At 67.9% G+C, this 57,671-nt stretch carries 55 protein-coding genes (2 of these 55 only partly in view); 41 read left to right on the top strand and 14 right to left on the bottom strand.

Features of this window, described 5'->3' with window-relative positions:
- Window positions 1–425, top strand: the 3' portion of a protein-coding gene (locus QGN32_RS01545; protein WP_326546936.1) for a DUF3097 domain-containing protein. Its footprint begins 412 nt before the window's first position; only the last 425 of its 837 coding nucleotides appear in the window; the start codon falls outside the window, past its left edge; its stop codon occupies window positions 423–425.
- 25 nt (window positions 426–450) lie between these two features.
- Window positions 451–1,779: a replication-associated recombination protein A gene (locus QGN32_RS01540; RefSeq protein WP_326546935.1), complete on the top strand. Its 1,329-nt coding sequence runs from the start codon at window positions 451–453 to the stop codon at window positions 1,777–1,779.
- 212 nt (window positions 1,780–1,991) lie between these two features.
- Here the strand turns inward: QGN32_RS01540 and QGN32_RS01535 are convergent, their stop codons facing one another.
- A complete protein-coding gene (locus QGN32_RS01535; protein ID WP_326546934.1) occupies window positions 1,992–2,300 on the bottom strand; it encodes a GlsB/YeaQ/YmgE family stress response membrane protein in 309 nt (102 codons plus the stop codon).
- Window positions 2,301–2,378: 78 nt separating this feature from the next.
- A complete protein-coding gene (locus QGN32_RS01530; protein WP_326546933.1) occupies window positions 2,379–2,999 on the bottom strand; it encodes a hypothetical protein in 621 nt (206 codons plus the stop codon).
- Between the two features lie 127 nt (window positions 3,000–3,126).
- Here QGN32_RS01530 and QGN32_RS01525 point away from each other — a divergent pair, with 127 nt between their 5' ends.
- The 11 genes from QGN32_RS01525 (at window position 3,127) to QGN32_RS01475 (ending at window position 14,041) form a co-directional block, all read left to right on the top strand.
- On the top strand, window positions 3,127–3,558 hold the full coding sequence (locus tag QGN32_RS01525) for a secondary thiamine-phosphate synthase enzyme YjbQ (RefSeq protein ID WP_326546932.1): 432 nt from the start codon (window positions 3,127–3,129) through the stop codon (window positions 3,556–3,558).
- Window positions 3,559–3,675: 117 nt separating this feature from the next.
- The gene (gene alaS / locus QGN32_RS01520) at window positions 3,676–6,375 is read left to right on the top strand and encodes an alanine--tRNA ligase (RefSeq protein ID WP_326546931.1); all 2,700 of its coding nucleotides are present in this window, start codon (window positions 3,676–3,678) and stop codon (window positions 6,373–6,375) included.
- A gap of 4 nt (window positions 6,376–6,379) precedes the next feature.
- Entirely contained in the window at window positions 6,380–6,961 is a 582-nt protein-coding gene (gene ruvX / locus QGN32_RS01515; RefSeq protein ID WP_326546930.1) for a Holliday junction resolvase RuvX, read from the top strand.
- On the top strand, window positions 6,954–8,195 hold the full coding sequence (locus QGN32_RS01510) for an endolytic transglycosylase MltG (RefSeq protein ID WP_326546929.1): 1,242 nt from the start codon (window positions 6,954–6,956) through the stop codon (window positions 8,193–8,195). The genes ruvX and QGN32_RS01510 overlap by 8 nt, the downstream gene beginning before the upstream one ends.
- Window positions 8,192–8,998 carry a shikimate dehydrogenase gene (locus tag QGN32_RS01505; RefSeq protein WP_326546928.1) on the top strand — a complete coding sequence of 269 codons (807 nt, stop codon included), beginning with the start codon at window positions 8,192–8,194 and terminating at the stop codon, window positions 8,996–8,998. Before QGN32_RS01510 ends, QGN32_RS01505 begins: the two co-directional genes overlap by 4 nt.
- Before the next feature lie 9 nt (window positions 8,999–9,007).
- Window positions 9,008–9,433 carry a prepilin peptidase gene (locus QGN32_RS01500; protein ID WP_326546927.1) on the top strand — a complete coding sequence of 142 codons (426 nt, stop codon included), beginning with the start codon at window positions 9,008–9,010 and terminating at the stop codon, window positions 9,431–9,433.
- 134 nt (window positions 9,434–9,567) lie between these two features.
- Complete coding sequence (aroC, locus tag QGN32_RS01495; RefSeq protein ID WP_326548879.1) at window positions 9,568–10,782, top strand: chorismate synthase; 1,215 nt, start codon at window positions 9,568–9,570, stop codon at window positions 10,780–10,782.
- Complete coding sequence (locus tag QGN32_RS01490) at window positions 10,782–11,429, top strand: shikimate kinase (RefSeq protein WP_326546926.1); 648 nt, start codon at window positions 10,782–10,784, stop codon at window positions 11,427–11,429. Before aroC ends, QGN32_RS01490 begins: the two co-directional genes overlap by 1 nt.
- Window positions 11,422–12,498, top strand: coding sequence for a 3-dehydroquinate synthase (gene aroB, locus QGN32_RS01485; protein ID WP_326546925.1), 1,077 nt, complete (start codon window positions 11,422–11,424; stop codon window positions 12,496–12,498). Before QGN32_RS01490 ends, aroB begins: the two co-directional genes overlap by 8 nt.
- On the top strand, window positions 12,495–12,923 hold the full coding sequence (gene aroQ / locus QGN32_RS01480) for a type II 3-dehydroquinate dehydratase (protein WP_326546924.1): 429 nt from the start codon (window positions 12,495–12,497) through the stop codon (window positions 12,921–12,923). Before aroB ends, aroQ begins: the two co-directional genes overlap by 4 nt.
- Window positions 12,924–13,204: 281 nt before the next feature.
- Window positions 13,205–14,041: a DUF5995 family protein gene (locus QGN32_RS01475; protein WP_326546923.1), complete on the top strand. Its 837-nt coding sequence runs from the start codon at window positions 13,205–13,207 to the stop codon at window positions 14,039–14,041.
- Here QGN32_RS01475 and QGN32_RS01470 read toward each other — a convergent pair.
- The 3 genes from QGN32_RS01470 to QGN32_RS01460 form a co-directional block, all read right to left on the bottom strand.
- Window positions 14,001–15,704 carry a hydroxysqualene dehydroxylase gene (locus QGN32_RS01470; RefSeq protein WP_326546922.1) on the bottom strand — a complete coding sequence of 568 codons (1,704 nt, stop codon included), beginning with the start codon at window positions 15,702–15,704 and terminating at the stop codon, window positions 14,001–14,003. The genes QGN32_RS01475 and QGN32_RS01470 overlap by 41 nt on opposite strands.
- Window positions 15,701–18,892, bottom strand: coding sequence for an ATP-binding protein (locus QGN32_RS01465; protein WP_326546921.1), 3,192 nt, complete (start codon window positions 18,890–18,892; stop codon window positions 15,701–15,703). The genes QGN32_RS01470 and QGN32_RS01465 overlap by 4 nt, the downstream gene beginning before the upstream one ends.
- A gap of 186 nt (window positions 18,893–19,078) precedes the next feature.
- Window positions 19,079–19,624 carry a B-4DMT family transporter gene (locus tag QGN32_RS01460; protein ID WP_326546920.1) on the bottom strand — a complete coding sequence of 182 codons (546 nt, stop codon included), beginning with the start codon at window positions 19,622–19,624 and terminating at the stop codon, window positions 19,079–19,081.
- A 33-nt stretch (window positions 19,625–19,657) separates the two neighbouring features.
- Between QGN32_RS01460 and QGN32_RS01455 the strand changes: the two genes are divergently transcribed.
- The 3 genes from QGN32_RS01455 to nusB are packed head-to-tail and all read left to right on the top strand — an operon-like array spanning window position 19,658 to window position 21,891.
- Complete coding sequence (locus QGN32_RS01455) at window positions 19,658–20,833, top strand: M24 family metallopeptidase (protein WP_326546919.1); 1,176 nt, start codon at window positions 19,658–19,660, stop codon at window positions 20,831–20,833.
- 16 nt (window positions 20,834–20,849) lie between these two features.
- Window positions 20,850–21,413 (top strand): elongation factor P, encoded by a 564-nt coding sequence (gene efp, locus QGN32_RS01450; protein ID WP_326546918.1) that lies wholly within the window; start codon window positions 20,850–20,852, stop codon window positions 21,411–21,413.
- On the top strand, window positions 21,406–21,891 hold the full coding sequence (nusB, locus tag QGN32_RS01445) for a transcription antitermination factor NusB (protein WP_326546917.1): 486 nt from the start codon (window positions 21,406–21,408) through the stop codon (window positions 21,889–21,891). The genes efp and nusB overlap by 8 nt, the downstream gene beginning before the upstream one ends.
- Window positions 21,892–21,947: 56 nt before the next feature.
- Here nusB and QGN32_RS01440 read toward each other — a convergent pair whose 3' ends face one another.
- Window positions 21,948–23,150, bottom strand: a complete 1,203-nt coding sequence (locus QGN32_RS01440; protein ID WP_326546916.1) for a serine hydrolase domain-containing protein — start codon at window positions 23,148–23,150, stop codon at window positions 21,948–21,950.
- A 185-nt stretch (window positions 23,151–23,335) separates the two neighbouring features.
- On the opposite strand from QGN32_RS01440, the gene pyrR reads away from it, so the two are divergent.
- From pyrR to metK, 12 genes are all read left to right on the top strand, one after another.
- Complete coding sequence (gene pyrR, locus QGN32_RS01435) at window positions 23,336–23,878, top strand: bifunctional pyr operon transcriptional regulator/uracil phosphoribosyltransferase PyrR (RefSeq protein ID WP_442791812.1); 543 nt, start codon at window positions 23,336–23,338, stop codon at window positions 23,876–23,878.
- Complete coding sequence (locus QGN32_RS01430; protein ID WP_326546914.1) at window positions 23,875–24,825, top strand: aspartate carbamoyltransferase catalytic subunit; 951 nt, start codon at window positions 23,875–23,877, stop codon at window positions 24,823–24,825. Before pyrR ends, QGN32_RS01430 begins: the two co-directional genes overlap by 4 nt.
- Window positions 24,822–26,120 (top strand): dihydroorotase, encoded by a 1,299-nt coding sequence (locus QGN32_RS01425; RefSeq protein WP_326546913.1) that lies wholly within the window; start codon window positions 24,822–24,824, stop codon window positions 26,118–26,120. The genes QGN32_RS01430 and QGN32_RS01425 overlap by 4 nt, the downstream gene beginning before the upstream one ends.
- Complete coding sequence (locus tag QGN32_RS01420; protein WP_326546912.1) at window positions 26,117–26,620, top strand: PH-like domain-containing protein; 504 nt, start codon at window positions 26,117–26,119, stop codon at window positions 26,618–26,620. Before QGN32_RS01425 ends, QGN32_RS01420 begins: the two co-directional genes overlap by 4 nt.
- 14 nt (window positions 26,621–26,634) lie before the next feature.
- On the top strand, window positions 26,635–27,777 hold the full coding sequence (carA, locus tag QGN32_RS01415) for a glutamine-hydrolyzing carbamoyl-phosphate synthase small subunit (protein WP_326548878.1): 1,143 nt from the start codon (window positions 26,635–26,637) through the stop codon (window positions 27,775–27,777).
- 78 nt (window positions 27,778–27,855) lie between these two features.
- The gene (carB, locus tag QGN32_RS01410) at window positions 27,856–31,203 is read left to right on the top strand and encodes a carbamoyl-phosphate synthase large subunit (RefSeq protein ID WP_326546911.1); all 3,348 of its coding nucleotides are present in this window, start codon (window positions 27,856–27,858) and stop codon (window positions 31,201–31,203) included.
- A gap of 2 nt (window positions 31,204–31,205) precedes the next feature.
- Window positions 31,206–32,024 carry an orotidine-5'-phosphate decarboxylase gene (gene pyrF / locus QGN32_RS01405; RefSeq protein WP_326546910.1) on the top strand — a complete coding sequence of 273 codons (819 nt, stop codon included), beginning with the start codon at window positions 31,206–31,208 and terminating at the stop codon, window positions 32,022–32,024.
- Between the two features lie 432 nt (window positions 32,025–32,456).
- A complete protein-coding gene (gene mihF / locus QGN32_RS01400) occupies window positions 32,457–32,774 on the top strand; it encodes an integration host factor, actinobacterial type (RefSeq protein ID WP_003889986.1) in 318 nt (105 codons plus the stop codon).
- 10 nt (window positions 32,775–32,784) lie between these two features.
- Window positions 32,785–33,360 (top strand): guanylate kinase, encoded by a 576-nt coding sequence (gene gmk / locus QGN32_RS01395; protein ID WP_326546909.1) that lies wholly within the window; start codon window positions 32,785–32,787, stop codon window positions 33,358–33,360.
- Window positions 33,361–33,434: 74 nt separating this feature from the next.
- Entirely contained in the window at window positions 33,435–33,752 is a 318-nt protein-coding gene (rpoZ, locus tag QGN32_RS01390; RefSeq protein WP_326546908.1) for a DNA-directed RNA polymerase subunit omega, read from the top strand.
- 29 nt (window positions 33,753–33,781) lie between these two features.
- A complete protein-coding gene (coaBC, locus tag QGN32_RS01385; RefSeq protein WP_326546907.1) occupies window positions 33,782–35,029 on the top strand; it encodes a bifunctional phosphopantothenoylcysteine decarboxylase/phosphopantothenate--cysteine ligase CoaBC in 1,248 nt (415 codons plus the stop codon).
- 127 nt (window positions 35,030–35,156) lie between these two features.
- Window positions 35,157–36,365 (top strand): methionine adenosyltransferase, encoded by a 1,209-nt coding sequence (gene metK, locus QGN32_RS01380; RefSeq protein ID WP_326546906.1) that lies wholly within the window; start codon window positions 35,157–35,159, stop codon window positions 36,363–36,365.
- Between the two features lie 58 nt (window positions 36,366–36,423).
- Here metK and QGN32_RS01375 read toward each other — a convergent pair whose 3' ends face one another.
- Both QGN32_RS01375 and QGN32_RS01370 read right to left on the bottom strand, forming a co-directional pair.
- Window positions 36,424–37,908, bottom strand: coding sequence for a flavin-containing monooxygenase (locus QGN32_RS01375; RefSeq protein WP_326546905.1), 1,485 nt, complete (start codon window positions 37,906–37,908; stop codon window positions 36,424–36,426).
- A gap of 45 nt (window positions 37,909–37,953) precedes the next feature.
- Window positions 37,954–38,913: an alpha/beta hydrolase gene (locus QGN32_RS01370; RefSeq protein WP_326546904.1), complete on the bottom strand. Its 960-nt coding sequence runs from the start codon at window positions 38,911–38,913 to the stop codon at window positions 37,954–37,956.
- Here QGN32_RS01370 and QGN32_RS01365 point away from each other — a divergent pair.
- From QGN32_RS01365 to ribD, 8 genes are all read left to right on the top strand, one after another.
- Window positions 38,912–39,631, top strand: coding sequence for a lysoplasmalogenase (locus QGN32_RS01365; RefSeq protein WP_326546903.1), 720 nt, complete (start codon window positions 38,912–38,914; stop codon window positions 39,629–39,631). The genes QGN32_RS01370 and QGN32_RS01365 overlap by 2 nt on opposite strands.
- Entirely contained in the window at window positions 39,632–41,656 is a 2,025-nt protein-coding gene (locus QGN32_RS01360; RefSeq protein ID WP_326546902.1) for a primosomal protein N', read from the top strand.
- 37 nt (window positions 41,657–41,693) lie between these two features.
- Window positions 41,694–43,502: a DUF2207 domain-containing protein gene (locus QGN32_RS01355; RefSeq protein ID WP_326546901.1), complete on the top strand. Its 1,809-nt coding sequence runs from the start codon at window positions 41,694–41,696 to the stop codon at window positions 43,500–43,502.
- Window positions 43,496–44,032: a LemA family protein gene (locus QGN32_RS01350; protein ID WP_326546900.1), complete on the top strand. Its 537-nt coding sequence runs from the start codon at window positions 43,496–43,498 to the stop codon at window positions 44,030–44,032. The genes QGN32_RS01355 and QGN32_RS01350 overlap by 7 nt, the downstream gene beginning before the upstream one ends.
- Before the next feature lie 112 nt (window positions 44,033–44,144).
- Window positions 44,145–45,074, top strand: coding sequence for a methionyl-tRNA formyltransferase (gene fmt, locus QGN32_RS01345; protein WP_326546899.1), 930 nt, complete (start codon window positions 44,145–44,147; stop codon window positions 45,072–45,074).
- Window positions 45,071–46,441 carry an RsmB/NOP family class I SAM-dependent RNA methyltransferase gene (locus tag QGN32_RS01340; RefSeq protein WP_326546898.1) on the top strand — a complete coding sequence of 457 codons (1,371 nt, stop codon included), beginning with the start codon at window positions 45,071–45,073 and terminating at the stop codon, window positions 46,439–46,441. The genes fmt and QGN32_RS01340 overlap by 4 nt, the downstream gene beginning before the upstream one ends.
- Before the next feature lie 4 nt (window positions 46,442–46,445).
- A complete protein-coding gene (rpe, locus tag QGN32_RS01335; protein ID WP_326546897.1) occupies window positions 46,446–47,123 on the top strand; it encodes a ribulose-phosphate 3-epimerase in 678 nt (225 codons plus the stop codon).
- Window positions 47,120–48,121 (top strand): bifunctional diaminohydroxyphosphoribosylaminopyrimidine deaminase/5-amino-6-(5-phosphoribosylamino)uracil reductase RibD, encoded by a 1,002-nt coding sequence (gene ribD / locus QGN32_RS01330; protein WP_326546896.1) that lies wholly within the window; start codon window positions 47,120–47,122, stop codon window positions 48,119–48,121. Before rpe ends, ribD begins: the two co-directional genes overlap by 4 nt.
- Here the strand turns inward: ribD and QGN32_RS01325 are convergent.
- Genes QGN32_RS01325 through QGN32_RS01315 form a run of 3 tightly spaced genes read right to left on the bottom strand, consistent with a single transcriptional unit; the run spans window position 48,102 to window position 50,791 of the window.
- A complete protein-coding gene (locus tag QGN32_RS01325) occupies window positions 48,102–49,136 on the bottom strand; it encodes an ABC transporter ATP-binding protein (RefSeq protein WP_326546895.1) in 1,035 nt (344 codons plus the stop codon). The two genes, ribD and QGN32_RS01325, sit on opposite strands and share 20 nt — an antisense overlap.
- A gap of 4 nt (window positions 49,137–49,140) precedes the next feature.
- Window positions 49,141–50,190, bottom strand: a complete 1,050-nt coding sequence (locus QGN32_RS01320; protein WP_326546894.1) for an ABC transporter permease — start codon at window positions 50,188–50,190, stop codon at window positions 49,141–49,143.
- Between the two features lie 46 nt (window positions 50,191–50,236).
- Complete coding sequence (locus tag QGN32_RS01315) at window positions 50,237–50,791, bottom strand: type 1 glutamine amidotransferase domain-containing protein (RefSeq protein ID WP_326546893.1); 555 nt, start codon at window positions 50,789–50,791, stop codon at window positions 50,237–50,239.
- Window positions 50,792–50,959: 168 nt separating this feature from the next.
- Between QGN32_RS01315 and QGN32_RS01310 the strand changes: the two genes are divergently transcribed.
- Window positions 50,960–51,115, top strand: coding sequence for a hypothetical protein (locus tag QGN32_RS01310; protein ID WP_326546892.1), 156 nt, complete (start codon window positions 50,960–50,962; stop codon window positions 51,113–51,115).
- On the opposite strand, the gene QGN32_RS01305 is transcribed toward QGN32_RS01310, so the two are convergent.
- Both QGN32_RS01305 and QGN32_RS01300 read right to left on the bottom strand, forming a co-directional pair.
- A complete protein-coding gene (locus QGN32_RS01305) occupies window positions 51,112–52,737 on the bottom strand; it encodes an MFS transporter (RefSeq protein ID WP_326546891.1) in 1,626 nt (541 codons plus the stop codon). The genes QGN32_RS01310 and QGN32_RS01305 overlap by 4 nt on opposite strands.
- A complete protein-coding gene (locus QGN32_RS01300; protein ID WP_326546890.1) occupies window positions 52,695–53,396 on the bottom strand; it encodes an LppX_LprAFG lipoprotein in 702 nt (233 codons plus the stop codon). The genes QGN32_RS01305 and QGN32_RS01300 overlap by 43 nt, the downstream gene beginning before the upstream one ends.
- Window positions 53,397–53,479: 83 nt before the next feature.
- Here QGN32_RS01300 and QGN32_RS01295 point away from each other — a divergent pair, with 83 nt between their 5' ends.
- Complete coding sequence (locus QGN32_RS01295) at window positions 53,480–54,079, top strand: riboflavin synthase (RefSeq protein WP_326546889.1); 600 nt, start codon at window positions 53,480–53,482, stop codon at window positions 54,077–54,079.
- Window positions 54,080–54,102: 23 nt separating this feature from the next.
- Here QGN32_RS01295 and QGN32_RS01290 read toward each other — a convergent pair whose 3' ends face one another.
- Window positions 54,103–54,441: a hypothetical protein gene (locus QGN32_RS01290; protein ID WP_326546888.1), complete on the bottom strand. Its 339-nt coding sequence runs from the start codon at window positions 54,439–54,441 to the stop codon at window positions 54,103–54,105.
- A 269-nt stretch (window positions 54,442–54,710) separates the two neighbouring features.
- Here QGN32_RS01290 and QGN32_RS01285 point away from each other — a divergent pair, with 269 nt between their 5' ends.
- The 3 genes from QGN32_RS01285 to ribH all read left to right on the top strand — a co-directional run.
- Window positions 54,711–56,054: a glycoside hydrolase family 183 protein gene (locus tag QGN32_RS01285; RefSeq protein ID WP_326546887.1), complete on the top strand. Its 1,344-nt coding sequence runs from the start codon at window positions 54,711–54,713 to the stop codon at window positions 56,052–56,054.
- Between the two features lie 156 nt (window positions 56,055–56,210).
- Window positions 56,211–57,530, top strand: a complete 1,320-nt coding sequence (locus QGN32_RS01280; RefSeq protein ID WP_326546886.1) for a bifunctional 3,4-dihydroxy-2-butanone-4-phosphate synthase/GTP cyclohydrolase II — start codon at window positions 56,211–56,213, stop codon at window positions 57,528–57,530.
- A protein-coding gene (gene ribH / locus QGN32_RS01275; RefSeq protein ID WP_326546885.1) for a 6,7-dimethyl-8-ribityllumazine synthase crosses the window boundary here: on the top strand, window positions 57,527–57,671 show its 5' portion. It continues 335 nt past the right edge of the window; the window shows 145 of its 480 coding nt (coding positions 1–145); its start codon is at window positions 57,527–57,529; its stop codon lies off the right edge, out of view. Before QGN32_RS01280 ends, ribH begins: the two co-directional genes overlap by 4 nt.

Genomic DNA, 57,671 nt, shown 5'->3' with positions numbered 1-57,671 from the left:
ACCTCGGCGGCGTCGACGATCTCGTGGCGATCGTCGAGGACTTTCGGCCCGGACCCGGTCGCAGGCTCGGGGTGCTCGTCGACCACCTAATGGCGGGTTCGAAGGAGGCACGCATCGCGGACGCGGTGCGGCGCGGGCCCGGCGGCGTGCACACGCTGGTCGTCGGCCACCCGTTCGTCGACATCTGGCAGGCCGTCAAACCCGCGCGGCTGGGCGTGGCGGCGTGGCCCGTGATCCCAAAAGGCGTCGAGTGGAAGCAGGGCGTCTGCCGCGCGCTGGGCTGGCCGGCCGCCGAGCAGGCCGACATCGCGAGAGCCTGGCAGCGGATCCGCGGACGGGTGCGCGACTGGACCGACCTCGAGCCTGAACTGATCGGGCGGGTCGAGGAGCTGATCGATTTCGTGACGGCGCCCGCCGCGTACTGACACCGGTCCGTGGTAAGCAGAAGGCGTGTCCGACGGTCTGTTCGACGTCCCCGGTGAGGCCGCCTCGCCTGCCGCGGGGGCGGTCGGCGCGTCGGCGCCGTTGGCGGTGCGGATGCGCCCGGCGACGCTGGACGAGGTCGTCGGGCAGGACCATCTGCTGCAACCCGGTTCCCCGTTGCGCCGGATGGTGGAGGGCTCGGGGGCGGCCTCGGTCATCCTCTACGGTCCGCCCGGCACCGGTAAGACCACGCTCGCGTCGCTGATCTCGCAGGCCACCGGCCGCCGGTTCGAGGCGCTGTCGGCGCTGTCGGCGGGGGTCAAAGAGGTCCGGGCCGTGATCGACGTCGCCAGGCGCGCCGCCGCCCACGGCGAACAGACCGTGCTGTTCATCGACGAGGTGCACCGGTTCTCCAAGACACAACAGGACGCGCTGTTGTCCGCCGTGGAGAACCGCGTCGTGGCACTGGTCGCGGCGACCACCGAGAACCCGTCGTTCTCGGTCGTCGCCCCGCTGCTGTCGCGGTCGCTGATCCTGCAGTTGCAGCCCCTCGGCGCCGACGCGGTGCGCACGCTGGTCGGTCGTGGCATCGACGACCCGCGCGGCCTCGGCGGCAAGGTCAAGGTCACCGACGAGGCCGTCGACCTCCTCGTGACGCTGTCGGCCGGCGATGCCCGCCGTGCGTTGACCGCTCTCGAGGTCGCGGCCGAAGCGGGGGAGCAGGTGACGGTCGAAACCATCGAGCAATCGCTCGACAAGGCCGCGGTCCGCTACGACCGCGACGGGGATCAGCACTACGACGTGATCAGCGCGTTCATCAAGTCGGTCCGCGGATCCGACGTGGACGCGGCCCTGCACTATCTGTCCCGGATGCTGGTCGCCGGGGAGGACCCGCGGTTCGTGGCGCGGCGGCTGATGATCCTGGCCAGCGAGGATGTCGGCATGGCAGACCCGACCGCACTGCAGACCGCGGTCGCCGCCGCGCAGACCGTGCAGCTGATCGGGATGCCCGAAGCGCAACTGACGCTGGCGCACGCCACGGTTCATCTCGCCACCGCGCCGAAATCGAATGCGGTGACGACGGCGCTGGGCGCGGCGATGGCCGACATCCGCGCGGGCAAGGCGGGATCGGTGCCGCCGCATCTGCGCGACGGCCACTACTCCGGTGCCAACAAACTGGGCAACGCGATCGGCTACAAATACAGCCACGACGACCCGGACGGCATTGTGCCACAACAGTATCCGCCCGATGAACTGGTAGGCGTCGACTACTATCGGCCGACCAACCACGGTGCCGAACGCGAGATCGGCACCCGGCTCGAGAAGCTGCGCGCGATCATCCGCCGCACGCGCTGAACCGAAGCCGACTCCGAAGATTGCAGTCACGGTCGTTGGCCGACCCTTGGATTCAAGCCGTGGGTGCAATATCGCGATCAGCCTTCGGCATCACCAAACAGGGGGTGTCCGAAAACATTCAGGTGCTCGAGCAGAACGAACTGCTGATGTGCTTGTGACAGAAGCGATCCCGGCTGCCGGGGGGCACAGCCGGGATCGCCGGGGTGGCGCGGCTACCGGAGCACGCCGCGGCGGCGCGTGCCCATCACGCCGGTGCGCCTGCGGCCCATCAGCGCGGACACGAGAGCCACACCGATCACGGCGACGACGACCTGGACGAGAAGCTCGATCCAGTCGACTCCCTTGGTGGCGGTGGGCAGGCCCATCGCATGGGCAAGCCAGGTGCCGATGAACGCCGACACGATGCCGACGAGGATCGTCACCAGCATGCCGATGGGTTGCCTGCCGGGCAGGATCAGGCGCGCCAGCACGCCGACCACTGCGCCGATCAGAATTGCGGTGATAACGCCGGTGATGGTCATGGTTCCTCCATGGTCTCGGGTGACAGTGAGGTACCCCGACACCGACGTCAATAAACGGTCGAGTCAAGCAATTACGGATCAGGCCATTTCCGGTACGCGGAGGTACGCGACGGCCAAATCGAACTCGCCGACGTCGACGATGTCGGCGCCGAGTTCGCGGGTCCGCGCGTTACGCAGTTCGCGGGCCTGCTCCTGATTTCCCGACATCGCCTCGTGACTGTCGAAGGTCGTCGACGAGACCGCGCGTCCCGAAGCCGGGTTGACCAGATAGCTGGCGCTGCAGAACCCGTCGAGATCCGCCAGGGCCGGCAGCACATCGGTCTTGTAGAACTCGATCGAGCGGGCGATGTGCTCGCGCGGCAGCCTGAGCCAGGTCACACGGACGCATGCGCCCTGCGCCGATCGGTGATCGCGGTGCATCACGCCGATCTCCCACTGATCGACGGAACCCTCGCCGCCGAAGCGTTCTGCGGCGCGCTCCCGCAGCGGGGCCGCCCGCTCGGTGCTCGCCTGCAGTGCGTCGTCGGACTCCCACGCGCTGGTCGTGATGCAACGGCCGGAATCCCGATCCACCAACAGCGACAAGCCGACGTACCCGTCCATTGCCGCCAACGCCGGCATCGCCTCGGTACGGATGAAGTCGATGCCGTCATCGATCGACGAAGGTCGTGCCTGGACTGTGGTAGAGCGTGCGTACACGGCCCACCCCCTTCGCTCGGGGTGGCGCCCCAGTGACACCACCGGACCACTTCTCAGCTTCCTCTCGAGACGCGTCCGGCACAACGGATCAGGCGGCTTTCGGTGCGCCGCTCGTACCCTGGACGGCGTGTACTCCGACGTGCTCGAAATCGACACCGGCCAGCGCCGCATCATCGACCTGACCGACGCGGTGCGCTCGTTCTGCGGCGGCCGCGGCGACGGCTTGTGCAATGTCTTCGTGCCACACGCGACCGCGGGTGTGGCGATCATCGAGACGGGCGCGGGCTCCGACGCCGACCTGGTGGACACGCTCGAACGGCTACTCCCGCGCGACGACCGCTACCGTCACTCGCACGGCTCACCGGGCCACGGCGCCGACCATGTGCTGCCCGCGCTGGTGTCGCCTTCCGTGACTCTGCCCGTACAGGACGGCCGACCGCTGCTCGGCACCTGGCAGAGCGTCGTCCTCGTCGATCTCAACCGCGACAATCCGCAGCGTGAAGTGCGCCTGAGCTTCATCGCCGACGCCGGGGACGCGGCGATATCCGATCGAGTCTGACCTGGGGCACTGCGAGCGACGCCCGTTCGTTGACTTTTCGACCTGCCAACCGCGGCCGGTACTGTAGTGCGGTCGAATAGTCGCAGGTACCAGCGAAACTTCAAGGATGTATCAGACGTGCAGACACACGAGATCAGGAAGCGTTTCCTCGATCACTTCGTGACAGCGGGCCACACCGAGGTGCCGAGCGCCTCGGTGATCCTCGACGACCCCAATCTGCTCTTCGTCAACGCCGGCATGGTGCAGTTCGTGCCCTACTTCCTCGGGCAGCAGGCCCCGCCGTGGAAACGGGCGACCAGCATTCAGAAGTGCATCCGCACGCCCGATATCGATGAGGTGGGCATCACCACCCGCCACAACACCTTCTTCCAGATGGCGGGCAACTTCTCGTTCGGCGACTACTTCAAGAAGGGCGCCATCGAACTCGCTTGGACGCTGTTGACCAACCCGGTCGACCGGGGCGGTTACGGGCTCGATCCGGAGCGGCTGTGGGCCACGGTCTATCTGGACGACGACGAGGCGAGCGAACTGTGGCAGCAGGTCGCCGGACTGCCGCCGGACCGCATTCAACGGCGCGGAATGGCCGACAACTACTGGTCGATGGGCATTCCAGGACCGTGCGGGCCGTCGTCGGAGATCTACTACGATCGCGGCCCCGATTACGGCGTCGAGGGCGGCCCGGTGGTCAACGAGGACCGTTACATCGAGATCTGGAACCTCGTGTTCATGCAGAACGAGCGCGGCGAGGGCACCTCCAAAGAGGACTTCGAGATCCTCGGCCCACTGCCACGCAAGAACATCGACACCGGCATGGGCGTCGAGCGGGTCGCCTGCCTGCTGCAGGGCGTGGACAACGTCTACGAGACTGACCTGTTGCGCCCAGCCATCGACCTCGTTGAGACGCGCTCGCCGATCCCGTACGGAAGCCCCGGCTCACATGCCAGCGACGTGCGTTACCGAATCATCGCCGACCACAGCCGCACGGCGGCGATCATCATCGGCGACGGTGTGAGCCCCGGCAACGAGGGTCGCGGATATGTGCTGCGCCGCCTGCTCCGCCGGATCATCCGCGCCGCCAAACTGCTCGGCGTCGAAGACCCGGTCATGGCGGACCTGATGGGCACAGTGCGCGACGCGATGGGCCCGTCGTACCCCGAACTGGTCGCCGACTTCGATCGCATCCAGCGAATCGCCGTTGCCGAGGAGACCGCATTCAACCGCACACTGGCGTCCGGTTCGCGCCTGTTCGAGGAGGCGGCCAGCGCGACCAAGGCCAAGGGCGCCGACAGACTGTCCGGGCATGACGCCTTCACCCTGCACGACACCTACGGCTTCCCGATCGAATTGACTTTGGAGATGGCCGCCGAGGCCGACCTGAGCGTCGACGAGGAAGGCTTCCGCAGCCTGATGGCCCAGCAGCGGCAGCGTGCCAAGGCAGACGCAGCGGCACGCAAGCAGGCGCACTCGGACTTGTCGGCATATCGCGAGCTGGTCGACGCAGGGCCCACCGAGTTCACCGGGTTCGACGAGTTATCCTCCGAGGCAAGGATTCTCGGTATTTTCGTCGACGGTACGAGGGTGCCCGTCGTATCTCACAGCCGCCGTGGTGAGCAACCGGACCGCATCGAGTTGATCCTCGACCGCACTCCGTTCTACGCCGAGTCCGGCGGTCAGATCGCCGACGAGGGCACGATCAGCGGCTCGGGCTCGTCCGCCGCGGCCAAGGCGGCGGTCACCGATGTGCAGAAGATCGCGAAAACCCTGTGGGCACACCGCGTCACGGTCGAGTCCGGCGAGTTCGTCGAGGGTGACACGGTGATCGCTTCGGTGGATCCGCGGTGGCGGCACGGCGCGACTCAGGGCCATTCCGGAACGCATATGGTGCACGCCGCACTGCGGCAGGTGTTGGGGCCGAACGCCGTTCAAGCGGGCTCACTGAACAGGCCGGGCTACTTGCGGTTCGACTTCAACTGGCAGGGCCCGCTCTCCGAGGAACAGCGCACCGAGATCGAGGAGGTCACCAACGAGGCGGTCGAGGCCGACTACGAGGTGCACACGTTCAGCACGGAGCTGGAGAAGGCCAAGTCGATGGGCGCGATAGCGCTGTTCGGCGAGCAGTACCCCGACCGGGTCCGCGTGGTGGAGATCGGCGGCCCGTTCTCGCTGGAGCTGTGCGGCGGCACCCACGTGCACAACTCCGCGCAGATCGGTCCGGTGACCATCCTCGGCGAGTCGTCGGTCGGTTCCGGCGTGCGCCGCGTCGAGGCCTATGTCGGTCTGGACTCGTTCCGCCACCTTGCCAAGGAACGGGCGTTGATGGCCGGCCTCGCCTCGTCGATGAAGGTCCCGTCCGAGGAGGTGCCGGCACGGGTGGCGAACCTGGTCGAGCGGCTGCGGGCGGCCGAGAAGGAGCTGGATCGGCTGCGTCTGGCCAATGCGCGCGCCGCGGCAGCGAATGCCGCCGCCGGGGCGGAACTTGTGGGTAGGGTCCGTCTGGTGGCGCAGCGGATGGCCGGTGGGATGTCGGCCGGCGATCTGCGCACCCTGGTGGGCGACATCCGCGGCAAGCTCGGCAGCGACCCCGCCGTGGTGGCACTGATCGCCGAGGGCGACAACGACACGGTCCCGTTCGTGGTGGCGGTCAACCCGGCCGCGCAAGACCTCGGCTTTCGGGCAAACGATCTGGTGAAGCAGTTGGGTGCGGCGGTCAACGGCCGTGGCGGCGGAAAGGCCGACCTGGCACAGGGTTCCGGTAGGGGGGCGGCAGGAATCGACGCGGCGTTGGCCGCGCTGCGCGCAGAGATCGACCGGAGCTAGCCGCGTGGAATCCACACCGACGGGCGATGCGCCGCTTACGCCAAGAGCATCAGAAGATCGCTCGCCGGATCGGCCAGGAGATTCCCTGAACCCACCGGACCCGGGGCGGGGTCGACGGATCGGCATCGATGTCGGCAGCGTGCGGATCGGTGTGGCCGCCAGCGATCCGGACGGCATCCTGGCCACGCCGGTCGAAACCGTCCGTCGCGACCGCACCAACCGCCACATCCGGCGACTTGTGGGGTTGGTCGAGGACCTGGACGTCGTCGAGGTCGTGGTGGGGTTGCCCCGCACGCTCGCCGACCGCTCCGGGACCTCCGCGCAGGACGCCGTCGCGTTGGCCGACGCGTTGGCCACGCGGATCGCGCCGACACCCGTGCGATTGGCGGACGAGCGACTCACTACGGTGGTGGCTGCGCGCTCGCTGCGGGAGGCCGGTGTTCGTGCCAGGGGTCAGCGCTCGATCATCGATCAGGCGGCGGCGGTGAGCATTCTGCAGAACTGGTTGGACCAGCGGCGCGCGGCGTCGCGCACGCGAGGAGCGGATGAGCATTTCGCCGCGCACGGAGAGGTCGGGGATGACTAACCCTTGGAGCCGCGAGCGGGCCGAACCGGTGGTGGTCGGTCCGCCGCGGCGCCGGATCACCCGCGCGGACCGGATGCGGGCGGCGCGCAACCGGCGCAAGCGTCGCCTGGCGGGCGCCCTGGCGGTCGGTCTGCTGATCGTGGTCGTCATCGGCGTGGTGTTCCTCGGATCGAAGATGTGGCACTCGTTGTTCAGCGGTAACGACTTCACCGGCGACGGCGTCAACGACGTGGTCATCCAGGTGCACGACGGCGACTCCACCACCGCGATCGGCAAGACGCTGCAGGAGCACAGCATCGTCGCGACGGTCGGCGCGTTCGTCGACGCGGCCGAGGACAACGACGCGATCTCCGCGATCCAGCCCGGGTTCTACAAGATGCGAACCGAGATTCCGGCGGCCGACGCCGTCGAGCGACTGGCAGACCCGCAGAACCGGGTCGGCAAGCTCACCATCGCCGAAGGGCGCCAACTCGACGACGTTCGCGACGTCAAGACCAACGCTGTCACCGATGGCATCTTGAACCTGATCTCCCGCGCGACGTGCGTCGACCTCGACGGTGAGCGCCACTGCGTGCCGGTGGGCGCGCTGAAGGAGGTGGCCGCGACGGCCACGCCGACGGCACTCGGGGTGCCCGACTGGGCTATGGGCCCCGTCACCGCGATGGGAGAAGACCATCGTCGCCTCGAGGGACTGATCGCCCCGGGGACGTGGAACATCGACCCGTCCGCTCAGCCCGAGGAGATCCTCGCCAACCTGGTCTCCGCCAGCGCGGCGCAATACGCAAACGGTGGACTGATCGAGACGGCTGCCGCCATGAAGATGTCGCCGTACGAGATTCTGACCGTCGGCTCGCTGGTGCAGCGGGAGTCCACACCGGAAGACTTCGCCAAGGTGGCGCGCGTCATCTACAACCGGTTGGCCGAGAACCGCACCCTCGAGTTCGACTCCACGGTCAACTACCCGCTCGACCGGATCGAAGTGGCCACCACCGACGATGACCGCGCGCAACAGACTGACTGGAACACCTACGTCCGACCGGGACTTCCGGCTACCCCGATCTGCTCACCGAGCCAGCCCGCGCTGGCCGCTGCCGAGCAGCCTGCGCCGGGGGACTGGCTGTACTTCGTCACCATCGACATGCACGGCACAACCCTTTTCACCCGCGAGTACCAGCAGCACCTCGCGAACATCGAGCTCGCCCGTCGCAATGGCGTTCTCGATTCGGCGCGGTGAGCGGGGGCCGCAAAGCGGCGGTGCTCGGCTCGCCGATCGAACACTCCCGCTCGCCGCAGTTGCACCTTGCGGCCTATCGCGCGCTGGGGCTGAACGACTGGACCTATGAGCGAATCGAGTGCACCGCCGAGCAGTTGCCGGGGCTGGTGGCGAGTTTCGGTCAGGAGTGGGTGGGTGTGTCGGTGACGATGCCCGGCAAGTTCGCGGCGTTGGCCGTCGCCGACGAGCGCACCACCCGCGCGGAACTGGTCGGCTCGGCCAACACCCTGGTGCGCACCGAGATCGGCTGGCGCGCAGACAACACCGACGTCGACGGCGTGACGGGAGCACTCGGGGACCCCGCGGCCGCGCACGGCATCGTGGTCGGATCCGGCGGTACGGCGCCCGCGGTCGTCGTCGGCCTGGCCGAACTCGGCGTGCGGCGGGTGACCGTGGCAGCCCGGAACCCCGACAAGGCCGCGCCGCTGGTGGACCTCGCGACGCGGTTGGGTGCCGACGCCCGATGGTGCGAGATCGGCGGTCCCGAACTGAGCAGGGCCGTCGCCGACGCGGACCTGGTGGTCAACACCATCCCCGCCGACGCGGCCGCGGCCTACGCACCCGCACTCGCGGACATCCCGTTGCTGCTCGACGCGATCTACGAGCCGTGGCCGACACCGTTGGCCTCGGCGGTGGAAGCGGCGGGCGGGCGGGTGATCAGCGGTCTGCAGATGCTGCTGCACCAGGCCTTCGCGCAGGTCGAGCAGTTCACGGGAATGCCCGCGCCGAAAGAGGCGATGAGGGCGGCGCTGTCAGGGGCTTAGTGTCGGTCTGTGGGGGTCGCGGGCGGCGTGGTGCTGGCGTGGTTGGTGGCGCTGAGCGTGTTCGATGTCAGCAGGCGGCGGCTGCCGAACTGGCTGACCATGCCGGGTGCGTTCGTGATTCTGACCGCTGCGGCTGTGGCCGGGCGCGGGCTTCCGGCGCTGATCGGTGCCATCGCACTGTTCGCCGTATACCTGAGCGTGCATCTGCTCCGGCCGGCGGCGATGGGTGCGGGCGACGTCAAACTCGCGATCGGCGTCGGTGCGCTGACGGGCGCCTTCGGTATCGACGTCTGGACGCTCGCCGCGCTCGGGGCACCACTGGTTACCGCCGGGTGGGCCGTTGTGGCGGTCGCTTGTCACCGGGAAACGACTGTCCCACACGGCCTCTCGATGTGCTCGGCGGCCGCCGTGGCAACCGCGTTGGTGACGATCTAGCGGCAAGCCAGGTACCGGGCGCCGAGGGCCGGAGGGCCGCGCAGCGGCAGGCCGGCGCCGAGCTCGACCGGGTCCCCGACGGCGGGTGATCGGCTGATTCGGGGCCGAACGGCCGACGTGGGAAGATGGGACGCGTGTTGCGATGGACCACTGCTGGTGAATCTCACGGCCGCGCCCTGGTGGCCGTGGTCGAGGGCATGGTCGCGGGCGTGCATGTCACCTCGGACGACATCGCCGGCCAACTGGCCCGCCGCCGTCTCGGGTATGGCCGCGGCGCCCGGATGAAGTTCGAGCAGGACCAGGTCACCATGTTGGCGGGGGTGCGCCACGGTGTCACGCTGGGCGGTCCGATCGCGATCGAGGTCGGCAACACCGAGTGGCCGAAGTGGGAAACCGTGATGGCACCCGACCCGGTCGATCCCGCCGAGCTGGCCGAAAGTGCGCGCAACGCGCCGCTGACCCGGCCCCGGCCGGGGCACGCCGACTACGCGGGCATGCTCAAGTACGGCTTCGACGACGCGCGTCCGGTGCTCGAGCGCGCCAGCGCGCGTGAGACCGCGGCCCGCGTCGCCGCCGGCACGGTCGCCCGCGCGTTCCTCTTCGAGGCGCTCGGCGTCGAGGTGCTCTCGCACGTCATCTCGATCGGGGCGTCGGACCCCTACGTCGGCCCGCCGCCGCACGCCGGCGACCTGGCCGCGATCGACGCCAGCCCGGTGCGCGCCCACGACAAGGACGCCGAGAAGTCGATGATCGACGAGATCGAGGCGGCCAAGAGGGACGGCGACACACTGGGCGGTGTCGTCGAGGTGGTGGCCCACGGCCTGCCGGTCGGGTTGGGCTCGTTCACCAGCGGAGACAACCGGCTCGACAGCCAACTCGCCGCCGCGGTGATGGGCATCCAGGCGATCAAGGGGGTCGAGATCGGCGACGGGTTCGAGACCGCCCGCCGCCGCGGCAGCGTGGCCCACGACGAGATGTACCCGGGCCCGGACGGGGTGATGCGATCGACGAACCGCGCGGGCGGCCTGGAGGGCGGGATGACCAACGGCCAACCGTTGCGGGTGCGCGCGGCGATGAAGCCGATCTCCACGGTGCCGCGCGCCCTGGCCACCGTCGACATGGCCACCGGCGAGGAGGCCGTCGCGATCCATCAGCGCTCCGACGTGTGCGCCGTACCCGCGGCCGGCGTGGTCGTCGAAACCATGGTGGCGCTGGTGCTGGCCCGGGCGGCGCTGCAGAAGTTCGGCGGCGACTCGCTGAGCGAGACGCGCGCCAACATCGACAACTACCTGCACACGGTGGCGGAGCGCGAACCGTCCGGCGCGCACCCGGTGCAGGCGTCCGGCTGATGGCACCCCGCGCGGTACTGGTCGGGTTGCCCGGATCGGGCAAGTCGACGATCGGGCGGCGGCTGGCCAAGGCGCTCGATGTGTCGATGCTGGACACCGACGCCGCGATCGAGGAGACCACCGGCCGCACCATCGCCGACATCTTCGCCACCGACGGCGAACGAGAGTTCCGACGGATCGAGGAAGAGATCATCCGCGCGGCGCTGCAGACCCACGACGGCGTGCTGTCGTTGGGGGGCGGTGCGGTCACCACGCCCGGTGTGCGCGAGGCGCTGGCCGGCCACACCGTCATCTATCTGGAGATCAGCGCCGCCGAGGGGGTGCGCCGCACCGGCGGGAGCACCGTACGTCCGTTGCTGGCCGGTGGCGACCGCGCCGAGAAGTTCAAAGCCTTGATGTCGCAACGGGTCCCGCTGTACCGACAGGTGGCGACGATCCGCGTCAACACCAACCGGCGCAATCCTGGCGCCGTGGTGCGCTACATCGCGACCCGGCTCGAGAATCCGGACGCGCCCAACCCGTCTCGGCGCAGGCGCCGCCCGCCCTGCCGTCGGGGGCCGTCCTCGCTTGCCGCCGAACCCAGCACCGAGGCCCCGCCGTCACCGGCGGCGGTCGCCGCCCGCAACGCGAAGGTCAACCGTGACTGAGCCCGTGACCGTGGACGTCCTCGTCGATCCGCCCTACCCGGTGATCATCGGCACCGGATTGCTCGGCGACCTGGAACGAGTGCTCGCCGGTCGGCACAAGATCGCGATCCTGCACCAGCCGACCCTGGCGCAGACCGCCGAGGCGATTCGAGGCACGCTGTCGGGCAATGGGATCGACGCGCATCGCATCGAGATCCCGGATGCGGAGAAGGGCAAGGACCTGCCCGTCGTCGCATTCATCTGGGAAGTGCTGGGCCGCATCGGGATCGGCCGCAAGGATGCCATCGTCAGCCTCGGCGGGGGAGCGGCCACCGACGTCGCCGGGTTCGCCGCCGCCACCTGGCTGCGCGGAATCGACATCGTGCACGTCCCGACCACGCTGCTCGGCATGGTCGACGCCGCGGTCGGGGGCAAGACGGGCATCAACACCGATGCGGGCAAGAACCTGGTCGGCGCCTTTCACCAACCGGCCGCCGTGCTGGTCGACCTAGCCACACTGGAGACGTTGCCGCGCAACGAGCTGGTGGCGGGGATGGCCGAGATCGTCAAGGCCGGGTTCATCGCCGATCCGACGATCCTGGACCTGATCGAGGCGAACCCGGAGGCCGCGCTCGAGCCGACGGGCACCGTGCTGCCCGAGCTGATCCGGCGCGCGATCGCGGTCAAGGCCGAGGTGGTCGCCGCGGACGAGAAGGAATCGCAACTGCGCGAGATCCTCAACTACGGTCACACCCTCGCCCATGCGATCGAGCGCCGTGAGCGGTACCAGTGGCGGCACGGCGCCGCGGTATCGGTGGGTCTGGTGTTCGCCGCCGAACTCGGCCGGCTCGCGGGCCGGCTCGACGACGGTACCGCCGACCGGCACCGGTCCGTGCTGGCGTCGCTGGGTCTGCCCGTCAGCTATGACGCCCACGCGTTGCCCGAGTTGCTCGAGACCATGGCGGGCGACAAGAAGACCCGGGCGGGCGTGCTGCGGTTCGTCGTACTCGACGGCCTCGCCAAGCCGGGACGTCTGGAAGGGCCCGACCCGTCGCTTCTGGCGGCGGCCTACGCAGAGGTGGCGTCATGACCACGACGGTGCTGGTTCTCAACGGTCCCAACCTCGGTCGACTCGGCCGCCGCGAACCCGACGTGTACGGCAGCACCACGCACGACGAGTTGGTGGCGCTGATCGAGCGCGAAGCCGCGGAGCTGGGACTGAACGCCGTTGTGCGGCAGAGCGACAGCGAAGCCGATTTGCTGGGCTGGATCCACGCGGCCGCCGACGCCGGAGATCCGGTGATCCTCAACGCCGGCGCGCTGACCCACACATCGGTCGCATTGCGCGACGCCTGCACCGAACTGCGTGCGCCGCTGATCGAGGTGCACATCTCGAACGTGCACGCCCGCGAGGAGTTCCGGCGTCACTCCTACCTGAGCGCGGTGGCCACCGGCGTGATCGTCGGCCTCGGGGTGCAGGGCTACCTGCTGGCCCTGCGGTACCTAGCTGCCTGAAACACAGGTAGTCGGATACTCACGTCACCGAGATCGAATGGTGCCATCGTTAAGTCGTCCACACCGCTTCGGCGGGCGGTTCGGCCTCAAGTGAAGGTGGTGCGCTAACGATGACTACCCAGGACAGAACTGTGCAGGACGCCATATCGACGGTCTCGCATCGAGGCGGTCAGCAGCGCATAGTCACTGAGAGCGCGCGCCCGTCGGTGGCGGCTCGCCGCGTCGCTCCATCTCCGCGTGTCCCGTGGGTGCCCCTGCGACCAGCAAACAACATCGATGATGTGGTGCGCAATCTTGGTCAGATCATCGATTGGGCGATCCGTGAGGAGAGCACCATCGGTTACTTCGCGGTGCTGTACAAGCGGTCCACCGTCGCGATTCGCGCCGCACTTGACGAAGGCCTGTTTTGCGATCGGCCGCAGATGGAGCAGTTCGATGCCGTGTTCGCGAAGCGCTACTTCGACGCATTGAACGCCTACTTCTGTCCCGACGACTATGACGGGTTGACCCTTCCCTGGGAGGTCGCTCTCGTGCGCCAGGAACTCGGGCAGTCGACAATGTTGCAGCACATGGTGGCTGGGCTGAATGCCCACATAAACTTCGACCTGGGCCTAGCGACCGCGGAGATGGTGCCGTATTCGATGGATGCGTTCGAGCACGATTTTCAACTCATCAACGCGCTGGTGGCCACACAGATTCGCGGCATGCTCCGCGTCACTGAGGGACTCTCGCCGGCGGTGCTGTGGATTCGCCGAGCGGTACCCAACGAAATCGGGATCATCAGCAGGGTATTGATCAAGTTCCGGAAATCAGGCTGGTTGTTCGCCATCGGCCTGGCGATGAATCACGAAAAGGCCCGCGAGAAAACGGTGAATCAGATGTCCTGGGCCGCTGCGCTCGGGGCCTGGTACCTCGATCCGCCACGATATTTCCGACTGATTCCCCGCATAGTGGATGCCATCGCCACGCGCGAGAATCACAACATCGCCACTCACCTGGAGGCATTGGACAAGGCGGCATTTCAGCCGGACCCGCTGGACGAGCGGTACCTGGACCGTCGATTCCGGAATCGGTCGCTCATCCGAAAAGGCGGGCCAGTCCGGCCAGTCCGCGGCTGAGCGGTCCCGCCGGCTCCAGTCCGCCTTCAGCGTTGACGGCGACGGGTGGTCTGGCTGGTTGCCGGCCCAGCCTCCACAACACGCGGTCGGCCAGGCGCGCGCCCTTGAATAGTTCCGGCTCCTGCAATGGCCAAATCATGCAACGCGGCCCCCGCCAACCCATCGCGTCGAGGATCCCGTTGACCGCCCGTCGCGCCGCCTCATTGGCGCCTTCCATGGTTGCCAAGTCCGTGTACGTGCGAACGAAGTCCGAGGCGAGGAAGAAGTTGGGAATCCGGGTGACGGCTTCGGGGCGGTTGGCCCACGACCCGGCGGTGTTGATCAACAGTGGTTCGAGGTTGGTCGCCGGCATCGGGTTCGGGAAAACGACCGCCGGATCGAGGAACCACGCGATCACGTTCTGCTCGTCGAGTGATCCGTCGTCGATATGTGCGACGATTTGGGCCCACACCTCGGCGCGTATCTCCTCCGGAGTGCACTCGGTTGCGACCTTCTTGCAGAGCCTCCCCGCTCGTTGCCACTCCGAGATGTCGACGGACAGAATGCCCTCGACTCGGCCGTCGCCGCGCTGCTCGAGGTTGACGTCGGGCCAGAACTGCTTCTGCGAGATCGCGGTCAGCGACCATTCGGAGTCGATGAAGATAGCGTGGCCCGGCTGTAGCGGCACATCCCGGTCGAGATAGAACATGATGCCGTTCATCCAGCGAGTGACCAACAGCGGCAGCCTGCCCAAGACCGGGTCGGCCGCCCGCAGCTCTGGCGACACCAGCTTCTCGAGCTGTTCTTTGGGCATCGCGGACACGTAATAGTCGGCGACGACCGGCTCCACACCGGCAGTGGTTTCCACGGTCACACCGGTGACCCGCAGCCTGTCACACTGGATTGCGGTGACCGTGGAGCCGGTGCGCAAATCCACGCCGAGGTCGCGTAAATACGCGGTCCATGGTTCGATCCAGACCTCACTCGTCGGCCCGTCGAGTACGCGGGACAGCCGTCCATCGGCGCGCACCATGTCGAACAGCAGCTGGCACAGGATCAGGCCACCGGTGCGCGCAGACAGTTCCCGCGCGCGTGCGGCGACCAGGGTGCGGGTCATGCCGTCCGCCAGGAATTTCTGGAACGCGGGGGACCGTTGCGCCGCACCGACGTACTCCCACCAACTCGTCTTCTCCCACTGACCGAACCGGCGCTCGTCGCATGAACTCAGCAGCGTCAGCAGCCGCTCGATGAAGACTGCGAGCTCTTGCCCGCTGATGCCCAGGCTTGTGCCGGCCTTGCGGATGAATTCGGCCGTGGCCGTGAAGTCCTCGAACGATGAGGGTCGCTCGGCGAGACCGATGAGCTCAGGGCGGCCGTCAGCTTGCGCCAACAGTATCCGGGTGGTTGGGACGAGGTGCTCGGCAACGGTCTTCTGACCGTGCGGGGTGCGCGCCATCGTATCCGGGATGTGTTTGTAGAACCCGGGGAAGAATCGGAATCCATGCTCGCCAGGCAGATCGAGCCGCCCGCCACTGCCCGAGCCCCGCACAGGGATCGAGCGCGCCTTTCCGCCGAACGCATCCGGCCTGCGCTCGTGGACGGTGACTGCGAAGCCGCGCTCGGCGAGTTCGTGTGCTGCGGTCAGGCCTGCGACTCCGCCGCCTAGCACAGCGACAGATGTCATGACAGTATCCGTTCGGCAGATGCGATTTCGGGCCATCGTGCGTCGCCGGGAAAGCGGTGGACAGCGTCCGCCAGCTCAGGACGGGCTGCGTCGCCGTGAATATCGAAAGCATCGATCAGGCAGCGTAATTCGAACAGGGGCGCACCCTGCTTGCGCGCGAGCTGAAGCGCGGCGGCGAGCGCGTCCCGACGCGATTGCGCATCAGTCAGGGCGTGTGCGCGCAGCCGCATCAACTCGGCGTCATTGAAGTGCATTCCCGTCTCGTGCGCCCGCTGTAACGACATGTCCAACCTCTCTCGCGCCGGATCCGGCTTGCCTGCGGCGAACAGCAAGCGTGCGATGATTCCGTCGTGGAAGGTGAGGTAGACGTTCAGTTGCATCATTCGCGAACCATCGACGAACCGCGCAATCTTCTGCGCACGTACCTCCAGCGTCTGCGCGTCGGCACCGCCACCGAGCGCAGCCAACCCTTTGACAATGCTGTGCTGTGCAGCGGTGACGACCCGCCACAAGTCCAGGCCGGATTCTTCCGTGCATTGACGCATCTCAGCGACGAGTGTCGCGGCCTCGTTGAGTTGGCCGGCCTCCAGTGCTACCCACACCTGCATGAAATATGTGTGGGCACGATTGAAGGCGTTCAGCGGGAATTCCAGGCTGTCGCAATGGCGTACCGATTCAGCCAGGTTCGCCTTGGCCCGATCGAGGTCGCCACAAAGCACATCCGTCATTGCCAGATAGGTGAGCGCTCCAGAGATCGGGTCGGTGTTTCCCCACCACGCGGTGTCTGGCTGTCGCGGCTTGACAGCGGAAAGAAGGTCCAGCGCCTGCGACAGATGCCCTCGTGCGGTCGTGAAGTCACCTTCCAGCCAGGTGACGGAACCCAGCGATGACCTGATCGCGGCATAGCCCCATGGTTGATCCTGGATGATGATTCGGCCGGCCATCGAGTCCAGCAGGTCATGTGCCCGCCGCAACTCGGCCCTAGGAACGTAATAGCTCACCAGTGCGGTCAGCGTCGCATAGAGTTCGTCCTCGTATTCACCGGAGGCTGTCATCTGCAGACACCGCTCGAAATCCGCTGGGCTGTCACCGCTCATACTTCCGTGAGCAGCCCCGATCAAGAACCCGCGTTCAAGGCGGATCGCTATCTCGGTTCGGTCACGCGTGGCTCCCGGTTCGCAGCGGTCAAGCTGATTGAGGGCATTGGTCAGATATCCGCACGCTTCCGCGGCGGCTCCGCGCCGCCGGGCGTCGACACACGCCTTCCGGTACGCAACGACCACGTCATCGAACCGCTGTGCGACTTCGTAGTGTCGCGCCACGACTCGCCAATCGGGTTCGATTCCAGTCGCGCCCTCCACAAGAGCGCGTGCCACGCGGGCATGCAGTTCCCGCTGCAGACTAGGTGGCGCGAGTTCGATTGCGACCTCTCGCAACAACTCGTGACGGAATTGCCAGCGATCGTCCCGCGTGGGCTCGAAAATTTGAGACTTGACCAGTTCGGCTACCGCATAATCGATTTCGCCTTCACCCTTTGTCACCGAACGCAGAAGGGCGAGATCGCCACTGCGCCCGATTACTGCCGCCGCCTCCACCACCGGCACAATGTCCGTACGGGTGTGAAGGCGGGCCAACAGCGGTTCGTATAGGGCCTCCGGTACCTGCTCTTCGCCCGCCGCCCCGTTCAACCCCGCCACGACATGCTCTATGTAGAACGGGACCCCGTCGCACCGGCGGCACACTGCGGACCGCTGCGCGTCGCTCACAGTTGGGTTGAGGGTGTCGATCAGTGTGTTGGACTCCTCCTCGGAGAACGGCGAAAGTTCGAAACACGCTATCGGCCAATCGGCCTTCAGCCACGGACCTTCCCGTCCGGTGAGCACGACCAGGAGTCGACCCTCGGCCGAGGTGAGTATCGAATTGAGCAGTTCCATGGTCGACGGATCGAACCAGTGCACGTCCTCGGCGATTACAAGACCTGCGCTGTCGCCGAGGCATGCGGACACGTAACGGTGCGCTGCCGCTCCGATCAGATCGTAGAGCGTACGACCTTCGACCGCGGCCGGACGATAGCCGTGTTCGGACCCCACACCCAGGACCGGCGCCAACAGCGGTACCGTCGTCGGCGCATCCACGCCGCGAGCTACCAATTCGGCTTCCAGCAGTCGCAACCTTGCCGCGCCGTCGGTGAATCGCGTGATGCCGCAATGACGTTCCAGGAGTCTGCGAACGGGGTACAGGCCTGTGTCGGTATGCAGAGGTGAACCGAAGAGTTCGACGACGGTCCCGCCCGATTCCTCGACCAGTTCGGCAGCTGCATGGGCCAGCCTGGTCTTGCCGATGCCGGGTTCGCCACGGAACGCCACGCCCCGGCACGTCGACCGCCCCTCGCGCGTCTGCTGCCACGTCTGCATCAGCCACGTTCGCTCGCGGTGACGGCCGACCAGGGGCACCGATCGACCTGACGACGCCTGTGATCGTTCTGCGAGCACACGGTGATACCGAACCGGTTCGTCCACCCCCTTGACCGGAGTCGGCAGACATGCGGCGAGTTCGAATGCGTTGCCCACAAGCGCGGCAGTCGCATCGGATACTGCGACCGAGCCGGGCTCGGCCAGGGACTGAATTCGTTGCACCAGGTTGGCGGCGAACCCGTACACGTCATTCTCGGCGGGGTCGAGGTAGACCACGCCGCGATGAACGCCGACGCGAACGCTCAAGGCCACACCGAATCTGCGCTGGGTCTGCTCGCTGAGCCCCGCCACCGCCCGCATGATGTCCAATCCTGCCGTCACGGCGCGCCGTGCGTCATCCTCGTGCGCCCTGGGGTGGCCGAACATCGCCAGCAGTCCGTCGCCCTTGGTCGAACTGATGTGGCCCTCATAGTGATCGACGATCCGGACCACTTCGTCACGGTAGTGCCCCACCAAGGCGCGGTATGTCTCTGGTTCGACCCGGGTGGACAACACCGTTGAGTCGACCAGGTCGACGAACATCAGTGTCAGCCGCCGAATCTCGCCGCGCTTCCCGGACGCCGCGAGCAGGTCCTCGGCCTCAGGATTGCCATGGTCGACCAAGAGCACCTGTCCGGCAAGGGCAGTCGCAGTCGCGTGGTCACCGCCGTTGATCGCGCGCACCGCCCGGTCGAGCAGTTCATCGATCGATAGACCGCTTCCGCCAGGGCCCACCTGTTCCTCCTGCCCCAGAACCGGTTAAGAGTATCGCGCCTGGCCGCGAATATGCGGATAACCGTTCAGGTGCTGCGGGGTGCAGAGTAATCTGCCCGCCGTGCGGTGCTTGTTCAGCGTGGACGACGTGGACGAGAAACTGATGGTGCCGAATGCTCAGTAGCAGAACGCGGTCTAAGCCAGGTTCTAAGCCCGGTCCTCGCGGGGTGCGGCCTCGGTGAAGTCGTCTGAGGCCGGCTGGCTGACCGCCGCGAACACGTCGGTGTCCGCACGATCCTCGTCGCCGGCATGGTGCAGGTGCGGCGACTGGTCGGCCTTGCGGTCGACGAGCCAGCGGCCGAGCGCCACGCCCGCGAGCGCCATCAGGAACACCAGCAGCGCGGTGAACGCCGCGAACGTGGTGAGCTCGTTGACGAGTGCCTCGACGTAGAGGCTCTTGTAGAAGAGCGAGATGAACCAGGCCACCGCGCCGCTGACGATCCCAGCGAACAAACCGGCCAGCAGCCAGGCCATCGCCAGATCCCCGCGGCGGTCCGGATCCGGGTTGGCGCGGGCGTCGGCCCGGCCGTCGACGAGACCCCAAGCGAACACGGCGAGCGCGAACAGCGCCACCAGCACGACGCTGATCAGACCCGCCCTGGTTTCCCACGCGTTGATCAACGCGCCCTGCAGCAATCGCACGATCACCATCAGGGTCGCGAACACCAGTCCGCGCAGCAACCACTTACTCATGGGGCCTCACCTTAGCGAGTAGCGTCATCGACCGTGACTATTTCACAGCGCCGGGACCGGTTGCGCGAGCGGCTCGCCAACTCCGGGATCGACGCCATGTTGATATCGGACCTGGTGAACGTGCGATATCTGAGCGGGTTCACCGGCTCCAACGCCGCCCTGCTGGTTCGGGCGGACGAGAAGACGCCCGTGCTCGCCACCGATGGGCGCTACCGCACTCAAGCGGCCCGGCAGGCGCCCGACGCCGAGATCGTCATCGAGCGAGCATGCGGACCCCATCTGGCGCACCGCGCCGCGACCGACGGGGTGCGTCGACTCGGCTTCGAGAGTCACGTGGTCACCGTTGACGCGTTCTCCGCGTTGGAGACGGCCGCCGGTGAGCAGACCGAACTGGTGCGTGCCGCAGGAACCGTCGAGGCGCTGCGGGAAGTCAAGGACGCCGGCGAGGTCGCACTACTGCGACTGGCGTGCGAGGCGGCGGACGCGGCGTTGCGCGACCTCATCGACCGCGGCGGGCTGCGCGCGGGTCGGACCGAGAAGGAAGTCGGCCGCGAACTCGAGTCGCTGATGCTCGAGCATGGCGCCGACGGCCCGTCCTTCGAGACGATCGTGGCGGCCGGCCCGAATTCGGCGATCCCGCACCACCGGCCCACCGATGCCGTGCTGGCGGCCGGCGACTTCGTCAAGATCGACTTCGGCGCGTTGGTCGGCGGTTACCACTCGGACATGACCCGGACCTTCGTGCTCGCGCCGATCGCGGACTGGCAGCGGGAGATCTACGACGTGGTGGCCACCGCGCAGCGGGCCGGCCGCGAGGCACTGGCTCCCGGCGTGGCCCTCAAGGACGTCGACGCCGCCTCCCGGCAGGTCATCGCCGACGCCGGCTACATCGAGAACTTCAGCCACGGCCTCGGACACGGTGTCGGCCTGCAAATCCACGAAGCGCCGGGAATCAGCGGGGCAGCCGTCGGTACACTGCTTGCTGGCTCTGCGGTGACCGTGGAGCCCGGTGTCTATCTGCCCGACCGTGGCGGCGTCCGTATCGAGGACACGCTCGTCGTCGGAGACGGCGCCCCGGAGTCGGGTAGCCGGCGACATCAGACCGTGGAGCCGGGTAGCCGGCGACATCAGACCGTGGAGCCGGGTAGCCGGCGACATCAGACCGCAGACTTGCTCACCCGGTTCCCCAAGGAACTGGCCGTCCTCTGACAGGAGTACTACCGACGTGGCATCGACCGCCGACTTCAAGAACGGGCTCGTCCTGGTGATCGACGGCCAACTTTGGCAGATCATCGAGTTCCAGCATGTCAAGCCCGGTAAGGGCCCGGCCTTCGTGCGCACCAAACTCAAGAACGTGGTCTCCGGCAAGACCGTCGACAAGACCTACAACGCCGGGGTGAAGGTCGAAACCGCCACCGTCGACCGGCGCGATGCGACCTACCTGTACCGCGACGGCGCCGACTTCGTGTTCATGGACTCGCAGGACTACAACCAGCATCCGCTGCCCGAGTCGATGGTCGGCCGCGCGGCCGACTTCCTGCTGGAGAACTTGCCGGTGCAGATCGCCTTTCACGACGGCAACCCGCTCTATCTGGAGTTGCCCGTCACCGTGGAACTCGAGGTGACCCACACCGAGCCGGGCCTGCAGGGCGACCGATCCAGCGCGGGCACCAAACCGGCGACGATGGAGACGGGTGCCGAGATCCAGGTGCCGCTGTTCATCAACACCGGTGACAAGCTCAAGATCGACTCGCGCGATGGCAGCTATCTGGGTCGGGTGAATGCCTGACCGTCGAGCTCATCGGGGCCGGCATGCGGCCCGCAAGCGCGCGGTCGACCTGCTGTTCGAGGCCGAAGCGCGCGGGCTGACCCCTGCGGAGGTGGCCCAGGCGCGACTTGCGCTGGCGGACAAGGAGTCCGACGTGTCTCCGCTCAACCCGTACACCGTGACGGTGGCGCGCGGCGTGACGGAGCATTCCGCGCACATCGACGATCTGATCGCTTCGCACCTGCAGGGGTGGACGCTGGAGCGGTTGCCCGCCGTCGATCGCGCGATCCTACGGGTGGCGGTGTGGGAACTGTTGCACGCCGAGGATGTGCCCGAGCCGGTCGCCGTCGACGAGGCGGTCGAACTCGCCAAACAGTTATCGACAGACGACTCACCGGGTTTCGTCAACGGCGTGCTCGGTCAGGTGATGCTCGTGACACCACAGATCCGGGCGGCCGCGCAAGCCCTGCGGGGAAGCGGTGGCGGTAGCGTGGATTAGAAGATGCCGAACGACGATCAGAGCCCTGGGCTGCGTCGTGCCGCCAGCGGCGACACTCAGATATCCAGCGCCTGGTAGGTCCGGCGGACGAATTTCGGTTGAGCGCTCTGCAGTTTGGCCAGCGACGTGTTGCCCGCGATCGCGGCCGCGTCGACGTTGAGATCGGGAAGGTTCTGGATCAGATAGATGAGGATGAGGTCCACCGACGGGTCGGCCTGCCACCAGGTGCCATAGGCGCCCGGCCAACTGAACGTGCCCATCCCGCCGGGGCCGAACAGCGGGCGTGACCTCGCTGGATCGGTCACCACCGACAGGTTCAACCCGAAGCCGCGGCCCACCCAGAACGGCGCGCCGAGGAAGTTCTGGCGCTTCTGCTCCTCGGTGAGCCGGTCGGTGCGCATCGACCGCACCGACTCCTCCGAAAGCACCCGTACTCCGTCCAAGATGCCGCCGGTCAGCAGCATGCGCGCGAAGCGCAGGTAGTCGTCGACCGTGGACCACAACCCCGCACCCCCGGTGCAGAACGGCGGATCGGTGATGTGCGCGGGTCCCATCACTCCGTGCTGCAGGACGTTGTTGTGGTCGAGCTTGTACATCGTCGCAGCGCGACGACGGCCGGTGGGAGTCACCGAGAACCCGGTGTCGACCATGCGCAGCGGCTCGAAAATCCGTTCGCGCAGAACGTCGGACAGAGGTTTGCCCTCGATCCGCGACAACGCGATACCCAGCACGTCGGTGGCGTGGCTGTAGGTGAGCCTCTCGCCGGGCTGGTGCACCAACGGAAGCTCGGCCAGTTCGGCCAGCCAGCGGTCCTGGTCCTGGCGGAACGACATCCTGCCGTACGCGCGGCTCAACGGGCCCAGCACCGAGAACGAGTAGGCCAGGCCGCTGCGATGGGTCATCAGGTCGTCGAACGTGATGGGACGGCGGGCCGGTGTCGTCTTGTCGAGCTCACCGCGCGGGTCGGCCAGCACTCGCATATCTCCGAGTTCGGGCAGCCACCGTGATACGGGGTCGCTGAGCGTGAACCGGCCCTGCTCGAGGAGGCTCATCGCGGCCGCGACCGTCACGGGTTTGGTCATCGAGGCGATGCGAAAGATGGTGTCGCGCTGCATCGGCAACCCGGCGTCGACGTCGCGATGGCCCAACTCGTTGACCTGGCGCACTCCACCGGCGTGCCACACCAGGGTCACCGCGCCGGCGAGCAGCCCGGCATCGATCGCCTCGCGGATGGACGCCTGGTTGCCGTCGAGTTTCATTGCGGCAAGCCTACTGAGCCGCGGGGCGCACAGTCACGGTCGTGGCGCGGTCAGCGCCCCCCGATGCGGGTGTTAAGCTCGCCCACAGTTTCGACGTCCTTTAAGGAGCCGTCCAGAGAGGCGGAGAAGGAGGTCAGAGTCGCTTGGGCGCGCATTCAGACTCGTCAGGCACCGACCGGGAGTTGATGTCCGCAGCGGACGTCGGCCGGACCATCTCCCGCATCGCCCATCAGATCATCGAGAAGACCGCACTCGACGGACCCGATGCCCCCCGCGTGGTATTGCTCGGCATCCCGACCCGCGGCGTCACGCTTGCCACCCGGCTCGCCGAGAAGATCAACGAATTCTCCGGCGTCGTGGTCCCGCACGGCGCGCTGGACAACACGCTGTACCGCGACGACCTCGACTTCAAGCCGCCCCGGGCGCTGGAGGAGACGTCGATCCCCGAGGGTGGCATCGACCAGGCCCTCGTCATCCTCGTCGACGACGTGCTCTACACCGGCCGCTCGGTCCGCTCGGCGCTGGACGCCCTGCGCGATCTCGGCAGGCCGAGGGCGGTGCAACTGGCGGTCCTCGTCGACCGTGGGCATCGCGAGTTGCCGCTGCGCGCCGACTACGTGGGCAAGAACGTGCCCACGTCGCGAACCGAGAACGTCAAGGTCCGGCTGGCCGAACACGACGGCCATGACAGCGTGTCCATCGCGCCTCACGGAGGTCCGATTCGGTGAAACATCTGCTCTCGGCGGCGGATCTGTCGCGCGACGACGCGGTGGCGATTCTCGACAACGCCGACCGCTTCAGCCAGGCTCTGCTCGGTCGCGATGTCAAGAAGCTGCCGACCCTGCGCGGGCGCACGATCATCACGATGTTCTACGAGAACTCGACCCGCACCCGGGTCTCGTTCGAGGTCGCGGGCAAGTGGATGAGCGCGGACGTGATCAACGTCAGCGCCTCGGGATCGTCGGTTTCCAAGGGTGAATCGCTGCGCGACACCGCGCTGACGCTGCGGGCCGCCGGCGCCGACGCGCTGATCCTGCGGCACCCCGCTTCCGGTGCGCCGCAGCAACTCGCCGAGTGGACGGCCACCGGGGACGGGCGCGGGCCGGCGGTCATCAACGCCGGCGACGGCACCCACGAACACCCCACCCAGGCGCTGCTGGACGCGCTCACCATCCGCCAGCGGCTCGGCGACATCGAGGGCAGGCGGGTGGTGATCGTCGGCGACGTCCTGCACAGCCGCGTCGCCCGTTCTAACGTGCTGCTGTTGCACACGCTCGGCGCGGAAGTGGTCCTGGTCGCACCGCCCACCCTGCTGCCGGTCGGAGTCGCCGACTGGCCGGTCACGGTGTCGCATGACCTCGACGCCGAACTGCCGATCGCCGATGCGGTGCTGATGCTGCGGGTGCAGGCCGAGCGCATGAACGGCGGGTTCTTCCCGTCGGCCAGGGAGTACTCGGTGCTCTACGGCCTCTCCGAGAAGCGGCAGGCGATGCTGCCGGGCAACGCCGTCGTGCTGCACCCTGGCCCCATGGTCCGCGGTATGGAGATCGCGTTCTCCGTCGCCGATTCGCCGCAATCGGCGGTGCTGCAACAGGTTTCCAACGGCGTGCATATCCGCATGGCGGTGCTGTTCCACCTTCTGGTCGGAGCCGAGGAAGGGGCGATCAGCGCATGAGTTCCGTACTGATCTCCGGAGTGCGGCTCTACGGCGAGGGCGACCGCGTCGACGTGCTGGTGACCGACGGGCAGATCGCCGACATCGGCGCCGAACTCCCGATCCCCGACGAAGTCTCAGACGTCATCGACGCCACCGGCCAGGTCCTGCTGCCCGGCTTCGTCGATCTGCACACCCACCTGCGCGAGCCGGGCCGCGAGTACGCCGAGGACATCGAAACAGGTTCGGCCGCAGCGGCATTGGGCGGCTACACCGCGGTCTTCGCGATGGCCAACACGAACCCGGTCGCCGACAGCCCGGTAGTCACCGACCACGTCTGGCAGCGAGGGCAGCAGGTCGGCCTGGTCGACGTGCACCCCGTGGGCGCGGTCACCGTCGGGCTGGCGGGCGCCCAACTCACCGAGATGGGCCTGATGGCCGCAGGTTCCGCACAGGTGCGGATGTTCTCCGACGACGGCATCTGCGTGCACGACCCGCTGATCATGCGCCGGGCGCTCGAATACGCCACCGGGCTCGGTGTGCTGATCGCCCAGCATGCCGAGGAGCCGCGGCTCACGGTCGGCGCGGTCGCCCACGAAGGCCCCAACGCGGCGCGGCTCGGTCTGGCCGGGTGGCCGCGCGCGGCCGAGGAGTCGATCGTCGCGCGTGATGCGCTGCTGGCACGCGACGCCGGGGCGCGGGTGCACATCTGCCACGTGTCGACCGCGGGCTCCGTCGAAATCGTGCGATGGGCCAAGGCGCAGGGCATCTCGATCTCCGCCGAGGTCACCCCGCACCACCTGCTGCTCGACGACGAGCGCCTGGCCACCTACGACGGGCGCTACCGGGTGAACCCGCCGCTGCGTGAGGCCGCCGATGTCCGGGCGCTGCGCCAAGCGTTGGCGGACGGGATCATCGATTGTGTGGCCACCGATCACGCTCCGCATGCCGAGCACGAGAAGTGCTGCGAGTTCTCCGTCGCCCGCCCCGGCATGCTCGGGTTGCAGACCGCGCTGTCGGTGGTGGTCGACACGATGGTGCGGCCGGGGCTGCTGACCTGGCGCGACATCGCGCGGGTGATGAGCGAGCGGCCCGCGGAGATCGTCGGTCTGCCCGATCAGGGCAGGCCGCTGGAGGTCGGTGAGCCGGCCAACCTGACCGTCGTGGATCCCGACGCCACCTGGACGGTCGAGGGGTCCGCGCTGGCCAGCCGGTCGGCCAACACGCCCTACGAGGCGTTCGAACTGCCCGCGGCGGTCACGCTGACCCTGTTGCGCGGCAAGGTGACTGCGCGGGACGGAAAGAGCCCGGCGTGAATACGGGCACGCTTGTCGGGTCGCTGATCATGGCCGCCATCGTCGCCGTGGTCATCGCGGTGCTGATCCAGGCGATGATTCGCGGGTGGCGACGTCGCGCCGAGCGTCAGGCCGTGCGCATCGGCACGCTGCCCGCCCTTCCGGACACCGTCGGGCCGGCGATCGTGTCCGCCACCAAGGGTCTGTACGTCGGGAGCACGTTCGCTCCGCACTGGAACGACCGGGTCGTCGTCGGCGATCTGGGCTTCCGGACCAAGGCCGTGCTGACCCGCTACCCCGAAGGAATCATGCTGCAGCGCAGCGGTGCCGTGCCGATCTGGATCCCCGACGAGGCGATCACCGAGATCCGCAAGGAGCGGGGGATCGCGGGTAAGGCTATGACACACGAGGGCATTCTCGCGATCCGCTGGCGGCTGCCGTCGGGCACCGAGATCGACACCGGGTTTCGCGCGAACGACCGTCGCGAGTACTCGCACTGGGTGGAACAGGAGACGGCGTGACCGGAACCGGCAAGGTGGCGACGAGCGCTCGTCGCGAAGAGCAGAGGGCACTGCTGGTGCTGGAGGACGGCCGGGTGTTCACCGGCACGACGTATGGCGCGCGCGGGCAGGCGCTCGGCGAGGCGGTGTTCTCCACCGGCATGTCCGGCTATCAGGAGACGCTCACCGACCCGAGCTACCACGGACAGATCGTGATCGCGACGGCACCGCAGATCGGCAACACCGGCTGGAACCACGAGGACGCCGAGAGTCGCGGCGACAAGATCTGGGTGGCCGGCTACGCGGTGCGCGACCCGTCGCCGCGGGCCTCGAACTGGCGAGCCACCGGCACGCTGGACGCGGAACTGGAAGATCAAGGCATCGTCGGGATCGCGGGCATCGACACCCGCGCGGTGGTGCGGCATCTGCGCAGTCGAGGTTCGATGAAAGCGGGAGTGTTCTCCGGGCGGGCACTGGCCGAGGCGGACGAACTGCTCGACCGGGTGCGTGAGCAGCCCGGCATGCTCGGCGCCGACCTGGCCGGCGAGGTCAGCACCGATACTCCCTATGTAGTGGAACCCGAAGGGCCGCAACGGTTCACGGTGGTCGCGATCGATCTCGGTATCAAGACCAACACCCCTCGCAACTTCGCGCGCCGCGGTATCCGCAGCCATGTGCTGCCCGCGTCGGCGACCTACGAGCAGATCGCCGGCCTCAAGCCGGACGGGGTGTTCCTGTCCAACGGCCCAGGTGATCCTGCGACCGCCGATCACATTGTCGGCGTCACCCGTGAGGTGCTCGGCGCAGGCATCCCGCTGTTCGGCATCTGCTTCGGCAACCAGATTCTCGGCCGCGCGCTCGGGCGCTCGACGTACAAGATGGTGTTCGGCCACCGCGGGATCAATGTGCCGGTGATCGACCACGCGACCGGCGCCGTCGCGATCACCGCGCAGAACCACGGGTTCGCGCTCGAGGGTGAGGCCGGGGAGCGCTTCGACACCCCGTTCGGCGAGGCGGTCGTCAGCCACACGTGTGCCAACGACGGCGTCGTCGAGGGCATCAAACTCGTCAGCGGGCTTGCCTTCTCGGTGCAGTACCACCCCGAGGCCGCGGCGGGCCCGCACGATGCGAACTACCTGTTCGACCAGTTCGTCGACCTGATGGCGGGAGAGAAGTGAGCGCGAACGACCGCTGTTGTACAGATCGTCGCGGCGTGTCGCGTGCAGACACGGCCGCTCGTGGTAGGAGGGACGGGCATGCCGCGGCGGAGTGACCTCAACCACGTGCTGGTGATCGGCTCGGGCCCGATCGTGATCGGCCAGGCCGCGGAGTTCGACTACTCCGGCACCCAGGCGTGCCGCGTGTTGCGGGCCGAAGGGCTGCAGGTCAGCCTGATCAACTCAAATCCGGCCACGATCATGACCGACCCGGAATACGCCGACCACACCTACGTCGAGCCGATCACACCGACCTTCGTCGAGCGGATCATCGCCCAGCAGGCCGAGCGCGGCAACAAGATCGACGGCGTGCTGGCCACGCTGGGCGGCCAGACGGCGCTGAACACGGCGGTGGCGCTCGCCGAGAACGGGGTGCTGGACAGGTACGGCGTCGAGCTCATCGGCGCCGACTTCGAGGCCATTCAGCGCGGCGAGGATCGGCAGCGGTTCAAGGACATCGTCGCCAAGGTCGGTGGCGAGTCGGCGCGGTCCCGGGTGTGTTTCACGATGGACGAGGTCCGGGAGACGGTCGAAGACCTGGGGCTGCCGGTCGTGGTCCGGCCGTCGTTCACGATGGGCGGGCTGGGCTCTGGCATGGCGTATTCGGCCGATGACGTCGAACGGATGGCCGGCGACGGTCTCGCGGCGTCACCGAGCGCGAACGTGCTGATCGAGGAGTCGATCTTCGGCTGGAAGGAATACGAGCTCGAGTTGATGCGCGACGGCCGCGACAACGTCGTGGTGGTGTGCTCGATCGAGAACCTCGACCCGATGGGTGTGCACACCGGCGACTCGGTCACCGTCGCACCGGCGATGACGCTCACCGACCGCGAGTACCAGACGATGCGCGACCTGGGCATCGCCATCCTGCGCGAAGTGGGCGTCGACACCGGCGGCTGCAACATCCAGTTCGCCGTCAATCCGGCCGACGGGCGCCTGATCGTCATCGAGATGAATCCGCGGGTGTCGCGCTCGAGCGCGTTGGCGTCCAAGGCCACCGGGTTCCCGATCGCCAAGATCGCCGCCAAGCTCGCGATCGGCTACACCCTCGACGAGATCGTCAACGACATCACCAAGGAGACCCCGGCCTGCTTCGAGCCGACCCTGGACTACGTAGTGGTCAAGGCGCCGCGGTTCGCCTTCGAGAAGTTCCCCGGCGCCGACGGCACCTTGACCACGACGATGAAGTCGGTCGGCGAAGCGATGTCGTTGGGCCGCAACTTCATCGAAGCGCTCGGAAAGGTGATGCGCTCGCTGGAGACCGGCCGCGCCGGGTTCTGGACGAAACCCGACGCCGAAGAAGACACCGTCACGGTCGAAGAGTTGTTGACGCGGCTGGAAACGCCCACCGACGGGCGCCTGTACGACCTCGAACTGGCGCTGCGCCGTGGCGCGACCGTCGAGCAGGTGTCGCGGGCATCGGGCGTGGACCCGTGGTTCGTCGAGCAGATCGCCGGGCTGGTCACGCTGCGCGAAGAACTGCTGGCTGCCCCGGTGCTGGACGCCGATCTCCTGCGGCGCAGCAAGTACCACGGTCTGTCCGATCGCCAGATCGCCACCCTGCGCCCGGAGTTGGCCGGTGAGGTCGGAGTGCGGGCGCTGCGCAGCCGGCTCGGGATCCATCCGGTGTACAAAACCGTCGACACCTGCGCGGCCGAGTTCGAGGCCAAGACGCCGTACCACTACAGCAGCTACGAGCTCGACCCCGCCGCCGAGACCGAGGTCGCACCGCAGACCGAGAAACCCAAGGTGCTGATCCTCGGCTCGGGGCCGAACCGCATCGGCCAGGGCATCGAATTCGACTACAGCTGTGTGCATGCCGCCACCACGCTGAGCGAGGCCGGTTTCGAGACGGTCATGGTCAACTGCAATCCCGAAACCGTGTCCACCGACTACGACACCGCCGACCGGCTGTACTTCGAACCGCTCACGTTCGAAGACGTCCTCGAGGTGTACTACGCCGAACAAGCCTCCGGGGCAGGCGGCCCCGCCGTCGTCGGCGTCATCGTGCAGCTCGGCGGTCAGACCCCGCTGGGCCTTGCCGAACGACTCGAGATGGCCGGCGTGCCGATCGTCGGAACCAGTCCCAAGGCCATCGACCTGGCCGAGGACCGCGGCGCATTCGGTGAGGTGCTCAACACCGCCGGCCTGCCCGCACCGAGGTTCGGCACCGCGACCAGCTTCGAGCAGGCCCGCCGAATCGCCGCCGACATCGGCTATCCCGTGCTCGTGCGCCCGTCGTACGTCCTCGGCGGCCGGGGCATGGAGATCGTCTACGACGAAGAAACCCTGCAGGGCTACATTCACCGCGCCACCGAGCTCTCGCCGGAGCATCCCGTGCTCGTCGACCGCTTCCTCGAGGACGCCATCGAGATCGACGTCGACGCGCTGTGCGACGGCAGCGAGGTCTACATCGGCGGCATCATGGAGCACATCGAGGAGGCCGGGATCCACTCCGGCGACTCGTCGTGCGCGCTGCCGCCGGTGACGTTGGGCCGCAGCGACATCGAATCGGTGCGCCGTGCCACCGAGGCCATCGCGCACGGTATCGGCGTCGTCGGGTTGCTCAACGTGCAGTACGCGCTCAAGGACGACGTGCTGTACGTGCTCGAGGCCAACCCGCGTGCCAGTCGCACGGTCCCGTTCGTCTCGAAGGCGACGGCGGTGCCGCTGGCCAAGGCTTGCGCCCGGATCATGTTGGGCGCCAGTATCGCTTCGTTGCGCGACGAAGGTGTGCTGGCCAAGAGCGGTGACGGGGCGACTACAGCGCGCAACGCACCGGTCGCCGTGAAGGAGGCCGTGCTGCCGTTCAACCGCTTCCGTCGCGCCGACGGTGCGCAGATCGACAACCTGCTGGGGCCGGAGATGAAGTCCACCGGCGAGGTGATGGGCATCGACCGCGATTTCGGCAGCGCGTTCGCCAAGAGCCAGACCGCCGCCTACGGTTCGCTGCCGACCGAGGGCACCGTTTTCGTGTCGGTGGCCAACCGCGACAAGCGTTCCCTGGTGTTCCCGGTCAAGCGTCTGGCAGACCTGGGATTCCGGGTGTTGGCGACCGAAGGTACCGCGGAAATGCTGCGTCGCAACGGTATTCCGTGTGACGAGGTCCGCAAGCACTTCGAGCCGCCGGGAAACGGCAGGCCTGCTGCCTCGGCGGTGGACCTGCTCAAGGCCGGCGAGGTCGACATGGTCATCAACACCCCGTACGGCAATTCGGGCCCGCGCGTGGACGGCTATGAGATCCGCTCGGCCGCGGTGTCGAACAACATTCCCTGCGTGACGACCGTGCAGGGCGCCTCGGCGGCCGTGCAGGGCATCGAGGCCGCCATCCGCGGCGACATCGACGTGATGTCGCTGCAGGAACTGCACAGCGCGCTGGGGCCGTAGCCGTGGACGGGTTCGGCCGACGACTGGCGGCCGCGATATCCCGGCGCGGACCACTGTGCCTGGGCATCGACCCGCATCCGGAGTTGCTGCGGGCGTGGGGATTGCCCGTCGACGCCGAGGGGCTGGCCCGCTTCTGCGACGTCTGCGTGGACGCGTTCACCGGCTTCGCGGTGGTCAAGCCGCAAGTCGCGTTCTTCGAGGCCTACGGCGCCGCCGGTTTCGCGGTCCTCGAACGCACCATCGCGGCGCTCCGCGATGCCGAAGTGTTGGTGCTCGCCGACGCCAAGCGGGGCGATATCGGCTCCACGATGGCTGCCTACGCCCAAGCCTGGGCGGGGGATTCGCCCTTGGCCGCCGATGCCGTCACCGCGTCACCGTATCTGGGATTCGGCTCGCTGCGGCCGCTGCTCGACGTCGCCCACGCGCACGGCCGCGGGGTTTTCGTGTTGGCGGCCACGTCCAACCCGGAAGGCGCAGCCGTGCAGCGCGCCGAGGCGGGGGGAGTGACCGTCGCGCAGTCGATCGTCGATGCCGCCGGTGCGGTCAACCGCGACAGGGCGCCGGAGCCGGGTGCGGTAGGAGTGGTCGTCGGTGCGACGCTGGCCGACCCGCCCGACGTGAGCGCGCTCGGCGGTCCGGTGCTGGTCCCCGGCGTGGGAGCGCAGGGCGGGCGTCCCGAGGCCCTCGGTGGCCTCGGGGAAGCCGAACACGGCCAGCTGTTGCCCGCCGTCTCTCGTGAGGTGCTGCGCGCGGGGCCGGATCTGTCCGCGCTGCGGGGAGCCGCCGAAGCGATGCGCGACGCGGTGGCCTACCTGGCCTGATGGTGCGACACCGCACAGCTCAAAGGCAACATCAAAAACATCTGTCACAGGCATCACACTCGCGGGCCGCGCGACACGCCCGAATGCGTATGACCAGCGAAAATTTTCTTTTTCGCCAGCTGGGTCGGCTCGCGGTGTGGCGCAGGTCACGCCCCGGGCGCGTGAAAACGGGCGTCCCACGATCCGAATTGCCTTGATATACAGGCAATTCCGGTGGCGGGAAGCGGGATTTCGCCGTCCCGGGCGTCGAGACGCACATCGTGTGTCGTGCGCGCGACCGCCCTACACGCTGGGCTTTTGACGCCCCAACCAGGGGGTGGGGTTCGCTTTCGTCAGCCTGCGTGGGTACGGTCGTCGTCGCTGGCTGTTTCTGGGTTCTTTCCCTATCAGCCGAGGCAGTAACAACCGATGGTGACGAGACGGAGGAACCCCGTGGCCCTTCCCCAGTTGACCGACGAACAGCGCGCGGCCGCGTTGGAGAAGGCTGCCGCCGCACGTCGAGCCCGAGCCGAGCTGAAGGACCGGCTCAAGCGCGGCGGCACCAACCTCAAGCAGGTGCTCAAGGATGCCGAGACCGATGAGGTCTTGGGCAAGATGAAGGTTTCTGCGCTCTTGGAGGCGTTGCCCAAGGTGGGCAAGGTCAAGGCGCAGGAGATCATGACCGAACTCGAGATCGCGCCGACCCGCCGCTTGCGCGGCCTCGGCGATCGTCAGCGCAAGGCGCTGCTGGAGAAGTTCGACCAGTCCTAGGCGCAGAAGTTTGAGCGCCGGCCGAGGGGCCGGCCGTGTTGTCGTGCTGTCCGGCCCCTCAGCCGTCGGGAAGTCGACCGTCGTTCGCTGTCTGCGCGAACGCGTCCCCGACCTGCATTTCAGCGTCTCCGTGACCACCAGGGCGCCCCGCCCCGGCGAGGTCGACGGCGTCGATTACTCGTTCGTGACGCCTGACCGTTTTCGTGACCTGATCGCCGAAGGGGGCCTGCTCGAATGGGCGGAGATCCACGGCGGGCTGCATCGCTCCGGCACCCCTGCCCAACCCGTCCGCGATGCCGTCGCCGCCGGTAGGCCCGTCCTCATCGAGGTGGACCTGGCGGGGGCGCGGGCGGTCAAGAGGGCCATGCCCGAGGCGCTCACCGTGTTTCTCGCCCCGCCCAGCTGGGCGGAACTCGAGAGCCGACTCGCCGGGCGCGGCACCGAGACGCCCGAGGTGATAGAGCGCCGGCTGGCGACCGCGCGAGCCGAACTTGCCGCGCAGGGCGACTTCGACACGGTCGTCGTGAACAGCCAATTGGAGTCTGCCTGCGCGGAATTGGTATCCTTGCTGGTGGGCCACCGATAACCCCGCGCCGGCCACGGTGCCGTCTGACCCGACAGCCACCTAGCATCCAGTCAAAACCGCCAGGAGATTTTTACGTGAGCACCCCGCACGCCGACACGCAGCTGGCCGCTGTGGACGACATCGACAGGTCCGGCGCCAGCGCCTACGACACGCCGCTGGGCATCACCAATCCGCCCATCGACGAGTTGCTGGACCGCGCGTCGAGCAAGTATGCGCTGGTGATCTATGCCGCCAAGCGTGCGCGCCAGATCAACGACTACTACAACCAACTCGGCGACGGCATCCTCGAATACGTCGGCCCGCTGGTCGAGCCCGGGCTGCAGGAGAAGCCGCTGTCGATCGCGCTGCGCGAGATCCACGCAGACCTGCTCGAGCACACCGAAGGCGAGTAGCAACCAGCGATCTCAGGGGAGCGGCCGCCATGGAGCCGAAGCGGATCATCGTCGGCGTCGCCGGTGGCATCGCCGCCTACAAGGCGGCCACCGTCGTCAGGCAGCTCACCGAGGCAGGGCACAGCGTCCGGGTCGTGCCGACTGAGTCCGCGCTGCGGTTCGTCGGTGCCGCCACCTTCGAAGCCCTCTCGGGAAACCCAGTGCAGACGGGCGTCTGGGACGACGTCCATGAGGTCCCGCACGTGCGTTTCGGGCAGGAAGCCGACCTCGTCGTCGTTGCGCCCGCCACCGCGGACCTCCTGGCGCGTGCCGTGGCGGGCCGGGCGGACGACCTGCTGACCGCGACGCTGCTGACCGCTCGATGTCCGGTGCTGTTCGCCCCGGCCATGCACACCGAGATGTGGTTTCACCCGGCGACCGTGGAGAACGTCGCCACGTTGCGCCGCCGCGGAGCGGTCGTGCTCGAACCGGCGTCGGGCAGGCTGACAGGATCCGACAGCGGAGCGGGCCGGCTGCCCGAAGCCGAGGAGATCACGACGCTGGCCGAGCTTCTGCTGACCAGGGGAGATGCCCTGCCCTACGACCTGGCCGGCGTGAAGGTGCTGGTGTCGGCGGGGGGCACCCGCGAGCCCATCGACCCGGTGCGCTTCATCGGCAACCGCAGTTCGGGCAAGCAGGGATATGCGATGGCTCGCGTCATGGCCCAGCGCGGCGCCGACGTCACGCTGATCGCCGGTAACACCACCGGGTTGATCGACCCGGCCGGCGTCGATGTCGTGCGCATCGGGGCGGCCGCCCAGCTCAAGGACGCGGTGTCCAAACACGCTCCGGACGCCCACGTGCTGGTGATGGCCGCCGCGGTGGCCGATTTCCGGCCGACGCAGATGCAGACCAGCAAGATCAAGAAGTCCGCCGACCCGGCCGCCGCGGACCCGGTCATCGAGTTGACCCGCACCGAGGACGTGCTGGCCGGTGCGGTGCGGGCCCGCGCCGACGGACTGCTGCCCAACATGCGCGCGATCGTGGGATTCGCTGCGGAGACCGGCGATGCCAACGGCGACGTGCTCCAGCATGCCCGTGCGAAGTTACAGCGCAAGGGATGCGATTTGCTCGTGGTCAATGCGGTGGGCGAGAACCGGGCGTTCGAAGTGGACAACAACGACGGTTGGCTGCTCGCGGCCGACGGCACGGAGTCCGCGCTGGAGCACGGTTCGAAAACACTGATGGCCAGCCGTATCGTGGACGCGATCGTGGCCTTCCTACGGAGCGGCGGGTAGCCCGAGTCACTTCGCTGCGTGAAATGCTTGCCTGCGACCGGAGCACACGCTTAGGTGCAACAGGGCAGACTTATAACTTGATGAACTAACTATCTTGAAGATGACTTTGAGCGGAAAGGATCACAGCGTGAGTGAAGCTCGGCTGTTCACCAGTGAGTCGGTAACCGAGGGCCACCCCGACAAGATCTGCGACGCCATCAGCGATTCGGTGCTCGACGCGTTGCTCGCGGGCGATCCCAAGTCGCGGGTCGCGGTGGAAACGCTGGTCACCACCGGGCAGGTGCACGTCGTCGGCGAGGTGACGACCGCGGCCAAGGAGGCGTTCGCCGACATTGCCACCACCGTGCGCGAGCGCATCCTGGAGATCGGCTACGACTCGTCGGAGAAGGGTTTCGACGGCGAGACCTGCGGTGTGAACATCGGCATCGGCCGCCAGTCGCCGGATATCGCGCAGGGTGTCGACACCGCACACGAGACGCGGGTCGAGGGTGCCGGCGACCCGCTGGACCTGCAGGGCGCCGGTGACCAGGGCCTGATGTTCGGCTACGCGATCCGCGACACCCCGGAGTTGATGCCGCTGCCGATCGCGCTCGCGCACCGGTTGTCGCGCCGGCTGACCGAGGTCCGCAAGAGCGGCGTTCTCGACTACCTGAGGCCCGACGGCAAGACCCAGGTCACCGTCCAGTACGACGGCACCACCCCGGTGCGCCTCGACACCGTGGTGCTCTCGACGCAGCACGCCGCTGGCATCGACCTGGAGAAGACGCTGACCCCGGACATTCGCGAAAAGGTCGTCAACACGGTGCTGGCCGACCTGAACCACGACTCGATGGACACCTCCGACTTCCGCCTGCTGGTCAACCCGACCGGCAAGTTCGTGCTCGGCGGCCCGATGGGTGACGCGGGGCTGACGGGCCGCAAGATCATCGTCGACACCTACGGCGGCTGGGCCCGTCACGGCGGCGGGGCGTTCTCGGGCAAGGATCCGTCCAAGGTGGACCGGTCCGCGGCCTACGCGATGCGCTGGGTGGCGAAAAACGTCGTCGCAGCGGGTCTGGCCGAGCGCGTCGAGGTGCAGGTGGCCTATGCGATCGGCAAGGCGGCTCCGGTCGGGCTGTTCGTCGAGACGTTCGGCAGCGAGACCGTCGATCCGGCCCGCATCGAGAAGGCGATCACCTCGGTGTTCGACCTGCGTCCCGGCGCTATCGTGCGCGACCTGGACCTGCTGCGGCCGATCTACGCGCAGACCGCCGCGTACGGCCACTTCGGCCGCACCGACGTCGAGCTGCCGTGGGAGCAGCTCAACAAGGTCGACGAGCTGAAGGCCGCCGTCTAGAGCGCGGCGATTTGTGGAGCCGCACCGGCGGTGAGCGCCGGTAACGCTCCACAAATCGCTACGCGGTGAACTCGTAGTCCCGTAGCGGGAAGCGGCGGCTGCGCCAGTAGGCCTCCAGCGTCGTGGTGGGCCGCAGCGGCGCGTCGCCGTTCTTGTCGAAGTAGTAGCTGTTGGCTTGCTTGCAGCTGTCCTGCCAGAAGATCTGGCGGTGTCGCTTGCGCATCATCTCGGCGAAGTAGCGATCGTTGGCCTCCCGCGTCACTTCCACGCGGCGGGCCTGCTTGCGGCGGGCGTGCTTGAGGCAGCGCACGATGTGATGAGTTTGCGTCTCGATCAGGGCGAAGTACGACGAGCCGACGTAGCCGTAGGGTCCGAACACCGTGAAAAAGTTCGGGAAGCCTGGCACGCTGACGCCTTCGTAGGCCTGCAGTCGGTGTTCCTGCCAGTGCCGACTCCAGGACCGGCCACTGGACCCGGTGACCGGATAGGTCGGCATGTCGTCGGCGTCCATCACCCGGAAACCGGTGGCCAGGATCAGCACGTCGACGTCGCGGGTCTGCCCGTCGGTGGTCGCGACCCCCGAGCCGGTGACCTTGTCGATCGGCTCGGTGACCAACTCCACGTTGTCGCGGTTGTACGTCGACAGATAGGTGTTGTGGAAGCCGGGCCGTTTGCACCCCACCGCGTAGCGCGGCGTGAGCTTGTCGCGGACCTCCGGGTCGTCGACCTGCTTGCGCAGATACGCTTCGCCGACTTTCGACATGTTCTTGGCCATCGGGTTGACGGTGAAGTACTGCGCGGGCAGCGTGAACGTCAGCTCGACGTAGGCCTGGCTGAGAAGCCGTTGCACCACATGACCGCCGGGCAGCCGCATCATCCGTCGCGCGATCGGCGACAGCGGCACGTCGAACTTCGGAAAGCACCAGATCGGCGTGCGCTGAAAGACCGTGAGCCGCTTGACGATCGGTGCGATTTCGGGAATCACCTGCACCGCCGAAGCTCCGGTACCGATCACCGCGACCCGCTTACCCCTCAGGTCCTGCTTGTGATCCCAGCGCGCGGTGTGCATCGTCACTCCGGCGAAGGAGTCGACGCCGTCGATGTCGGGGAATTGCGGGGTGATCAGTACGCCGCACGCGTTGATCAGGAACCGCGCGGTGGCGACCTCACCGGAGTCCAGTTGGATCCGCCACAGGCTCTCGTCGTCGTCGAACGCCGCACCGAGCACCTTGGTGTTGAAGCGGATCTTGGGCCGCAGCCGATACTTGTCGACACAGTGCTCGGCGTACGCCCGCAACTCGTGTCCGGGCGCGTAGGTGCGGGTCCAGTCCGGGCTCTGCTCGAAGGAGAATTGGTACGAGAATGACGGAATATCAACGGCGATACCGGGATAGGTGTTCCAGTACCAGGTGCCGCCGGGACCATCGCCGGCCTCGATGATCAGATAGTCACCGAGGCCGGCCTTGTCGAGGTTGATCGCAGCGCCGATGCCGGAGAAACCGGCACCGACGATGAGGGTGTCGTGATCGGGCAGTGCGGCCATCGACTCACCGTACTCCGAAGGCTGCGCCGCGGCCGGAGACCGCCGTCAGCCGTGCAGCGCGTTGCGCAGCGCGCTCAATCCCCGCTCGGTGGCCTCGGTGGCGGCGGGCACCACGCCCGCGTAGCCGAGGTACCCATGGATCAGCGTCTCGGCGTTGTGCAGGTCGACGGCAACGCCCGCAGCCGAGAGCAACTCGGCGTATCGGGCGCCGTCGTCGCGCAGCGGATCGTGCCCCGCGACCGCTATGTAGGCGGGCGGCAGCCCGGTGAGGTCTTCAGCGCGAGCCGGCGCCAGTGTCGCGGGCATGTCCGACAGATCCATGTCTGCGACATACCAACGCGAAAAGCCCGTCACCGCAGCAAAGTTGAGGAGCGGCGCGTCCGCGTTCTCGGCGAACGACGGCAACGACACGTCCCACGTCGTCGCGGGATACCACAGCAGCTGGAAGCGGATCGTCGGTCCGCCCGCGTCACGCGCCAACTGTGACACCACCGCAGCGAGATTGCCGCCCGCCGAATCGCCGGCCACCGCGAGGCGGTCGGCGTCGGCCTCCAACTCCTCGGCGCGTTCGGCGACCCACTGTGTCACCGCCCAGACGTCGTCGACGGCGGCGGGGAAGGGATGCTCGGGGGCCAGTCGGTAGTCGACGGAGACCACTACCGCGTCGGCGTGGGCCGCGTGCCAACGGGCGGTGCCGTCGTAGCTGTCGAGATCGCCGACCGACCAGCCACCGCCGTGGAAGAACAGCACCACCGGAGGTGGCGTCTCGCGTTCGGTCGTCGGCCGGTACACCCGCACCGGGATCGGCCCGCCGGGCCCGTCGACCGTACGGTCCTCGGCGCGCACCTCGGGATGGACCTCCACGCGGGGCAGCGCGTTGAACCGCTGCCGTGCGGCATGCGCTCCTCCGTCGGTTGTCAACTGAAATGGCACCGTCTCCAGTACCTTCAGCAGGATGGCGTCTATGGGTTCTCGGCTGGCCGGCCCTACCTCAGCGACTGACATGAGGACACCGTACGTCCACCCGCGAACCAGGCTTCTGTGGGTGGCGGGCGCGGCCGTCGCCGCCTGCTACGGGGTGTTCCTCATCGTGACCGCGGTGCGGCTTCCCGCGGGCGCGGAACTGACCGGCCAGTTCACGCTGCAACCCGCGGTCAAGGCGGCCGCGGCGGTGCTGCTCGCGGCGGCCGCATCGGGCCACCCGATCGCCCGCGAACGTCGCTGGCTGGTGGCCGCCCTGCTGTTCTCGGCCGCGGGCGATTTCTTGTTGGCGCTGCCGTGGTGGCAGCCGTCGTTCGTGCTGGGACTGGCCGCCTTCCTGGTCGCACACCTGTGCTTCCTGGCCGCCCTGCTGCCGCTGGCCGTCCGCTCGACGCCGCGGCTGGTCGCCGCGGCGGTCACGGTCGGCGCCTGCCTGGCCTTGCTGGTGTGGTTCTGGCCGCGGCTCACCGCTGAGGGCATGGCCGTGCCGGTCACGCTGTACATCGCGGTGCTCGGCGCGATGGTGTGCGCCGCACTGCTGGCACGCCTGCCGACGCCCTGGACCGCACTCGGCGCGGTGTGCTTCGCGGTGTCCGACGCGATGATCGGCATCGGCAAGTTCGTGCTCGCCTCGGAGGCCCTGGCCGTGCCGATCTGGTGGGTGTATGCGGCCTCGCTGCTGCTCATCACCGCCGGCTTCTTCTACGGACGCGCGTCGGCGCAGTCTGCTACATCTCTCTAGGTGACGGGCACCAGACAGCGCGCCGAACACGAGCCGATCGCGCGTGTGCTGCCGATGCTGACGGTGCCTCATTTGGACCGCGAGTTCGACTACCTGGTCTCGAGCGAACAGTCCGACAACGCCCAGCCCGGCGTCCGCGTGCGGGTCCGGTTCCACGGTCGGCTGGTCGACGCGTTCATCCTCGAAAGACGTTCGGACACCGACCATGTCGGCAAACTCGGGTGGCTCGACCGGGTGGTTTCCGCCGAGCCGGTGCTGACGCCGGAGATCCGTCGACTGGCCGACGCGGTCGCCGCCCGCTACGCGGGCACTCGCGCGGACGTTCTGCGGCTGGCGATTCCGCCGCGGCATGCCCGCGTCGAGAAACAGGACCCGACGCAACCGGCGCTGTTCGGCGCTCGTCCCGTCGACCCCGCTGCCTGGAACGTGTACGGCCGGGGCGAGCAGTTCGTCGCGGCGTTGGCTGCAGGTCGCGCCGCCCGCGCGGTCTGGCAGGCGCTGCCCGGGGAATCCTGGCCCGATCGGCTGGCCGAGGCCGCGGCGATCACGGTGAACTCGGGTCGCGGGGCGCTGCTTATCGTGCCGGATCAGCGCGACATCGACGCGGTGCACGCCGCCGCCGTGCGCCTCGTCGACGAGGATCGGGTGGTCGCGCTGTCGGCGGGACTCGGCCCCGCCCAACGCTATCGGCGCTGGCTGTCGGTGCTGCGCGGCAGCGCCCGGTTGGTTGTCGGCACCCGCAGCGCCGTGTTCGCCCCCGTCGCCGATCTCGGCCTCGTGATGGTCTGGGACGACGGCGACGACACGCTCGCCGAGCCGCGGGCGCCGTACCCGCACACCCGCGAGGTGGCGATGCTGCGGGCCCACCAGCTCCGCTGCGCCGCCCTGATCGGCGGGTACGCGAGGACGTCGGAGGCGCACGCGCTGGTGCGCAGCGGCTGGGCGCACGACCTGGTCGCACTGAGGCCCGTGGTGCGGGCCGCCTCACCGCGTGTCATCGCACTCGACGACAGCGGTTTCGAACAGGAACGCGACCCCGCCGCTCGGACGGCCCGGCTGCCGTCGATGGCGCTGCAGGCCGCCCGCAGGGCGCTGGAGTCCGGCTCGCCGGTGCTGGTCCAGGTGCCCCGCCGCGGATACCTGCCCGCACTGGCATGTGCGCGCTGCCGGACGATCGCCCGATGCCGCAACTGCACCGGCCCGCTGTCGCTGCCCGACCGCGACGCCGCAGGCGCGGTGTGCCGGTGGTGCGGACGCGCCGATCCCGCCTTGCGCTGTGCCCGGTGCGGTTCGGATACGGTGCGCGCGGTCGTGGTCGGCGCCCGGCGCACTGCCGAGGAACTCGGCCGGGCTTTCCCCGGTACGACGGTGATCACCTCCGGCGGCGACGCGATGGTGGCGCAGGTGCCGTCACACCCGGCGGTCGTGGTCGCGACGCCCGGTGCCGAGCCGGTCGCCCTGGGTGGCTACGGCGCCGCGCTGCTGTTGGACAGCTGGGCGCTGCTCGGCCGCCAAGATCTGCGGGCGGCAGAGGACACGCTGCGCCGCTGGATGGCCGCCGGCGCCCTGGTGCGCAACCGGGCGGACGGAGGGGTGGTCGCCGTGGTCGCCGACTCGGTGATCCCCACCGTGCAGGCGCTGGTCCGCTGGAATCCCGTCGGGCACGCGGAGGCAGAGCTGAACTCCCGCACCGAGGTCGGCCTTCCGCCGGCCGTGCACATGGCAGCGATCGACGGCGTGCCCGAGGCGGTGCACGCACTGCTCGACACTGCGGCGGGCGCACCACCGGACCGAGGTGGGCTTCCCGACGCCGCCGAGCAACTGGGTCCCGTCATTCTGCCCATCGGTGCACGCCGTCCGCCGGGGTTGCCTTCCGACAGCACCGTGATACGGATGCTGGTCCGGGCGCCCCGCGAGACCGGGCTGGCGTTGTCCTCGGCTCTGCGCCGGGCGACGGCGGTGCTCAGCGCGCGCCACGACCAGCAGCCAGTTCGCATTCAAATCGACCCGCTGCACATAGGGTGAACCGGAAAACCTGCGCTGCAGGTAACAGGAGGTCCGCATGCGTCGGCTGGTGGCATGGTCGATCACATTGCTGTTGTTGGCCTTTGGGGTGCTCTGGCCCCTCGTCTTCACCGGCGGCGGATCCGGCGTCGCGCCCGCCGACGACCCGGTGGTCATCACGGAGTACGACGTGGACCTCGTCGTCGACGAGAACGGCCGGCTCGACGCCGTGGAGACCATCACGACGGAGTTCCCCAGCGGTAGGCATGGACTCTTCCGCTACTGGGATGTGGCCAACCCCAACAGCCCCCGGGTACGGCAGGTGCCGGAGGTCGAATCGATTCTGCTCGACGGCAACTCGGTCCCCTACCAGATGCTGTGGGAGAGCGGTGAGCGGTTCCGGGTGGCCAAGATCGGCGATCCCGACAGCTACCTCCGCTACGGCGAGCACGTATTCGAGATCCGCTACTCCATCGACGGCGTCCTCGATCCCGGAACCACCGGTGAGGACCGGACATTCGCCTCGTCGACCGGTAGAACCGCCGCTTCGGGTTCGGTGTTCTTCTGGAACGTGATCGCGCCGGCCTGGAACAACCGGATCCAGCGGGCCGACATCTCGATCAGGCTGCCCGGCGCCGTCCCCGGTGTCCAGTGCTCGGTCGGCCATGGTGTCGGCGCGCCGTGCCGGGACGTGTCGGTGACGGGTGACAGGGTGACGTTCGCGGCCCAGAACCTCGCGCCGCGCACACCCGTGACGGTACGTGCGAGCGTCGACGTGGCGACGCCGCCGCGCGCCGAACTGCCGTGGAGCTACAAGTGGGATCGGGTGTTGGGGCGGTCGTTGACCGGTGTGCTGTGGGTCGCGGCGCTGACCGTGGCATCCGGTCTGGCCGCCCGGCTGTGGTACCGCACCACTGTCGAACCGGCGCCGGGATTTCCACTGCAGTACGCGCCGCCTGCGGGTCTCGGCCCCGTCCAGACCGAGTACATCCGCACCGAAGCCGTTCCCAAAGAGGGTCTCACCGCGACGCTGTTCTACCTCGCCGAGCGCGGGCTGATCGAGCTGCGCCAGATCAGCGACAAACACTGGCGGATCCGCACTATCGCCGATCACGACGCGTGGCTGGACGTGGACCCGGTCAGCGTACAGGTTGGTTCGGCGCTGAAATTGCTGAACCGGGGCAGCGAGTTCGACGCCAAGAAGACCGTCAAGTCCGGACAGAAGCTCGACAAGGCCAAAACCGATATGGCCAAGGCGGTCAAGATCTGGGCGTTCGACAACAAGCTGCTCGTCAAGCGGCGCAAGGAGCTGTGGGTCCGGGTCGCGAACGCCATCGCGTTCCTGTTCATGCTGTTCGCGGTCTTCCGGTGGTTCTTCCCGGCGACGATGTGGGCGCTGCCATTCGCGGCCTTCTTCCTGCTGTCCATCGGATCGTGGATCGCGGGCGTGGGTACCCGCCGAACCAAGGGGGGACGCGAACTCTGGTCGCGCGCAGGCGGATTCCACCGCATGCTGACCACCGACTCGGCCGAGGCGCGCTTCGACTTCGGGGCGCGCAGGGATCTCTACTCCGCGTATGTCCCGTTCGCGGTCGCGGCGGGGGCCGCGGCGCTGTGGGCCAAGAAGTACGAAACGACGATGGGAACGGCTGCACCTCAGCCGGATTGGTACCACTCGTCGTCGACCATCGGCACCGGATTCATAGGCAGTTCCGGCGGCGCGAACTTCGACAGCTTCGAGTCGGCGTTGTCGTCGTCGATCGCGGCCTACACCGCATCGCAGTCGTCGAGCGGCGGCAGCAGTAGCGGAGGCGGTGGTGGCGGCGGTGGTGGCGGCGGAGGCGGGGGAGGAGGCGGCTCGTGGTGACGCTCCTGCTGGCGATTGCGTTGCTGATGGCGGTGCTGGCATTCGTCTTCTTCGTGCTCGGCTACAACAAGCTGCGCGCGGCCGATGTGCGAGTGGCCGAGGCGCTCAGCGGTATCGACGTCGAGTTGACCCGCCGCGCGTCGCTGATCCCGAGCCTCGTGCACACGGTGCAGACCTTCGCCGCACACGAGAAGGGCATCCTCGACCACGTCACCAACGCCCGAGCGGCGCTGACCTCGGCCACCACCGGTAAGTCTGTGGCCCAACGCAGCGCCGCCGAGAGGGAACTCGACTCCGCTTTGGTGCCGCTGCTGGCGCTCGGGCAGAACTACCCGCAGCTCAATTCGTCGAACAACTTCCTGAACCTGCAGGAGAACCTCACCGACAGCGAGAACAAGCTCGCCTTCGCGCGCCAGTACTACAACGACTCGGTCGCGACCCTGAACCGGTTGATCACCACGATCCCGTGGATGTTCGTCGCACCGCTGACCGGCGTGTCGGAGCGCGAGTACTACCAGACCCCGCGGTGAGCGCCTCGATTCCTCATCGAGATCTGCGGGAGGGCTGTGGCGCAGATATCGACGTGAGAATTGGCAGCGAGCGCTTGGACGCGTCGCCAAGGGTCGTCTCTAGACTGGCGCGGTGCGCATCGTCTTCGCCGGCACCCCGGAACCCGCCCTGCCGTCGCTGCGCCGACTCATCGAATCGCCACGTCACGACGTCGTCGCGGTGCTCACCCGGCCCGACGCCGTCGCGGGCCGGCGCGGCAAGCCGGCCCCCTCGCCGGTGGCCCGGCTCGCGCTCGAGCACGACATCCCGGTGCTGCGGCCTTCGAAACCCAACTCCGACGAGTTCATCGCCGAACTGGAAAGCCTTGCCCCGGACTGCTGCGCGGTGGTCGCCTACGGCGCGCTGCTCAGCCAGCGACTGCTCGCGGTGCCCGAGCACGGCTGGGTAAACCTGCACTTCTCCGTGCTGCCCGCCTGGCGCGGTGCGGCGCCGGTGCAGGCCGCGATCGCCGCCGGAGACACCGTGACGGGTGCGACGACCTTCCTCATCGAGCCCGCGCTCGACTCGGGCCCGGTCTACGGTGTGGTCACCGAAACGATCCGGCCGACCGACACCTCAGGCGATCTGCTTGAGCGACTGTCGATTTCGGGTGCCGAACTGCTGGAAACCACCCTCGACGGGATCGCCGACAGCAGACTGACGCCGGTGCCCCAGCCGCCGGACGGCGTGACGATCGCCCCGAAGATCACCGTCGAAGAAGCCCGGGTGCGGTGGGACCTGCCCGCCCACGTCGTTGAGCGGCGCATCCGGGCCGTCACACCGAACCCCGGCGCGTGGACGATGATCGGTGACCTTCGGGTCAAACTCGGCCCGGTCACCGTCGACGAAGGGTCGGAAATCCTGAGCCCCGGCGCGATCCGGGCCGGCCGCCACGGGGTGCGCGTCGGCACCGCCTCCGCGCCGGTGCTGCTCGGCGTGGTCCAGCCGCCCGGCAAGAAGCCGATGAACGCGGCGGACTGGGCCCGCGGCGCCCGGCCCGACGAGTCGGCACGAGCCGAATGACACAGCCGCGCAAGAGGCGTCAACAACGCCGCAAGCCACTGGACCCGGCCCGTCGCGCCGCGTTCGACGTATTGCGCGCCGTCTCGGAGAAGGACGCCTACGCCAACCTCGCACTGCCGGCGATCCTGCGCGACCGTAAAATCACCGGCCGCGACGCCGCGTTCGCGACCGAACTCGCCTACGGCGCCTGCCGGACGCGAGGTCTACTGGATGCGGTCATCGGCTCCGCCGCCGGCCGCCCGCCCGACCGCATCGATCCGGTCCTGCTCGACCTCCTGCGAATCGGCACCTACCAACTCCTGCGCACCCGGGTCGAACAGCACGCCGCGGTGTCGACCACCGTGGAGCAGGCGGGAATCGAATTCGACTCGGCGCGAGCTGGTTTCGTCAACGGCGTGCTACGCACGATCGCATCGCGCGACGAGCGGTCCTGGGTCGAGGAACTGGCTCCCGACGCGGCCACCGACCCGATCGGCCACTCGGCGTTCCTGCATGCGCATCCCCGGTGGATCGCCCAGGCCTTCGCCGATGCCCTTGGCGCCGACGCGGGCGAACTCGACGCGCTGCTCGCCAGCGACGACGCCCGTCCCGCCGTTCACCTCGCGGCGCGCCCCGGGGTGCTGACCGCCACGGACCTGGCCGCACAGGTCGACGGCACGGTAGGACGCTATTCGCCGTACGCGGTGTATCTGCCCGGCGGCGATCCGGGCCGGCTGCAAGCGGTGCGCGAGGGCGCCGCGTTGGTGCAGGACGAGGGCAGCCAACTCGTCGCTCGGGCCCTGACCCTTGCCGAGGTGGACGGGTCCGACGGCGGCCGCTGGCTGGACCTGTGCTCCGGGCCGGGAGGCAAGACCGCGCTGCTGGCCGCGCTCGGCGACGGCGCGCGGGTGACGGCGGTCGAACCCGCGTCCGCGCGCGCCGATCTCGTCGAGCAGAACACCCGCGGGCTGCCCGTCGACGTGCTGCGCGTCGACGGCCGCGAACCCGGTGTCGAGCCGGGCTTCGACCGGGTGCTGGTGGACGCACCCTGCACCGGGCTGGGGGCGTTGCGGCGCAGGCCGGAGGCCAGGTGGCGGCGCCGGCCCGGCGACGTGCCGCCGCTGGCCAAGCTGCAGCGCGAGCTGCTGGCTTCGGCTATCCGGTTGACGCGGCCGGGCGGTGTGGTGCTCTACGCCACCTGCACGCCGCACCTGGCCGAGACCGTGGGCGTCGTCTCCGACGCGTTGCGCCGTCACCCGGTGACCGCGCTGGACACTCGGCCGCTCTTCGCGCCGGTCGACAATCTCGGCGACGGGCCGTACGTGCAGTTGTGGCCGCACCGCCACGGCACCGATGCGATGTTCGCCGCAGCGCTCAAAGTAGGGTAGGCGCATGGCAAGACCCCTCATCGCGCCGTCGATCCTGGCTGCCGACTTCGCCCGCCTCGCCGATGAAGCCGAGGCAGTGCGGGGCGCGGACTGGCTGCACGTCGACGTGATGGACAACCATTTCGTGCCGAACCTGACCATCGGTCAGCCGGTCGTCGAGGCGTTGCTGAAGGTGACCGACATCCCGATGGACTGCCATCTGATGATCGAGAATCCCGACCGGTGGGCACCGCCGTACGCCGAAGCGGGCGCCTACAACGTGAGCTTCCACGCCGAGGCCACCGACAACCCCGTGGGCGTCGGCCGCGACATCCGCGCGGCGGGCGCCAAGGCGGGCCTCGCGGTCAAGCCCGGCACCCCGCTGGAGCCGTATCTGGAGATCCTGCCCGAGTTCGACACGCTGCTGATCATGTCGGTGGAGCCGGGTTTCGGCGGCCAAGAGTTCATCCCGGAGGTGCTGGTCAAGGTCGGCGCCGCCCGGCGGCTGGTGGACGCAGGCGAGCTGACGATCCTCGTCGAGATCGACGGCGGCGTCAATGCCGACACCATCGAACAGGCCGCCGAGGCGGGGGTGGACTGCTTCGTGGCGGGGTCGGCGGTCTACAGCGCAGCGGATCCCGCCGCCGCGGTCGAGTCGTTGCGACGGCAAGCCGCCGCCGCGTCCAAGCATCTGGGGCGATGAACCTCGAGTCCGCGATGCGGCTGGCGATCCAGCATGCCGAGAACGTCAAGGGCGCTACGTATCCGAATCCACCTGTCGGAGCGGTCATTCTGGACCGTGATGGCGAGGTGGCCGGCGTCGGCGCGACCGAACCACCCGGCGGTCCGCACGCCGAGGTACTCGCCCTGCGTAGGGCCGGCGAGCGCGCCGTCGGCGGCGCCGTGGTCGTGACACTCGAGCCGTGCAACCACCACGGGCGGACCCCGCCTTGCGTGGATGCGCTTGTCGCCGCGGGTGTTTCGACAGTCGTCTACGCGGTCGCCGATCCGAACCCCGTCGCCGCAGGAGGGGCGGCGCGACTGGCCGATACCGGGCTGACCGTGACCGCCGGTGTGCTCGCCGACGCGGTGGCGGGCGGGCCGCTGCGTGAATGGCTGCACCGGGAGCGCACTGGATCACCGCATGTGACATGGAAATTCGCGACAAGTGTGGATGGCCGCAGTGCGGCGGCGGACGGCAGCAGCCAGTGGATCACCAGCGAAGCCGCCCGCGCCGATGTACACCGTAGGCGCGGCGTCGCCGACGCGATCGTGGTGGGCACCGGCACAGTGTTCGTCGACGACCCGGTGCTCACCGCACGACTGCCGAACGGCACGCTGGCCGAGCGTCAGCCGCTTCGTGTCGTCGTCGGTGAGCGTGAGATCCCCCAGGATGCACGGGTTCTCAACGAGGACTCCCGCACGATGGTGATCCGCACGCACGATCCGCACGAAGTCGTCAAGGCGCTCTCCGATCGCACCGCCGTGCTGCTCGAGGGCGGCCCCACGTTGGCGGGTGCTTTTCTGCGCGCCGGGCTCATCGACCGGATCGTCGCTTATGTCGCACCCATCCTGCTCGGGGGTCCGATAACCGCCGTCGACGATGTCGGTGTGTTGAGCATCGCGCACGCTCAGCGCTGGCGATTCGACGGGATCGAACCGATCGGACCCGACGTGCTGCTCAGCCTCGTTCCGGGGTAGCCGCTTCCTCAGCGTCTTCGGGCTCCTCCGCTTGCAGCGGACGGTGCTCGATGAGGTCGCGCGTCCCGGCCGCCCCCAGTTGTTCTCGAAACGCGCGCACCGTGTAGCTCACGACTGTCGCGTCGGTGCGCGCCTGCGCCGTCGCCGATCGCGGCAGGTGGAACAATGGGCCGATCTCGCCGAAGTAGTCACCCTCGGTGGCCAGTGCGAGCATTTCCACGCTACCGCCGGGAAGTTCGCGCGTGATCTCGATCTCACCCTTGGTCACGATGTAGATCAGGTCACCCATCGTGCCCTGCTCGAAGAGCACCTGACCCGCCTCCAACTCCACAGTCTCGGGTGGACGGTCCACCGAAGCGAATTCGGGCACCATCTCGACGACGCGATCGGCCAGCGGCAGAAGCCGGCTGTCGTGTGTCGCGACGACCACCATCCGGCTGCCGGAGGCCAACCCGCGGATCAGCTTCAGCACCTCCTCGACCTGGATGAAATCCAGGTGCGCGGTGGGCTCGTCGGCCAGGATCAGCGGTGGGTCCAACGCGATCGCGCGGGCCACCGCTACCCGCTGCTTCTGTCCGCCGCTGAGGTCTCCGGGCCGGTGGTCGAGGCGGTCCAGCAGACCGACGCGCGAAAGCAGCTGTTCGGCTCGCTTGCGCGAGGCTCGGCGCGACATGCCCGACGCGCGCAGCGGCACCATCACGTTCTCGACGGCAGTGAGGCTCGGCACAAGGTTGAATGCCTGGAATACGAAGCCCACTGTCTCGCGCCGGTATCTCGCAAGTTCCCTGCCGTCAAGGGATGTCACCTCGACGTCTCCGAATTTGATTGCGCCGCTGGTGGGTTGCAGGATCCCCCCGAGGCAGGACAGCAGTGTCGTCTTCCCGCATCCGCTGGGCCCCATCAGGATCACAAGCGAACCCGATGGGACGTCGAGGTTCAGGCCGTCGATCGGGCGCACCGTGTGTTCGCCGCTGGTGTACTCGACCACGAGGTCCTGGACCGACAGATCGCCCATGGCGTCAGGGACCTCCGAACGCCAGTGCGGGGTCGACGGACACCGCGCGGCGCAGCCCCGCTGCGCTGGCGATCAGGCCGATCACCACCGCGATCACCGGGAGGGCGACGAACGCCTGTGTCGGCACGATGACCTGCATGGGAAACAGCGGTCCGAGCAACAGCGACAGCCCCGCCCCGACCAGCGCAGCGAGCAATGCCACGATCACCGCCTGCAGCGCCAGCCCGGCCATCACCGAACGAGTCGGTACCCCAATCGCTTTGAACACCGCGAAGTCTCGCAGTCGTTCGAGCGCCGAGAGGTAGACCACCGATCCCACGATCAGCGCCGCCACGATCCACAGCAGCACCGCGACGATGGTGATCGAGTTGACTGCGACTTTCAACGGCCGCAGCAGATCTTCGATGGCTCCTTGTCGGTCCACCGCGCGGTAGCCGTTCGGCACCTGCTCGAGCGAACCGCGGACTCCGATCGAGGCGACCAGTTGCTCACCGCCGTACACCAATTGCTGCGCGCCCTGCGTGGTCAAGAAGACATTCGGCAGGTTCGCCAACGCGGTCGAGTTCTCCACGCGGCCGACGATGCGCAGGGTCTGCGAGGCGATCTCGACTTCCTCGCCGACGTTCCGGCCCAGCGTGGTCGACACCACCACCTCGCCGGGCGCGGCGGGCGGGCGCCCTTCGCTGACGGCCGGCATACCCGGACCGCGCTGCGGGGCGCCGAAGATGTCGACGTTGCGCGTCGCGCCGTCGAGGGTGGCGGTGCCCCCGGCGTAGGCCAGGGGAGCTGCCGCCTCCACGCCGGGTGCTGCGGCGATGCGTCGCAGCTCCACGGGCGCGAAGGGCGTCGCCCCCACGAAGGGGCCCGATGCGCCGGCCTTGACCACGAATTGGTCGACGCCCAGCGAGTCGACAGTATGCTCCGCCTCGGTTCGGAAACCGTTGGCCAAGCCGGTGAGAACCAAGGTCATCCCGAAGATGATCGCCGTGGACAACACCGCGATGACGAAACGCCGCCTTCTCCACTGCATGTCGCGCAGCGCGGCGATGAGCATGGCAGCGACGTTACTCAGGGATGTGGGTCCGCGGACCGTGTTTCGGCTACTTGCTGAAAGCGCTCACCAACGTGTTGCAGAATGCGGGCAGATCGTCTGGCTTGCGGCTCGACACCAAAGTGTTTGGCCCACGCGAGCATTCGACGACCTCGTCGTCGACCCAGTTGGCGCCCGCGTTGACGAGGTCGGTCTTGACGCTCGGCCACGAGGTCAGAGTTCGTCCGCGCACCACATCCGCCTCGATGAGCGTCCATGGCCCGTGGCAGATCACCGCAACGGGCTTACCCGCATCGAAAAAGCCTTTCGCGAACGCCACCGCAGCGGCGTTCGTGCGCAGGTTGTCGGGGTTGGCGACGCCGCCCGGCAGCACCAGGCCCGCATAGTCGGACTCCGACACCGAATCGGCGGACTTGTCGGCGTCGAAGGTGTCGGCCGGGGTCAGGTGGTTGAACGCCTGGATCTTGCCGACCTCCGTCGACACCAGTTCAGGGGTACCGCCGGCCTGCTGGACGGCCTTCCAGGGCTCGGTCAACTCGCCCTGCTCGACACCTTCGGGCGCAACCAGGAACGCAATCTTCTTGCCATTCAGTGAACTTGCCATGAGCCTTCTCCATTGACGTGGGTGTGACCGCACGCATACCCGGCGCGGCGAAGGGCCAATCAGGGCGACCATGTCGGTACACTCGTACCAGAGTGGGCTCGGATACCCACCGCAATCGCGCTTTCACCGACGATTTGCGCGCTGGTGAGCACGAACGAAGGACGATCCATGACTGCATTGCAGGACTGGCTGAGCCATCGCCCGATGGACCCAAGAACCCTCAAGGCGCTGATCTGTGACACCCTGCGGCCGCAACCCGCCGTGGAGGAGACCGCCCCGCAGGCCGCCCCCCAGTTGTTGCGTCCCGGCCTCGAGCGCTGCTAGAGGCCGCCGGCGCGGCCTGCGCCGGTTACCTCGTCGAGGGCTTCCGGTTCCTCGGCGTGTTCGTTTCTACCGCTGACCAGCAGGCCCAGGAACGCGCCGACGACGCAGATCGCCACGGTGACCATGAAGATGTCGCCGTACTGCAGGACGTACGCCTCGCGGTAGCGGCTCGCCTCGGCGGCCATCCGCTCGATGAGGGTGTCGGCCGGCGGGAAGGGCAGGGTCTGCAGGTACTGGTTCAGTCGGTAGAAACCCCAGGCCGTCAGCCCAGCCAGGCCGATCAGCATGCCGATCATGCGCGCCACCACCACCGCGGCAGAGGCGATGCCGTGCGCCGCGGCGGGCACCACTCGTAACGTCGCAGAGGTGAGCGGGCCGATCACCAGGCCCAGGCCGAGGCCGGCGATCGCCAGATCGGTGTCGAGCACCGGCAGGGCGACGAACCCGAGGTCGTGGTGGGTGGTCAGTACATCCATCCCCCAGTTCGAGATCAACCAGTAACCGCCCGCGGCTATCAAGAGGCCGACGAAGGTGACCACGCGGTCGCCGATCCGAGTCGCGATCCACCCGCCGATCACGGCGCCGATCGGCAGCGCGATCAGAAAACGCAGCAGCAGGAGAACCGCTTCGGTCTGGCTCTTGGCGAGCACGCCCTGGCCGAACAGTTCGATGTTGACCAACGTCACCATCAGCGCAGCGCCGGCGCACACCGACGCACCCAGTGCCGCAAGGAATGGCCGGAAGTGCACACCCGCCGGTTCGATCAGCCGAGTGCGGGCGAACCGCTCCCAAACGAAGAACGCCACCAGGGCGACCGCCGCAGCCAGGAGCACCGGCACGCCATAGCTCGGCAGTATCTTGCGGCCGTCTGGAGCGGGGTTGTACAGCCCGATCACCGTCAGGCCCAGCGCGACGGCCAGCAGTACACCGCCGACCACGTCCACACGTTCCGGGTCGTCGGGCTTGACCCGGGTGGGCAGGCTGAAATGGATCAGCACCATCGCGACCACTGCCAGGGGCACGTTGATCCAGAACACGTCGCGCCACGTGCTCAGAACCGCGACAACGGCGATCCCGTACAGGGGGCCCAGCACACTGCCGAGCTCCTGGGCGGCGCCGATACCACCGAGCACGGACGCCCGGCTACGGCTCGACCAGAGGTCGGCCGCCAACGCCAGGGTGACGGGAAGCAGCGCACCGCTGGCGACGCCCTGGATCGACCGGCCGACCACCATGGGAACCAGGTCGTTCGACAGCGCGGTGACGACCGAGCCGACGGCGAAACCGGCCAGGCTGACCTGGAGGATGAACTTGCGGCCGAACCTGTCGGAGGCACGCCCGAGCAGGGGCATCGCGGCGATGTAACCGAGCAGATAGGAGGTGATGATTGGGGTCACCCGTTGGAGCTGGTTCACCGGGATGCCCAGGTCGATGATGATGTCGCTGATGATCGCGACGACGACGTAAGTGTCGAGCGCGCCGAGCAGTACCGCGAGGCTGCCGGCGCTGATCGCGATTCGTCGATTCGACGAAGTCGTCGGAGTGGCTCCGGGGTTCGTGGCTTGCGACGAAACCGTCATCAGGCCGCCGGCGGCTTGGTCACCGTCACCGGCTTGCCCCACTCCGACAACACCATCGTGAGGCTCGTATCGGCGTCGGTCTGCAACTTGACCTGGACCAACTCGTGGTCGCCGTCCTCGGCGATCCAGGCGGTCCCCGGCACCGGACCGGTCGCGCCGATCTGCGGTGCGATTTTGTTCACCGCATCGGCGCTGACGTTTCCGGTGACGCGGACGGTTTCAACGTCGTTGACCGTCTCGCGGCCGTCGGCCTTCGGGTCGGAGAAGTTGGCCAGCACGTTCGCCAACCCGGTCTCGGGGTTGAGGATGAGCGAGGCGTCGTAGGTATCGACGGCGGGTCCGAAGTTCGACAGGGCACCGCCCGGAGTCAACGTGGCGTAGAGGTTGCCGTCGACGATCACGAACTCGACCCCCTCGAGGCGCTGGCCCATCATCAGCAGATTGACCTTGCCTTGGGCCGTGAACTCAGGGGCGTTGCTCAGATCGCCTTCGAGCAGTTCGATCGGCAGTTTCTCGGTCGGACCCTCCACCGTCAGCTTCATGTGCGCGCTGGTCTGCCTCTTGGTGGTCTGGCTGGATTGCTGTAGGAGCGTGGCGGGGTCCGGAAGGTCCTTGGCGGGTTCCTCCGCCTTGGAGCACCCCGCGAGGAAAGCGACGGCAGTGGCCAGGGCTACGAGGATCATCACGAGGCGCTTGGGCATGACTGCATCGTAAAGGGTCCAGCTGCGTGGACCCGGCGCACGGGGCGCTGCCAGGGCGATCGCGATCTGGATACTCTGGCGGCGTGTTCACCGGAATCGTCGAAGAAGTGGGCGAGGTCGTCGGCAAGGAGGATCTCGGCGACCTCGCCCGGCTCGCCATCCGTGGCCCCGTCGTGGCGTCGGATGCCCGCCACGGGGACTCGATCGCGGTGAACGGCGTTTGTCTCACCGTGGTCGAGGTGCAACCCGACGGCGTGTTCACCACCGACGTGATCGGTGAGACGCTGAACCGGTCCAGCCTCGGGAGTCTCGGCGCGGGCAGCAAGGTCAACTTGGAGCGCGCGGCGGCGGTGAACAGCCGACTCGGGGGACATATCGTCCAAGGCCACGTCGACGCCACCGGACACGTCATCGCGCGTACTCCGTCGGAACGCTGGGTGGTGGTCCGCATCGCGTTACCGACCGCGTTGTCGCGCTACGTGGTGGAGAAGGGCTCGATCACCGTCGACGGCGTCTCGCTGACCATCTCAAGCCTCGGGCCTGACTGGTTCGAGGTGTCGCTGATCCCTACGACGCTCGACCTCACGACGCTTGGTCGCGCCGAGGTGGGCACCCATGTCAACCTCGAGGTCGACGTGATCGCCAAATACGTCGAACGGCTGCTCTCTCACGAGAGCGGCTGATTTGGAGTAATGCGTGCGGGCCGTCACCACGCGCCGGATGAGGTGATCGTCGCGGGTGCACGGAACTGCTGGAGGAACGCAAAGAAGTCGCCGATCTGGGTGGCCGACGGTACGAATTCGGCAAAGAACCGGTCAACCGCTCCCATCTGGGCGGGCGGCGCTGCGTTGCGGGGGACGTACTCCCTCCACATGCCTTCCAGGACTCCTGCCGCCGGGATGACGTTCGATGCGTCGGCAGTGGGACCGGTCGGCCCGGGTTCGACCGGCTCGGCGGCCGCGGGAACGGCGGCAACAAGACCGCAGAAGGTGGCCGCAGCGCAGGCGGCCAGGAGCCTTAAGGCGTTGAGAGCTGACGCATCCATATCAGTCCCCTCCAGCGTGAGCAGCACACGAAGCGTAGGCATGAGCCCGTCCGAGCGCCGAACGATTCGGACAATCCATCGGCCGGGGCAGGTGAAGAACAGCGGATGGTTGGACAGTAACCCGCGAACAAGCCATTCGGCGGCGCCGCATTCTCACAGGGACGCGCGCATTTCAGGCGCCGGTGCGGGTCTCGACACGGTCACACGACGGTATCCATTCGACGCAGCAGCAATCACACCCGTCACCGTAGTCACTACTGTCGCGTGACATGTCGGTCTTTCGTCGCCTGCTGTCGGCGACAACGGCTTGCGCAGCCGTGCTGTCGGTCGTGATCCCGACGGAACTGGTGGCGCCCGCGGCGGCTGATCCTTGCTCGGTGTCGGCGCCCGCCGCAACCTCGGCGACGCCGAAGCTGCCGAGTCTGCCGAGTCTGCCGAAGTTCCCGATTCTGCACCTGCCCATCGGGCGGAAACCGGCATTTCTGAACGGCGGGGAAAGCGCGAAGGCACGCGCCGAGGCCGCCAAAGCAGACGCGGCGGTCGCACCTGAAACCACCGCCCAGGCCGCGGAATCGCCTGAGGCATCGACCGCGACGATCGTCGACTGGCTCACCGGACCCAATACCGACTCCTACTCCCGCTTCGGTATCTCGGGCACCGACCTCGGCATCATGTGGGACAACGGCTCGGCTTCGAACCCCCAGCTGCTGATCGCTTTCGGCGACACCTTCGGAGATTGCAGCCTGCCCGACCAGGAGTGGCGCAAGAACACGCTGTTCCGGAGCAACGATCGCGATCTCTCGAACGGAATGACGATTCCGGCAGCGCGTTTCGGCGATATCCATGCCGGCTCCCCGGTGACCAAGGACCGCCCGAACTTCTCCCGCCAAGTCGTAGCCAGCCTGAATCTGGCCGCCCAAGAGGTCACCGTCATACCCACCGCCGGAATCTCGGTCGGCACAACGCAATACGTCAACTTCATGTCGGTCGCCAAGTGGGGTTCGCCCGGGCAATGGTCAACGAACTTCTCGGCAGTGGCGGTGTCCAACGACAACGGCGAGAATTGGAGCGTGCCGCGCGAGAGCATCCGGCCGGCCTGGTTCAACTCGGTACCGGGTATTCCGTTCGTTTGGGGCTACCAGAACTTCCAGATGGGCGCATACCTGCGGCACAACGGCTACGTCTACGCATACGGCACCGGAGCGGGCCGCGGCGGGATGCCGTTTCTGTCCCGGGTGCCGGAGAACGCGGTACCCAATCTGGCTGCCTACGAATACTTCACGCCGTTCGGTTGGCGGCGCTCCATGCCGTACTTCGCCGTCCAGGTGGTGTGGGCACCGGGCAGTGAGATGTCAGTGGCGTGGAACGACCACCTACGGAAGTTCGTCATGCTCTACACGAACACCGCCAGCAGCGTGGTGATGCGGACGGCGGACAAACCCGAAGGTCCCTGGAGTGCTGCGAAAACCATCATCACCTCAACTCAGCTTCCCGGGGGCCTCTACGCGCCCTATATTCACCCGTGGTCGGCTGGCAGCAACCTGTATTTCAGTTTGTCACTGTGGTCGAGCTACAGCGTCATGCTGATGCGCACGACGCTGAACCCGAACTGATCGACAGGCCGAATCGATGCCGTATACCGCGACAGGTGGCTGGTCGGGGCGCTCACGACCGTATGGACACGGGTCGGCCCCTGACCGGGCTGAAGCATAGTCCCAGCTCATGGGAGCGGCAATAAGTCTTCAGGCCTGGTGGTTCATACTGATGTGGTGACGAGGCTGGACTCGGTTGAGCGCGCGGTGGCCGATATCGCCGCGGGTAAGGCCGTCGTCGTGATCGACGATGAGGATCGCGAGAACGAGGGCGACCTCATTTTCGCCGCCGAGAAAGCCACTCCGGAACTCGTCGCGTTCATGGTGCGCTACACCTCGGGCTACCTCTGCGTCCCGCTGGACGGCGCGATCTGCGACAAGCTGGGTCTACTGCCGATGTACGCCGTCAATCAGGACAAGCACGGCACCGCCTACACCGTCACCGTCGACGCGAAGAACGGTGTGGGAACCGGTATTTCGGCTGCGGACCGCGCGACGACCATGCGCCTGCTTGCGGACCCGTCCAGCGTCGCCGACGACTTCACCAAGCCGGGACATGTCGTGCCGTTGCGCGCCAAGGACGGCGGGGTGCTGCGCCGTCCCGGCCACACCGAAGCCGCCGTCGACCTGGCCCGTCTCGCCGGGCTGCAACCGGCCGGTGCGATCTGCGAAATCGTCAGCCAGAAAGACGAAGGTGCGATGGCGCAGACCGACGAGTTGCGTATCTTCGCCGACGAGCATGACCTCGCGCTGATCTCGATCGCCGACCTGATCGAATGGCGGCGTAAGCACGAGAAGCACATCGAGCGCATCGCCGAGGCCCGCATCCCGACCCGCCACGGCCCGTTCCGCGCGGTCGGCTACACCAGCATCTATGACGACGTCGAACACATTGCGCTGGTCAAGGGCGACATAGCAGGTCCGACCAGCGACGGCCACGACGTGCTGGTGCGGGTGCACTCCGAATGCCTCACCGGCGACGTGTTCGGCTCCCACCGCTGCGACTGCGGACCGCAACTGGACGCGGCGATGGCGATGGTCGCTCGCGAAGGCCGCGGCATCGTGCTCTATATGCGCGGGCACGAGGGGCGCGGCATCGGTCTCATGCACAAGCTGCAGGCCTATCAGCTGCAGGACGCCGGCGACGACACCGTCGATGCGAACCTCAAGCTCGGCTTGCCCGCTGACGCCCGCGATTATGGCATCGGCGCCCAGATCCTGGTCGACCTCGGGGTGCGGTCGATGCGCCTGCTGACCAACAACCCCGCCAAGCGGGTCGGGCTGGACGGCTACGGGCTGCACATCATCGAACGCGTGCCGCTGCCGGTGCGGGCCAACAAAGAGAACATCCGCTACCTGATGACCAAGCGGGACCGCATGGGCCACGACCTGAGCGGCCTCGACGCGTACCACGAGGCGACCACCATGGCCGACTACGACGAGGGCGTCTACCTGCTCGGTGACCGGCGGCCGACCGACCTCGGTGGAGCGCTGTGAGTGGTACGGGCGTACCCGAACTGCCACAGCTTGACGCATCGGGGCTGAGGCTCGCCATCGTTGCCAGCACGTGGCACGAAACAATCTGCGACGCCCTTCTGGACGGCGCCCTCAGGGTCGCTACGAGCGCCGGCCTCGGCA

It is taken from the genome of Mycolicibacterium sp. ND9-15, assembly GCF_035918395.1.
GTDB lineage: Bacteria > Actinomycetota > Actinomycetes > Mycobacteriales > Mycobacteriaceae > Mycobacterium.
Note: the sequence above shows the minus strand (reverse complement) of the source record. Positions and strands in the feature narration are given on the sequence as shown.

Coding starts and splice junctions, on each gene's coding strand:
- QGN32_RS01535 (WP_326546934.1), bottom strand. CDS start 2,300: ATGACCATCACCGGCGTTATCACCGCAATTCTGATCGGCGCAGTGGTC.
- QGN32_RS01510 (WP_326546929.1), top strand. CDS start 6,954: ATGACTAACCCTTGGAGCCGCGAGCGGGCCGAACCGGTGGTGGTCGGT.
- QGN32_RS01490 (WP_326546926.1), top strand. CDS start 10,782: ATGGCACCCCGCGCGGTACTGGTCGGGTTGCCCGGATCGGGCAAGTCG.
- aroQ (WP_326546924.1), top strand. CDS start 12,495: ATGACCACGACGGTGCTGGTTCTCAACGGTCCCAACCTCGGTCGACTC.
- QGN32_RS01470 (WP_326546922.1), bottom strand. CDS start 15,704: ATGACATCTGTCGCTGTGCTAGGCGGCGGAGTCGCAGGCCTGACCGCA.
- QGN32_RS01460 (WP_326546920.1), bottom strand. CDS start 19,624: ATGAGTAAGTGGTTGCTGCGCGGACTGGTGTTCGCGACCCTGATGGTG.
- nusB (WP_326546917.1), top strand. CDS start 21,406: ATGCCTGACCGTCGAGCTCATCGGGGCCGGCATGCGGCCCGCAAGCGC.
- QGN32_RS01440 (WP_326546916.1), bottom strand. CDS start 23,150: ATGAAACTCGACGGCAACCAGGCGTCCATCCGCGAGGCGATCGATGCC.
- pyrR (WP_442791812.1), top strand. CDS start 23,336: ATGTCCGCAGCGGACGTCGGCCGGACCATCTCCCGCATCGCCCATCAG.
- QGN32_RS01425 (WP_326546913.1), top strand. CDS start 24,822: ATGAGTTCCGTACTGATCTCCGGAGTGCGGCTCTACGGCGAGGGCGAC.
- carB (WP_326546911.1), top strand. CDS start 27,856: ATGCCGCGGCGGAGTGACCTCAACCACGTGCTGGTGATCGGCTCGGGC.
- coaBC (WP_326546907.1), top strand. CDS start 33,782: ATGGAGCCGAAGCGGATCATCGTCGGCGTCGCCGGTGGCATCGCCGCC.
- QGN32_RS01375 (WP_326546905.1), bottom strand. CDS start 37,908: ATGGCCGCACTGCCCGATCACGACACCCTCATCGTCGGTGCCGGTTTC.
- QGN32_RS01365 (WP_326546903.1), top strand. CDS start 38,912: ATGAGGACACCGTACGTCCACCCGCGAACCAGGCTTCTGTGGGTGGCG.
- QGN32_RS01370 (WP_326546904.1), bottom strand. CDS start 38,913: ATGTCAGTCGCTGAGGTAGGGCCGGCCAGCCGAGAACCCATAGACGCC.
- QGN32_RS01355 (WP_326546901.1), top strand. CDS start 41,694: ATGCGTCGGCTGGTGGCATGGTCGATCACATTGCTGTTGTTGGCCTTT.
- QGN32_RS01340 (WP_326546898.1), top strand. CDS start 45,071: ATGACACAGCCGCGCAAGAGGCGTCAACAACGCCGCAAGCCACTGGAC.
- rpe (WP_326546897.1), top strand. CDS start 46,446: ATGGCAAGACCCCTCATCGCGCCGTCGATCCTGGCTGCCGACTTCGCC.
- ribD (WP_326546896.1), top strand. CDS start 47,120: ATGAACCTCGAGTCCGCGATGCGGCTGGCGATCCAGCATGCCGAGAAC.
- QGN32_RS01325 (WP_326546895.1), bottom strand. CDS start 49,136: ATGGGCGATCTGTCGGTCCAGGACCTCGTGGTCGAGTACACCAGCGGC.
- QGN32_RS01320 (WP_326546894.1), bottom strand. CDS start 50,190: ATGCTCATCGCCGCGCTGCGCGACATGCAGTGGAGAAGGCGGCGTTTC.
- QGN32_RS01315 (WP_326546893.1), bottom strand. CDS start 50,791: ATGGCAAGTTCACTGAATGGCAAGAAGATTGCGTTCCTGGTTGCGCCC.
- QGN32_RS01310 (WP_326546892.1), top strand. CDS start 50,960: ATGACTGCATTGCAGGACTGGCTGAGCCATCGCCCGATGGACCCAAGA.
- QGN32_RS01300 (WP_326546890.1), bottom strand. CDS start 53,396: ATGCCCAAGCGCCTCGTGATGATCCTCGTAGCCCTGGCCACTGCCGTC.
- QGN32_RS01290 (WP_326546888.1), bottom strand. CDS start 54,441: ATGGATGCGTCAGCTCTCAACGCCTTAAGGCTCCTGGCCGCCTGCGCT.
- QGN32_RS01285 (WP_326546887.1), top strand. CDS start 54,711: ATGTCGGTCTTTCGTCGCCTGCTGTCGGCGACAACGGCTTGCGCAGCC.